The organism is Janthinobacterium sp. GW821-FHT03C08 (genome assembly GCF_059420905.1).
The window spans coordinates 54,361-109,562 of sequence record NZ_JBWKUP010000004.1 but is presented as its reverse complement, the minus strand read 5'-3'; the positions used below and the strand labels follow the sequence as shown (position 1 = coordinate 109,562).

The following is a 55,202-nucleotide window of genomic DNA, read 5'->3' as shown; positions in this document are numbered from 1 at the left end:
GAAGCCCAGGTAGATGACGGGCGTGGTGAACAGGGTGAGCACCTGGCTGACGATCAGGCCGCCGAAGATGGCCAGGCCCAGCGGACGGCGCAATTCGGCGCCCTCGCCCCAGCCCAGCATCAGCGGCACGGCCGCGAACAGGGCCGCCAGGGTCGTCATCAGGATGGGACGGAAGCGCAGCAGCGCGGCCTGGTGAATGGCTTCCTGCGGGCTTTTCCCTTCGTCGCGCTCGGCCTCGATGGCGAAGTCGATCATCATGATGGCGTTCTTCTTGACGATGCCGATCAGGAGGATGATGCCGATAATGCCGATCACGCCCAGGTCCTGCCCGGACACCATCAGCGCCAGCAGCGCGCCCACGCCGGCCGACGGCAGGGTCGACAGGATCGTCAGCGGGTGGATGTAGCTTTCGTACAGCACGCCCAGCACGATGTAGACGCAGACGACGGCGGCGAGGATCAGCCACAGCTGGTTCGACAGCGAATTTTCATACGCGCCGGCCGCGCCCAGGAAGGTCAATGTCACCGAGGCGGGCATGGCGATGTCCTTCGCCGCCTGGCGGATGGCATCGACGGCGCTGCCCAGGGCCACGCCTTGCGTCGTGTCAAAGCCCAGCGTCGTGGCCGGGTACTGCGCCACGTGCGTGATCTGCAGCGGCGCCTGTTTTTCGCTGACGCTGGCAAACGCCGACAGCGGCGTCGACTTGCCCGAGCCCGTGCGCACCTGCAGGTCCGACAGGTCGGACGGCGTGGTGACGATGCCGGGCTGCGCTTCGAGGATGACGCGATACTGGTTGGTTTCCGTGAAAATCGTCGAGATGATGCGCTGGCCGAAGGCGTTGTACAGCGCGTCGTCGACGGTGGCCGTGGTGACGGACATGCGCGCGGCGCTGTCGCGGTCGATGGCCACGCTGACGGCGGCGCCCGTGGCGCCCGCATCCGTGACGACGTTGCGCAGCTGCGACTTCTCGCGCATGCGGGCGGCCAGCTTGCCGGCCCACTCGGTGACGGTGGCCGTGTCGGCCCCTTCGAGCGACACGCGGTACTGCGTCGGACCCGATTCCGCATCGATGGTCAGGTCCTGCGTCGGCTGCAGGTACAGGGTCACGCCGGCCACCTTGGCCACGCGGCCCCGCAGGCGCTCCATGATGTCGTCCTGGCTGTCGCTGCGCGAACGCTTGAGATTGATCAGCATGCTGCCCGTGTGCAGCATGGTATTGTTGGCCGCATCCACGCCGACCAGGGAACTCAGGGTATCGACGTCGGGGTCCGCCAGCAGCGCGTTGGCCGCCGCCTGCTGCAGGGCGGCCATGCGTTCGTACGACACGGCTTGCGACGTTTCGATGCGTGCCTGCAGCTGACCCGTGTCCTGCGTGGGGAACAGGCCCTTCGGAATCGTGATGTACAGGATCACGGTGAGCACCAGGGTGGCCAGGGCCACCAGCAGGGTCAATCCCTGGCGCTTCAGCACCCAGACCAGCGCATGGTCGTACTGATGGATGACCTTGTCGAAGAAGGCCTGGATGCGCCGGCCCGTGGCGCTGACCTTTTCGTCGGCGTGGCTTTTCAGCCAGCGCGCCGACATCATCGGCACCAGGGTGAGCGAGACGACGGCCGAAATCAGGATGGTGATGGCCAGGGTCATGGCGAATTCGCGGAACAATCGGCCCACCACGTCGCCCATGAACAGCAGCGGAATGAGCACGGCGATCAGCGACACCGTCAGCGAGATGATGGTAAAGCCGATCTGCGAGGCGCCCTTCAGGGCGGCGGCCATCGGCGTCTCACCCTCCTCGATGTAGCGGGCGATGTTTTCGATCATCACGATGGCGTCATCGACGACGAAGCCGGTGGCGATCGTCAGCGCCATCAGCGACAGGTTGTTCAGGCTGTAGCCGAGCAAATACATGACGCCGCAGGCGCCGATCAGCGAGATCGGCACGGACAGGCTGGCGATCACGGTGGCGCGCAGGCTGTGCAGGAAGGCGAAGATCACCAGCACCACCAACAGCACGGATAGCAGCAGTTCCATTTCCACGTGCTCGACGGAGGCGCGGATGCCCGTCGTGCGGTCGCTCAGCACGTCGAGCTTCATGGCCGGCGGCAGGCTGGCCTGCAGGTCGGGCAGCAGGGCTTTGATGGCGTCGACCGTCTTGATGACGTTGGCGCCGGGCTGGCGCTGCACGTTCAAAATAATGGCCGGCTGCTTGCCGGACCAGGCGCCCAGGCGCGTGTTTTCCGCGCTGTCGACGACGTTGGCCACATCAAGCAGGCGCACGGGCGCGCCGTTTTTATACGTGATAATCAGGCGCTTGTAGTCTTCCGCCGTCACCAACTGGTCGTTGGCGTTGATGGTAAACGAGCGCGTGGGGCCGTCGAAGCTGCCCTTGGCGCTGTTCACGTTGGCCGCCGAGATGGCCGTGCGCAGGCTGTCGAGGCCCAGGCCGTAGGACGCCAGCAGCTTGGTGTCGCCCTGGATGCGCACGGCGGGACGCTGGCCGCCCGACAGCGACACCAGGCCCACGCCGTTGACCTGGCTGATCTTCAGCGCCAGGCGCGTGTTGACGATGTTCTGCACCTGCGTCAGCGGCATCGTGTCCGAGGTGATCGCCAGGGTCAGCACGGGCGCATCGGCCGGGTTGATCTTCGCGTACACGGGCGGCGCCGGCAAGTCCGTCGGCAGCAGCGAACCGCCCGCATTGATGGCGGCCTGCACTTCCTGCTCGGCCACGTCCAGGGTCTGGCCCAGGGTGAACTGCAGGGTGATGATGGAGACGCCGGCCGCGCTGGTGGAACTCATGCGCTGCAAGCCCGACATCTGGCCGAACTGGCGCTCCAGCGGCGCCGTGACCGTCTGCCCCATCACTTCGGGGCTGGCGCCCGGATACAGCGTCTGCACCTGGATGGTGGGGAAGTCCACCTGCGGCAAGGCGGCCAGCGGCAGGAACTTGAAGCCGACCAGCCCCGCCAGCACGATGGCCAGCATCAGCAGCGCCGTGGCGACGGGGCGCTTGATGAACGGAGTCGATGGACTCATTGCGCTGCGCCCTTCGCCGGAGCGGCCGCCGGCGCACTGGCTGGCGCGGCAGCCGATGCGGAAGCCGATGCCGATGCGCCGGCCTGCTGGCGGCGGTGGCGGCGTTCGCCGTTCGCGCCGGCTGCAGCGCCGCCCGCGCCATGCGCGCCGGCCGGCTTGTCGCCCGCCAGCATGACTTTCGAGCCTTCCTTCAAGCGGTCGGCGCCTTCCGTGATGACTTGCTCGCCCGCTTCCAGGCCGGCGCGGATTTCCACCATGTCGGTGGTGGCCTGGCCCCGCGTGACCATGCGCACGGTGACGGTCTTGTCCGCTTTCAGCACGTAGACGAAGTCGCCGTTGTTGCTGTGGCGCAAAGCCGTCACGGGCACCATCACGGCGCCCGTGATATTGCCCAGTTCCAGGCGCACATTGACGAACTGGCTGGGGAACAGCGCCATCTTGTCATTCGTGTAGCGGGCCTTGGCGCGCACGGTGCCCGTCTGCACGTCGACCTGGTTGTCCAGCGCCGTCAGGCTGCCCTTGTCCAGCGTGTGCGTGCGCGTGCGGTCCAGCGCCAGCGCGGCCAGGGGCGAACCGGACGCCAGGCGTTCCTGCACCGTCTGCACCTTGTCCTGCGGCACGGCAAACTCCACGTCGATGGGCGAGAGCTGCGTCACCACCACCACGCCGCCCGTGTCGCTGGTGCTCACCAGGTTGCCGATGTCGACCACTTTCAGGCCGGCGCGGCCGCTGATGGGCGAGACCACCTTGGTGTAGCCCAGGTTCAGCTTTGCCGTGCCTTCGGCGGCGCGGTCCGTCAGCACCGTGCCTTCCAGCTGCTTCACCAGCGCCGCCTGCGTGTCGACGTCCTGGCGCGCGATGGAATCCTGGCCCAGCAGGGTCTGGTAGCGCTTCAGGGTCAGGCGCGCGTTTTCCAGCTGCGCCTCGTCGCGCTGGCGCTGGCCCGTGGCCTGCATCAGCGCCATCTCGAACTGCGCCGGATCGATCTGCGCCACCACCTGGCCCGCCTTGACCATGCCGCCTTCCTTGAACTTCAATTCCTTCAAAATGCCCGACACCTGCGGGCGCACCGTGACGGTGGAGGCGGCCGTCACCGTGCCCAGCGCGTCGAGCACCACGGGCAGGTCGGACTTCACGGCCGTGGCCACGCCGACGGTGGTCGATGGCGCGCCGCGGCGTCCGCCCGGGCCGCCTGGCCCGCCAGGACCGCCGGGACCGCCCCCGCCGGCCGCGCCCTGCGCGCTGGTGCCCGAATGGGTCAGATACCAGGCGCCACCGCCCAGCGCGGCCATCACTGCCAGCGCGATGACGCTGCCGACGATCTTCGAACGGCGGCTGCGCCGCGGGGTATTGGGTGCTGTCTGCGAATCCATCGCTTATCCTTGTAGTGGCCGCTGGCACGGCGAGTCTGTGGCGCCGGCCGAGGCGGGACACACTCAGACCGGACGACCGTTTTTCGGGGTTATGTATCAAGCCGCAGGAAATCAAGAGCTGAAAATCAGCTGAAAAAACATCGTTTCCTAGCGTGAAACGACTCTAGCATAGTCATGTTTCTGTTTCATTTCCATTTGAAACAATTGCCCGGGCGCCCGCAGGCAGCTGCCGGCAGCCGGCGGGCGCCGCGGCACGGTCCCGCAGGAAGAACGATGGCGACATGGGGCTTGCGGGGCCACGGGGCGCCGCCGCGGGGCATGGCGGGCGACTGGCATGTCGATACAAACTCGCTACAAAACTCCCGCCAGCCGCCTTGACACGGGGCGGCGCAGTGCCAGTGGCGCGCAAAAACGGTAGCAATTCTTTACCCGGCTTTACAGCCCGATGCCGAGGATGACGTCCTGGTAATCGGTGCGGCCGACGCGAAAGGTGCGCCGCCCCAGCTGCGCAAAGCCGCAGCGCGCATAGAAGGCCAGCGCGTCGCGGTTTTCCGCGTACACGCCCAGCAGCACGCGCCCTGCCCCGCTGGCGCGCGCCTGCGCCAGCGCCGCCTGCATCAGGCGCTGGCCCACGCGCTGGCCCTGGAAGCGGTGCAGCAGGTAGATGCGCTTGATTTCCAGGTCGTCCGGGCGCGGGTCGGGCACGGGCAGGCTGGCGGGACTGAGCACCAGGTAGCCCACGGGGGCGCCGCCCGGCGTCGCTTCGGCCAGCCACAGGCGCATGGCAGGCAGCGCCAGCCAGTCGCGGTACAGCTGCGCGTCGTGCTGGCGCTGGCAATGGGCGATGACGTCGGCGCCGTCGAGGATGCCCGCAAACGCTTCCAGGAAGGTGGCCTGCCCCACCAGCGCCAGCGCCTGCTCGTCGCCCTTCACGCAGGGACGCAGGCTGATCGCCGTGCCGGTTTCTCCGCTCATGTCGCTTGCCATGCTGTGCTCCTCGTCTGTGCCCTGGATGGAAAACAAGCCGGGCAAAGCCGGCTTGGGGTGTCAAATCACGGTGCCAGGCCGGCCCTTACCTGCCGCCCAGGGGCACCTCGCACAGGCAGTGCGTGAGCGCCATGAACGGTTTCCGTTCGCGCGTGATGCCCGACAGCCAGGAGAGGTCCTGCGCCATGCCCAGCGCCGCGTCGGCCGGCAGGCCCGTCGCGGCCAGGCCCAGCTTCACGTGCTCGCCCAGTCCCAGCGAAGCCATGGCCTTGGAACCGAACATGCCGATCAGGCGGTCCACGTTCGAGGTTTCCTGCTCCAGGTAGGTGACGCGGTAGTCGGCGCCCAGATTGGCGCGCTTGGCGGCCGACGCCAGCGCGTCGCCATAGCTGCCGATGCGGTCGACCAGGTTGCGGTCCTTGGCCTGCAGGCCCGTCCACACACGGCCCTGCGCCACTTCATTGATTTTCTCCGGCGTCGTCTTGCGCGCCTTCGCCGCCAGGCTCAGGAAGTCGCCGTACACGTGGTTGATCGAGCCCTGGATCACTTCGGCGAAGCGCGGATCGAGCGGACGCAATGGGTTGCCCGCGTCGGCCAGCCAGGTGGTGGGCGAACCGGCCGTGTGGATGCCCAGCTTTTCCACCACCTTGTCGGCCGTCGGCAAGATGGCGAACACGCCGATGGAACCCGTGATGGTGGCCGCGTCGGCGATGACTTCATCGGACGAGGTGCTGATCCAGTAGCCGCCGGAAGCGGCCACGTTGCCCATCGAAACGACCACGGGCTTGCCGGCGGCGCGCGTCAGTTCCAGTTCGCGGCGGATCAGTTCCGAGCCGAAGGCGCTGCCGCCCGGCGAATCGACGCGCAGCACGACGGCCTTGATCGACTTGTCTTCGCGCGCCTGGCGGATCAGGCGCGAGGTGGACAGGCCGCCGATGGCGCCCGGCGGCGCGATGCCGTCGCCGATTTCGCCCGAGGCGATGACGACGCCGACGGCGTCGCCGATGTGCACGGGGCGCAGGCGCGCCAGGTAGTCCGTGTAATTGATCTGGCGGAAATTCGTGCCTTCCGCGTTTTTCGCGCCGCGCGCCATCATGAACTGGCGCAGTTCATCGCGCGTCTTCAGGCCGTCGACCAGCTTGCCGTTCAGGGCCAGCTTGCCCATGTCGCCGCCGGCCGCCGTCATCATGGCGGGCAGGTTGTCGATGGTCTGCATGATGGCGCCAGCGGGCAGCTTGCGCGATTTTTCCACGTCGGTGGTGTACGTCGTCCACAGGCCGCTGTTCAGGTAGCGGTCCGCCTCGGCCGCCGCGTCGGACGGGCCGTTGGCGATGAAGGGCTCGGCCGCGCTTTTGTACGTGCCCACTTTCAGCAGGTTGACCGTCACGCCCACCTTGTCGAGCGCATCGCGGTAGTAGTTGCGGTAGCGGCCGAAGCCTTCCAGCATGACGCCCCCCATCGGGTGCACGAACACTTCGTCCGCCTTCGCCGCCACCAGGTACTGGCGCTGGTTGTAGCTCGAACCCCAGGCCGTCACCTTCTTGCCCGTGGCGCGGAAGCGTTCCACGCCGGCCGCCACTTCGCGCAGCGAAGCCAGGCCGCCGCCCTGCAATTCATCGAGCAGGATGACCATGGAGCCGATATTGCTGTCCTTGGATGCCGTCTCCAGCACCGCCAGCACGTCGCGCAGCTGCACGCTCTTCTTGACCTCGCCGCTGACGTTGGCCAGCACCGCTTCGCGCACGCCGCCCGGGGTTTCCTCGACCAGCGGGCCTTGCAGGTCCAGCACCAGGGTGGTCTTCTCGCCCAGGGGCTTGGCGCCGCCGCCGAAGATGGCGATCAGGATGGCGATGACGATGAGCAGGAAGATCAGGTTGAAGACGGCGCGGCGGGTGGCGTCCAGCGCGCGCCAGAAAGCGCCAAAACCGCGGCGCAGCGGCGGGAACGGGTTGAGTGACATGAAGGCTCCGTGAGGTTATTTACCTAAAGGAAACCAATATAACTGAAAACGGCCCGTATCGTCCTATTTTGACAACGCTACTGCGCCCTCTTCCTCCGCCGCTGCCGGGGTGGAAATGAGGAACAGTCCCGCCAGCACCAGGGCGCCATTCAGGATCAGCAATTCCAGGCCGAGGCGGTAATGGTCGAACAGGCGCGCCTGCTCCTGCTCGACCAGCGCGCACAGCAGCGGTCCCGCCACGGCCACCAGCGGCACCCAGCGGTCGCGCACGCCGCGCCGGCTCAGCAGGCCGAAGGCGAACAGGCCCAGCAGCGGGCCATAGGTATAGCTTGCCAGCTTCAGGATCACGCCTATCATGCTGGGATCATCGAGCCACTTGAAGGCCATGATCAGGATCAGGAACAGTGCGGAAAAACCCAGGTGCACCCGGCGGCGCCAGCGCATCTGCGCCGCCGGGCTCAAATCCGCCCGCCGCTGCAGGCCCAGGATGTCGATGCAGAAGGTGGACGTGAGCGCCGTCAATGCCCCGTCCACGCTGGGAAACAGGGCGGAAATGAGGGCGATGAAAAAGATCAGCTGCACGACGGCGGGAAAGTGTCCCAGCACGACGGCGGGAAACAGCTTGTCGCCCGTGGCCGTCACGCCCGCCAGCGGCGCATACAGGTGCAGCAAGCCGCCGAGGAAGAGGAACAGCAGCAGCACGCCCGTCAGCACGACGGTCAGGCTGAGCATATTCTTTTGCGAATCGCGCAAGGTGCGCACGGAAATATTCTTTTGCATCATCTCCTGGTCCATGCCCGTCATGGCAATCGTGATGAACATGCCGGCAAGAATATGCTTCCACACGTAGGCGGGGCTGTCCGGATCGGTGGTGAAGATGCGCGTGAGGCCCTGGGCGCGCATGCGCTCCAGGCTGTCGACGAGGGACAGGTCCATCGCGCGCAGCAGGAACACGCTGCAGATGACGAGGCCGGCCAGCATGCACGCCGTTTGCAGGGTATCGGTCCAGACGATGGTCTTGACGCCCCCTTCATACGTGTAGAGCAGGATCAGCAGCAGCACGACGCACGATGTCAGCCAGAACGGCACGCCCAGGCTGTCGAGGATGGTCGCTTGCAGGATATTGACCACCAGATACAGCCGCGCCGTGGCGCCCAGCAGGCGCGAGAGGATGAAGAACGCCGCCCCGCTCTGGTAGGCGCGCCGTCCCAGGCGCACTTCCAGGTAGCGGTAGATGGAGGTCAGCTGCAGCCGGTAGTACAGCGGCAGCAGGATGAAGGTGATGGCCAGGTAGCCCAGCACATAGCCGAGCATCAGCTGGAGGTAGCCGAAGCCGTTGCTGCCCACGGCGCCGGGCACGCTGATGAAGGTCACGCCCGTGAGCGTCGTGCCGACCATGCCGAAGGCCACCAGCATCCAGTTGCTGTCCTTGTTGCCGATGAAAAAACTGTCATTGGTGGCGTGGCGCGAGGTGCGCCATGCCACGCCCAGCAGGATCAGGAAATACGCGAGGACGACGGCAAACAGGATGAGGGGGGACATGGGCGATACGCTGGCGGCAAGGGGAACAGGGGCCGAAATATACAGCAAAGCCCCTGTTTATGCCGGCCTCAGCAGCCGGTCGGCTTGACTTTCTCCACTTCCAGGCCGAACCACGGACGTAAGCGCGTGCCGACGACGTTGCCCAGGAAAGCGCAGACCAGCCACAGCCAGCCGTGCAGGCTGCCCGAGACGATGCCGCTGAAATACGCGCCGATGTTGCAGCCGTAGGCCAGGCGCGCGCCATAGCCGAGCAGCAGGCCGCCGGCGACGGCGGCGATGACCGAGCGGCGCGGGATGCGCCACACTGGCGCGTAGCGGCCGGCCAGCGCGGCCGCCAGCATGGCGCCCAGCACGATGCCGATGTCCATCACGGACGTCTTGTCCTGCGTGATCGGCGCGGCCAGCGCGGCCGCGTTGGCCTTGGTGGACCAGTAGGCCCAGCTGGCCGTGTCGATGCCGATCGCGGACGCCGCTTTCGCGCCCCACAGGGCAAACGCGGACGTCACGCCCCACGGACGGCCCGACAGGGCCAGGGTGGCGAAGTTCAGCACGACGAGCGCAACGGCGCCCGCCACCAGCGGCCATGGGCCATGCAGCCAGGGCGACGCGTGCGCCGGGCGCAATGCCTGTGTGATGAGTTTGCCATGGCGGCGTTTTTCCACCCACACCGTGATGCCGGCGATCAATGCGAAAACGCTCCAGTTCAGCGCCAGCGCCGGTACCAGGCCCAGGCTTGTAACGAGGGAAATGGGCTGCAGCTGCGGCAGCGACGTCCAGAACGGCATGTGCGCCGTGCCGATCACGGAGCCGACGATGAAGGCGGCCAGGGTGATGAGCATGCGCGTGCTGCCGCCGCCGACCGTATACAAGGTGCCGGAAGCGCAGCCGCCGCCCAGCTGCATGCCGATGCCGAAGATGAAGGCGCCAAAGATCACCGAGGTGCCGGCGGGAGAAACCAGGCCGGCGACGGGCGTGCCGAACAGGGTGCCGGCCGACAGCGCGGGGAAGAACAGCGCCACGCCCACGGCCAGCATCAGCATTTGCGCGCGCAGGCCGTCGCCGCGGCCATCGGCGATGAAGACGCGCCAGGCGGACGTGAAGCCGAAGGCCGCGTGGTACAGGGTGATGCCCAGCAAAGCGCCCACCACGTACAGGGCGGCCAGGTTGAAGCCGACCGCCTGCGCCAGGTAGCACGCGCCCAGCACGATGAGCAGCAGCGCGACGCCCAGCGGTTTCGGATTGATGTCGGCGCGCAGGCGCAGGGAAGATGAAGCGGTATCGGACATGGCGGGAGGGGGTAAGCGGAAGGGAAACGCTATTCTCCCCCGTTTTGCTGTTTTCTGCCAGCAAGGACCTGGGGGAGCGGGACAGCCGGGGCGCCGCGGCCCCGGCCAATCTCGGGCCAGCTTACAGCTTAGTGGCCCACGGCATGGAGCGACTTGTCGCCGCCGGCACGCACGGGAATGGGATGCAAACGGTCCAGGCGGCCGCTGAGGGTCGTCAGGCCGAACGCGCCCAGCACGACGAGGGCGCCGATCCAGCCCGTGTGCACGAGGCCCAGGTGCTCCACGATGAGGCCGCCGCCCCAGGCGCCGCCGGCGATGCCGAGGTTGAAGGCGGCAATATTCAGGCCGGACGCCACGTCCACGGCGCGGGGCGTGAAGTGTTCCGCCTGCTGCACGACATACACTTGCAGTCCAGCCACGTTACCGAAGGCGACGGCGCCCCACAGCAGCACGGTCGCGACGACGAGCACGGGATGCGGCGCCGTGAAGGTCAACACAAGCAGGACGGCCGCCAGCAGTAGAAAGATCAGTTTCAGGGCGCTGACGGGACCTTTCCGGTCGGCCAGCTTGCCGCCCCAGATATTGCCGAAGGCCACGGACACGCCGTACACGAGCATCACCACGCCCACGGCACCGGCGCTGAAGCCGGCCACCTGCTGCAGGATCGGCGCCAGGTAGGTGAAGGCGATGAAGGAACCACCATAGCCGATGGCCGTCATGGCGTACACCAGCAGCAGGCGCGGCTGGGCCAGCACCTGCACTTGCTGCAGCAGGGACGCCGGCTTGCTGTGGGCGATGTTCGACGGCACGTACAGCAGGCTGCCGAGGAAGGCCACGACGCCCAGGGCGGAGACGGCCAGGAAGGTTTCGCGCCAGCCGAAATGCTGGCCGATGAAGGTACCGAGCGGCACGCCCGTCACCAGCGCCACGGTCAGCCCCGTAAACATGATGGCGATGGCGCTGGCCGCCTTGTCCTTCGGCACCAGGGACGTGGCGATGGTCGAGCCGATGGAAAAGAACACGCCATGCGCCAGTCCCGTCAGGATGCGGGCGATGACGAGGGTTTCATAGCCGGGCGACTTCCAGGCCAGCAAGTTACCCAGGGTAAACAGCACCATCAGGGACAGCAGCAGGGTCTTGCGGGGAATCTTGCCCGTCAGGGCAGTGAGGACGGGCGCGCCGACGGCGACGCCCAGCGCGTACAGGCTGACCAGCAGGCCGGCCGACGGCAGGTTCACGCCCAGGTCGGCGGCGATGGTGGGCAGCAGCCCGACGATGACAAACTCGGTGGTTCCGATGGCAAAGGCGCTGAGGGTCAGCGCGAGCAAGGCAATGGGCATGGCAAACTCCGGTAAAAGGGAATGGCATGCAGTATCGGGGTTTTCCTTGTTGCGAAAAATACTTCGCCAGGCAGAAGATAGTTGCGCCAAAATCAAGAATTAGGAGATCTGCTACACTGAACCGCTCAAAACCGGAGTCGTCGCATGAATTCAGAAAAACTGGCGCTGCTGCTCACGCGCGAAATGCCGTATGGGAAATACCAGGGACGCCTGCTGGCCGATTTGCCGGGCCACTACCTGGGCTGGTTCGCGCGCGAGGGCTTCCCCTCGGGCGAGCTGGGCAGTTTAATTGCGCTGATGTACGAGCTTGACCACAACGACCTGCGCAGCCTGCTCGACCCGCTGCGCACGCGCACCTCGCCGTGGCGGCCGGGCGAGTAAGCAAGCACGTCAGAACTCGCGCACCTTTTTTGCCAGCATGGCGCTGAACTCGCCGTTTTCCACGAGCTGCTGCAGTTCGCTGGCGCCGCCGATCAGCACGCCATTGACGAAAATCATGGGAAACGTGGGCCAGCCCGTCCACATCTTGAGGGCATTGCGGCGGTGCCACTGGCTCAAATAGCTGCCATATTGCAAATACGTGTACGGCGTGCCCAGCACGTCGAGGATCTTGCGCGCCTTGCGGGGAAAGGGATTGAGGGCCATGCCCACCACCACGACCTGGTGCGCGGCGATGGCGGCCTGCACTTCGCGCACGATGTCTGCGTGCTTGCTGCCGATCAAGGGGCGGGCGGCGGGATGGATCTGGGTTTCATCGAGGATGGCGCGGGTCATGGAAGTCCTGTCGTCAGTATCACGTGGGCACCGGGGTGCGGATGCCGCATTGTGCCATGCCGTGGCGCCGGATCACAGGCCTGCGCCATGGCGCCCCTGCCCGTGGCGTCCCGGCGGGCGCTGCCGCCCCGGCCCGACCGCAATCCGGGCACGACAGCCAGCCGGCGCCGTGCTAGAGTTGACAAATCCATACTTTCCATCGACCGCATGCCTACCCTACCCGCCCGGCTACGCTACCTGCGCAATGCCGAAGCCTTCTGCAGCGTGGCCTTGCCAGTGCTGCTGTGCTTCAACTGGCAGCAGTCCGCGACTCCCGTGGCGTGGAACATGCGCCTGCCGGCCCTGGTCCTCGTCAGCTTCCTGCTGCTGCAGGGGGTGCTGTACTGGCACCTGAAGCTGGACTCGGTCGTGCGGCGCCAGCCCTTGCCCGCGTCTTTCCAGCCCCTGTACCGCGTATTGAAACAGGCGAACCTGCCCCTCATCGCCGCCGTGGCCGGCTTCGCTGCCGTGACCGGCGGGGCCGCGACGAAGGCGGACCAGGCATGGACATATGGCTTGCTGGCCTTTGCCGTGCTCGAGCACGTCAACTACTACCATTACCAGCTGATGTACGACACGCGCGCCGCCTTCGCCTCGCTGCGCCGCAACGGCCGCCTGCGCAAGGCGGCGCTGGGACTGGACTTGCAGCGGCGGGCAGCCGCCTAGGCGGGGCTCAGCCCGCCATGCCGCCGTCCGGCCGCGCCAGGGTCAGCGTGGCGACGGCCATTCCCTGTCCACGATCCCCCATCGGCCAGGAAAATCAGCGGGCCGCGCCTGCTGCGCGCATCTCGTCGAGCAGGGTGCGCACCAGGTCCGCCGCCGGCATGGCGCGGGACAGGGGCGCGCCATGCCCCGCCCAATGGGCGGCGTAGCCGTGATGACCGGCCTTGGCGGCGGCGGCGTGTAATTGTTTTGCGGCATCGTAAGCGACGGGATAAGCGGCGGGCGGCGGACTGCCAGCCGCGTCGCCGTGGGCGATCAGCGCGTTGACGATGCCGCGCGCGGGGCGGCCGGACAGCGCTGCCGTCAGGCGCGTGTGCAGCGCCCGTTCGCTCTGCAGGTTCTCGCGGTAGGCGGCAGACGCGGCCGATTCCGGGCACAGGATGAATGCCGTGCCCAGCTGGGCGCCCGCCGCGCCCAGGTCGAGGGCGGCGCGGATGCCGGCGCCGTCCATGATGCCGCCGGCCGCAATCACGGGCAAGGTGCCGCGCTTGACGAGCAGGCGCACCAGCACGGCCATGCCCAGGCCCTCGTCGGGGACGTCGGGATCGAACAGGCCCCGGTGCCCGCCCGCTTCCACGCCCTGGGCGACGATGGCGTCGATGCCGGCCCGTTCGATCACGGCCGCTTCCTGCACATTCGTCGCCGTCGCCATGGTGCGGATGCCCGCCTGGCGCAGCGCCGCCAGCTTGTCCGCGGGCGGCAGGCCGAAATGGAAGCTGACGACGGCGGGACGCAGCGCCAGCAGCAGGCGCAGGGCCTCGTCATCATGGTTGAACGAGGGATAGATTTCCTCGAGCGCGGCCGGCACGGCGATGCCCGCCTGCGCGAACAGGGGCGCCAGGTGGGCCAGCCAGGCCCCTTCGCGGACCGCATCGCGGCGGGCCGGGGCGTGGCAAAACACGTTGACATTGAACGGCTTTCCCGTCAGGGCTTGCGTCTCGGCGATCATCTGCCGCGCCTGCGCGGGCGAGCTGGCGCCGATGCCGAGCGAACCGAGGGCGCCGGCATTCGAGACGGCGGCGGCCAGGGTCGGCGTCGACACGCCCGCCATCGGCGCCTGCACGAGCGGATGCAGCACGGACAACGGTTCAAAGAAATGCGGGGATGGGGACATGGCCGTTTCCTTCCAGTGACAAGAATCAAATGAATATTCTCAAATTAAGAATGAATATATAATATCATTCTCAATGGAGAAATCATATGGATTCCGAATCGTTAAGGATATTTTGCGCCGTCGCCGCTGAACTGAGCATTACCAATGCGGCCGCGCGGCTGGGGCGCGTGCCGTCGAACGTCACGACGCGCATCCAGCAGCTCGAGGCGGACATGGGCGTGGCGCTGTTCGCGCGCACGGGCAAGCGCATCGCCCTGTCCGGCGCCGGCGAACGCTTCCAGGACTATGCCACGCGCATGCTGGCGCTGGAAGACGAGGCGCGCCAGGCGGTGACGGGCGGGCGCGACGGCGGCAGCCTGCGCATCGGCAGCATGGAAAGCACGGCCGCCAGCCGCTTGCCCGCCGTGCTGGCCCGCTACCATGCGCAGCATGCGGCCACGCGGCTCACCTTGCAGACGGGGCCGTCGCGCCAGCTGGTCGAGCAAGTGCGCACGGGCCAGCTGGACTGCGCCTTCGCCGCCCTGCCGCCCACCCCGGACGGACGCGACGAGCTGGCCGAGATGGGCTTGCAGGCGCGGGCCATCTGGACGGAAGACCTGCTGTTGCTGTTGCCGGCCGGCACTCCCGACGTGCAGGCCGCCCGCGACGTCCGGCCGCGCTCGCTGGCGGCCTTTCCGCCAGGCTGCACCTACCGCGGCGCGGCCGAGCGCTGGCTGGGCATCGTCGGCAGCGGCGACTGGCAAATCCAGGAAATGGGTTCCTACCACGCCATGATCGCCTGCGTAGCGGCCGGCGCCAGCGTCACCGTGCTGCCGGCCAGCGTGCTGCAGCTGAGTCCGGCGGCGGGCGCCCTGCCCAGCATCGCGCTGGGGCCGCTGGACACCTGCCTGGTGTGGCGCGACGGCTTCGACGTGCCCGCGTTCCAGAACCTCGCGGCCCAGCTGTGGCCGGCGGCCGCATGAGCGCCGCGCCCGCCCCGTCACCGCTGCGCCAGGCCGTCGATGCGGCGCTGGTGATGGCCATCGGCATGGGATTCGGCCGCTTCGCCTTCACCGCCATCTATCCGCACATGATCGACGAAGGGCTGATCAGCCTGGCCGAGGGCGGCTGGGCCGCGTCCGTCAACTACGCCGGCTATCTGCTGGGCGCCCTGCTGGGCATGCGCGCCCGGGCCGCCAGCGCGCACCGGCTGTGCCTGTGGGCCATGCTGGGCACGGCGTTCTGCCTGGCCATCCTCGCCGTCGTCACGTCGGCGCCGCTGCTGATCCTCGTGCGCGGCATCGCCGGCGTGTTCAGTGCGCTGGCCATGATCGCCGCCTCGCTGTGGCTGCTGGAACAGCGCCGCCAGCCGCGCAGCGCGCCGCTGCTGTATGCGGGCGTCGGCCTCGGCATCGCCGTTTCCGCCGAAGTGCTGGCGCTGGGCACGTGGGCGGGCTTGCACAGCGGCGGACTGTGGCTGCTGCTGGGCATTATCAGCCTGCTGGCCGGCCTGGCCGCCGCGCGGGGCCTGCTGGCGACGGGAACGGACACCGTGCTTGACAGCAAACCCATCGACGCGACACCGCTGGCGCCCGTGCAGCCCACGCCGCTGGTGGCGCTGTACGGCCTGGCCGGCTTCGGCTACATCATCACGGCCACCTACCTGCCCACCCTCGTCAGGAGCGCCCTGCCGGAACTGGACCCGGCCCACGTGTGGGCCGTGTTCGGCCTGGGGGCGGCGCCGTCCTGCTTCCTGTGGTACCGCCTGCATCACCGCCTCGGCACGCGCCGGGCCCTGTGCTGGAATCTGTTGCTGCAGGCGGCCGGCGTCATCCTGCCCGTGTTCCTGGACAACGCGGCCGGCTACCTGCTCAGCGCCATCCTCGTGGGCGCCACGTTCACGGGCACGGTCACCATCGCCATGCCGGCGGCGCAGCGCATCGCCCGCCAGACGGGTTCCAGCCTGCTGGCCAGGATGACGCTGGCCTACGGCGCCGGGCAGATCGCCGGCCCGCTCGTGGCCGGCGCTTTGTACAGCCCCGGCCACGGCTTTTCCCTGTCGCTGGCGGCGGCGGCCATGGCACTGGGCGCCGCCGGCGCCATGAGCGTGCTGGCGCTGTAGCGCTAGCGGCCCAGCGGCACGTGCAGGCCCACCTTGAGACAGGTCAAGGCCACCGAGGTGCGGTAGCGCCGGATGTTGTCGTCGCCGCCGAACAGGCGCTCCGTGAGGGCCTCGTATTCGGCCATGGTGCTGGCCGTGATGATCAGCAGATAGTCCGCCTCGCCCGTGATGCCGTAGCACTGCTGGATGGCCGGCTCGGCCAGGATGCGCGAACGCAGTCGCGCCGTGCGCAGCGGGTGCTCGTCGTGCAGGTGCACTTCCACCGTCAGGGTCAGGGGCCGGCCCAGGCGGCTGGCGTCCAGCACGGCCACCTCGTTACGGATCACCCCGCTTTCGCGCAGGCGCCGGATGCGCCGCTGCACGGCCGGCGCGGACAGGTGCACGGCCTGGGCGATGTCGCGCTGCGACGTCGTGTTGTCATGCTGCAGCAGGTCGAGGATGGCCAGGTCGAAGGCGTCGAGCGTGACGGACGGGGCCGCACTGGTGAGCGAAAGTTGCGTCATGGTGGTCAAAATGGAGTGCAAATATCGGATCAGACACAATAAACTTTCGCCATTCCCATATCAAGCCCTTTATCACCATGCCATTGCGCCGCTATGCCTCGTTCATCCCCCTGCTGGCCATCCTCGGCTCCGTCACCTGCCTGGGACTGGGCACCTCGTGGGCCAAGCACAGCCTGTTTCCGCTCGTGGGCGCGCAAGGCACGACGGCCGTGCGCGTGGGCTTTTCCGCCCTGTTGCTGCTGCTGTTCTGGCGCCCGTGGCGCTGGCCGCTGAGCCGCGCCGACCTGCGCACGGTGGCCCTGTACGGCGCCGCGCTGGGCATGACCAACCTGTGCTTCTACCTGGCCCTGCGCACGATCCCGTTCGGCATCGCCGTGGCCATCGAATTTTCCGGTCCGCTGGCCGTGGCCCTGCTGGCCTCGCGTCGCCCGCTCGATTTCGTCTGGGTGGCGCTGGCCGTGGCGGGACTGGCGCTGCTCTTGCCGCTGGGTCACGACGTCAGCAATCTCGATCCGACCGGCGTGCTGTTCGCCCTGGGCGCGGCCGTCTGCTGGGCCTCGTACATCGTCTTCGGCAAGCGCGCCAGCCATTTGCACGCGGGCCATTCCGTCGCCCTCGGCCTGACCATGGCCGCGCTGGTGGTGGTGCCCGTGGGCGTGATGCACAGCGGCGCCGCCCTGCTCTCGCCCGTCGTGCTGGGCGTGGGCCTGGGAGTGGCCTTGATTTCCAGCGCGATACCGATTTCGCTGGAAATGGTGGCCCTGAAACGGCTGACGCCGCAAGCCTTCGGCATCATGAGCAGCATGGAACCGGCCGTGGCCGCCATGCTGGCGTACATTTTGCTGGACGAACGCCTGGGCGCCGGGCAGTGGCTGGCGATTGCCATGATCATGGCCGCGTCCATGGGCAGTTCCTACATGGCGCAGCGCCAGAAGCGCGATGCGCCGGCGCTCATGGCCGAATGCAGATAGTGAAGCGGGCGCCACCCAGCGGCGAATCGTCGATGGCGATGGCGCCGCCGTGCAGCGTGACGGCCCTGGCGGCGATGGCCAGTCCCAGGCCGTGGCCCGCGGCCGCATGGTCCTGCTCGCGCTCCAGACGGTAGAACGGGGCGAACACCCGTTCGCGCTGCCCGGCGGGAATGCCGGGACCGTCATCGTCGATGACGATGCGCAGCACCTCGCCGTCGCGCACGGCCGACAGCGCCACGCGCGCGACGGCATATTTGGCCGCATTGCCCAGCAGGTTGCCGACGGCGCGCGCCAGCAGGCGGGGGTCGCCGCGCAGCTCGCCCAGGTCGGCGGCGATGCAGGCGTCCACCTGGCGCGGCAAGGCTGCCGCCAGGCAGGCGTGCAGCAGGGGCGCCAGCGCGAAGGACTGGCGTGGCAGCGCCTGCGCATGATCGAGCTGCATCAGGCCCAGCAGCTCATTGACGAGGGTTTTCAGTTCCTCGATGTCGGCGCCCATGGCGTCGACGCGCCGCTGCAGGTCGGGCTGGCCTTCCGCATGTCGCGCGGCCAGCAGTTCCAGGCCGAATTCCAGCCGCGTGATCGGCGTGCGCAGCTCGTGCGAGACCGACAGCAGCAAATGCTTGCGCGCCTCCAGCAGGGAGCCGATGCGCCCGGCCATGTCGTTGATGCGGCCCGCCAGCGGCGCGATGCTCGATGCGGGGCTGACCCGCGCCCGCGCGCTCAGGTCGCCCCGTCCGAAATCGTCGGCCATGCGCGACAGCGCCGCCAGGCTGCGCCCGTGCGCGCGCGTCCACCAGCCCAGGGGCAGCAGCAGGCACAGGGCGATGACGGCGAAGCGGATCGCTTCCATGCGCAGCGCCTGGCCCACGTCGATGGGCAGCTTCTGCGCGTGGAGCACGTCGTCGTCGCTGCCGGCATAGCGCGCGCCCGTGACGTCGACGCGGCGGTAAAAGCCCTTGCCGCCCACGTCCATCACGACGGCGCCCTGCAGCAGCGGCGCGCGCTGCGTCGCCGGCAGCGCCGCCAGCACGGCGGCGAGCGGCTGCAGCTCCAGCGTGACGTCCGACACTTCGCGCACCTTGTTCAGGCGCGGCAGCCATTCGTCGGCGGGCGCCTGGTCGATGTACTGCTCCAGCAGGAAGATCTGGCCGGCCGCCTGGTCGCGCGCGATATGTTCGAGCGGGTCGCCGAACAGGCGGCTGAAGGTGAAGTAAATGACGCCGCTGCCCAGCGCGATGGCCAGCAGCACCAGCAGCGCGAAACGCCAGAACAGGCGGTTCATTCCCAGGCCGAGGGCGTGAGCAGGTAGCCTTCGCCCCACACCGTCTTGATGCGCTCGGCGGCGGCATCGTCGAACTTGCGGCGCAGGCGCGAGATGCAGTTGTCGATGCTGCGGTCGAGGCCATCGAATTCGATGCCGCGCATCTTGACGAGGATGTCATTGCGCGACATGACCTTGCCCGCGGCGTCGGCCAGGATGGCAAACAGCTTGAATTCGGCGCTGTTCATGGCGACTTCCTGCCCGCGCCAGTGCACGGCGCGGTTCTCGCGCGACACGCGCAGCTGGCCGATGACGATATCGCTGCCGGCCGCCGCGCTGCCGCGCCGCTGCAGCGCGCGCAAACGGGCCAGCAGCACGCGCGGCTGGATCGGCTTGTTCACGTAGTCGTCGGCGCCCTGCTCCAGGCCCGAGACTTCGTCGAAGGTGTCTTCGCGCGCCGTCAGTATCAGGATGGGCACGGCGCTGAGCTGGCGCAGCTGGCGGCACACCACCAGGCCGTCGACGCCGGGCAGGGTCAGGTCGAGTATCACCAGCTCGGGCCGGGTATCGCGAAAGCGCGCCAGGGCCTGGTCGCCGCGCGTGACCACGTCCACCGCATAGTCATATTGCTCCAGGTATTCCTTGACCAGCGCGGCCAGCCGCGCATCGTCTTCCACCAGCATGACACCTTGCATCGCTCCTCCGCGCCGCCATTTTTGTGGCGTATTGTAGTGGAGCGCGGCGCGCCTGTGGCAAATTCGACAATCCGGTACACATTGCTACACTTTCTATACAAATGCGGCCTACAAATTGAGGACAATTCAAGGACAAACACGGGCGGATTCCGGGACGATGTTTGCCTAAGATTCATGGCTCTTACCTCAACCGGAATCCGAACATGAAAAAATTTGCATGCAGCACCCTGCTCGCCGTCGCCGCCACCTCGCTCGTCCACGCCGAAGGCCTGTACGTGGGCGCCAACGTCAGCCCGTCCAGCGACGGCAAGATCCAGTATGCGGCCGGCGGCGCGACGAGCCAGCGCGACGCCAGCGGCAAGGCGCTGCCTTTCGGCGTCTTCGCCGGCCATGCACTGACGCCGGCCTGGGCGCTGGAGGGCGGCTACCGCGCCAGCGGCGGCGCGACCAGCTTCGACCTCGACCCCGGCTACCGGCTCAGGGTGCGCGCCAGCGCCGCCTACCTGGCAGCGCGCGGCACCTGGCACCTGGACGAGGACTGGTCGCTGTTCGCCAAGGCCGGCATGGCGCGCAGCCGCGTCAAATTCTCCATCGACGGCAAGAATGCGCCGCCCGGTGAATCGGCCGGCAAGACGGGCCTGTACGCGAGCGTGGGAGCGGCTTACCAGATCAACAAGGACGTGGCGCTGCAGCTCGAATGGGAGCACGCCCCGACAGTCAGATACGAAGGACTCGACAGCACGATGAACCGCCTCGCGCTCGGTGTCCGTTTCGGTTTTTAAAGGATGGCATGAACAAGTTCGCTCCCCGTTTTTCTCCCCGGCTGTTGCTGCCGGCGCTGCTGCTGGCCGGCGGCGCCAGCGCGCAGATGATGCCCGACGGGAGCAGGGATATGTACGTGGGAGCGGCCATCACGGGCAGTTCCGCGACGGACGATGGCGCGCCGCGCGCCGCCGTCCTGCGGCCACTGCTGCAGGTCCAGTGGAGCAACGGCGTGTTCGTCTCGGCCAGCGGCGTGGCGGGCATGCACCTGTCGGCCACGCCGGGCGTGGAATACGGCCCGCTGCTGGCCGCCAGCAACGCGCGCGATCCGGAAGATGGCTGGCGCCTGCGCGGCACGCGGCGCATCAAGGGCACGCCCGACGTGGGCGGCTTCTATGGCTATTACCTGGGCGAGCAGACGCGCGTCACGTCGAACCTGGCGTACGACACGAGCGCGCACGGCTGGCGCGCCCAGCTTGCCGTGCAAAAGACCCTGCCGTCGCTGGCGGCCCATCATGCGGTGACCGTGTCGGCCGGCGTGTCGCTGGCCAGCGGCGCCGTGATGGAGGAGCGCTACGCCGTCAGCGCTGCTGCCGGCGGCGCGCGCGACTACCGCCCGGCCGGCGGCGTCACCGCCATCGAGGCGGGCGTCAACTGGAACTGGGCGCTGAGCAGCAAGTGGCTGCTCAACAGCGCCGTCACGGGCACGCGGCTGGGCAGCGGGCCGGCCGGCAGTCCCGTCATCGGGCGGCGCAACGTCATCACCTGGTCCAGCGGCCTGGGCTACCGGTTCTAAGCGCCATGCGCAAGCCCCTGCTACTCGCCCTGGCACTGCTGCCCCTGTTCGCCGGCGCACAGGAAGGCGGCGACTGGATCGCGTATCGCGACGCCTACCGCCACATGATCTGGTTCGAGAAGTACGGCAAACCCAAGCAACTGCTGCAAAACCATCTGCGCCTGCGCGCGCGCGACGCCGGCGTGTCCACGGACGGCTTGCGCCTGAGCTTGCACGGCAAGGATGCGCAGCTGGCGCTGCCGCTCGATGCGCTGGGCCGCGCCGTTTTCCCGTTTTCCAAGGCCGCCTATGACGACAACGCGGAGCTGACCTGGAACCGCAAGCCGGGGCAGATCGCCTGGGGAGCGTGGGTCTCCATCGTCACGCGGCCCGACGGCGTGTATGCGGCGGCCGACCTGCGCGCCGCCTGCGAACAGTTCCTCGCCTATACGCGCTACGCCGGCAGCGCTGGCGGCAAGCGCTGCGCCGGCGTGCAGTTTGCGTATGCGAGGACGGATGCGGCGCAGGTGCGCTACCAGGGCGGCGATGGCGCGGCGACACCGCTGGCGGCGCAGGACGGCCCCGCCTTTCCCGGCGACGCCGCCAGCGGCTTTCGCGTCTACGCCTTCCGTTTCCATGCGCATCCGGACGGGGGCCAGGTCCTCACCGGCGGCACGCCGCTGGCGATCGCCGCCCTGCTGGAATAAGGCAGGCCGCGCTCAATGCGCGGCCGCCCCCGCCACGTGGGAGGCCAGCTTGCGGCGCGCCAGCCAGGCCAGCGGCAGCAGGGCCAGCAGCGCTGCGGCCACGCCGGCCCACGGCGACGACGCCATCAGCTGGCGCGACACCATCAGCGCACCGAGCATGGAGCCGAAGGAAATGCCGAGGTTGAACGCGGAAATATTCAAGCCGGAGGCGAAATCGACGGCTTGCGGCGTGTAGCGCTCGGCCGTGGCCAGCATGCCGGCCTGCAGGGCCGGCGACAGGCCGAAGGCGAACACGCCCCAGACGAACAGCATCACCGTCATCAGCCACTGCGACGTGACGGCCAGCGCCACGCCCACTTGCGTCACGGCCAGCAACAGCAGCATCGATCGCAGGGCTTTTTGCCAGCCCAGGTGGCTGGTCAGGTAGCCACCCGCCAGGTTGCCGGCAAAGGTGGCGATGCCGAACACGATCAGCAGGGCGCTGGCCATGGTGGCGGAAAAGCCCGTCACATCCGTCAGGATGGGCGTGATGAAGGTGAAGGCGGCAAAGCTGCTGCCGAAGCCGAAGGTGGTGACGGCCATCATCGTCAGGATGGGGCCGCTGCCCAGGGCCGCCAGCTGCGTCATGGCCTTGCCGCCCTGGCCTTGCGATAAACCTGGCGGCAACCAGCGCGCCATCGCGGCCAGGCCCAGCGCGGCCAGGACGACGACGGCAAAAAACGGCAGGCGCCAGCCCATCAGGTTGCCGAGGAAACTGCCGAGCGGCACGCCGATCACCATGGCCAGGGTCAGTCCCGCAAACATCACGGAAATCGCCCTGCCCGCCTGCGCCTTCGTGACCAGGCTGGCCGCCACCGTCGCGCCAATGGCAAAGAAGGTGCCGTGCGCCACGGCCGTGATGACCCGGCCAAACAACAGGAGTTCAAAGGTGTGCGAGAAGGCCGCCAGCAGATTGCCGGCCAGGAAAACGCTCATCAGCCCCAGCAGCGCCGCCTTGCGCGGCAGGCGCGACATCAGCAGCACCAGCAGCGGCGTGCCGATGGCCAGCGCCAGCGCGTACAGGCTCACCAGCGAGCCGGCCGATTCGATGGAAATGCGCAAATCCTTGGCGATGGTGGGCAGGATGCCGACGACGATGAATTCGGTCACGCCGATGGCGAAGGCGCCGACGGCCAGCGCCAGCACGCCGGGCGGCATCTTGCTGGCTGGAGGGGAAACACGGTGTGCGGTAGTCATGATGGCTCCAACGAGGGTTCAAGCCGGCCAGTGTAGCGAGCCAACTGCTTTTGATATAGACTCCAATAATGGAAACACCTGTGAAATGGATTCAATAATGGCCAGGCAAGACATCAACCGCGCCTTCGAAATGGCCGTGTTTGTGGCCGTGGTGGAAACGGGGGCCTTTTCCGCTGCCGCGCGCCGCCTGGCCCTGACGCCATCGGCCGTCAGCAAACTGATCAATCGCCTGGAAGCGCGCCTGGGTGCGCGCTTGCTGCAGCGCAGCACGCGCCAACTGCACACGACCCCCGAGGGCGACGCCTTCTTCATCCAGTGCAAGCGCATCCTCGACGACATCGATGGGGCCGAGCGCGAGGCGGCGCAGGGCGCGGCGCCGCGCGGGCGCCTGCGCATCAACTGCTTCGTGCCGTTCGGCGTGCGCCATTTGCTGCCCATCCTGCCCGAGTTCGCCCGGCGCTATCCCGACATCGTGCTCGACGTCGTCGTCAGCGACGCCGTCGTCGACCTGCTGGAAGACCGCACCGACATCGCCATCCGCACGGGCAAGCTGAAGGAATCGAACCTGGTGGCGCGCAAACTGGGCGAGGACGCGATGCTGGTGGTGGCCTCGCCCGCCTACGCGGCGCGCCACGGCCTGCCGCGCACGCCGCAGGAATTATCCGAACACAATTTATTGGCCTTCAATTTCCGCTGCCAGAACGAAACCTGGCCCTTCCTCGATGGCGCTGGCGGCACCGTGCAGGTGGCGCCGCAGGGCAATACCTGCGTCAGCGATGGCGAAAGCATGCGCCAGCTGGTGCTGGCCGGCATGGGACTGGGACGTTTTTCGCGCCAGCACGTGCTGCGCGATATCGAGCGCGGCGATCTGGTCCCCGTGTTGCAGGATTACAACCCGGGCGACAAGGAAGTCGTGCACGCCGTCTTCGTGGGACCGGGCTTGCAGGTGCCGGCCCGCGTGCGCGTGATGCTCGATTATCTGCTGGAAAAGGTCAGGCTGGACCAGCCTTAGACGACGGCCTCGCCCAGGCGCAGGCGCTTGCCCTCGCCCAGCATCAGCTCGAATTCGGCGGCCGGCACGGCCGGGCTGAACAGATAGCCTTGCAGCTGGTCGCAGCCCAGTTCACGCAAGAAACGCATCTGCTCGGCCGTTTCCACCCCTTCGGCGACGATTTCCTGGCGCAGCTGCTGCGCCATGGTGACGATGGCGCGGGCGATGGCGCAATCGTTTTCCTCGAAGGGCAAGCCGATGACGAAGGAACGGTCGATTTTCAGGGTGCTGATGGGGAATTTCTTCAGGTAGGCGAGACTGGAATAGCCCGTGCCGAAGTCGTCCAGCGCCAGCGCCAGGCCCATGGCCACCAGCTGGTTCATGATATCGATGACCTTGTCGGCGCCCCGCATCAAGAGGCTTTCCGTGATTTCCAGCATGATCTGCTCGGGCCGCACGCCGTAGCGTTCCAGCACGGCCGCTATGCGCGCCGGCAACTGCTCGTCGAACTGGCGCGCCGACAGGTTGACGGCGATGGCCGGCATGTGCAGGCCCCGGTCTTCCCAGCTGCGGATCTGGCGGCACGCCTCGTCCAGCACCCAGGTGCCCAGTTCCAGGATCAAACTGGTTTCCTCGGCAACGGGGATGAAGACGCCGGGCGAAACCATGCCGCGCATGGGATGCTTCCAGCGCAGCAAGGCTTCCGCGCCCACGATGCGTCCGCTGGCCAGGCTCACCTTCGGCTGGTAATGCAACTCCAGCTCCTTGTCGCCCAGCGCCAGGCGCATTTCGCTTTCCAGGCGCAGATGCTCCTTGGCGCGCCGGTTCATGTCTTCGCGATAGAACAGGAAGGTCGATTCGATGGTCTGCCCCGCCTTGGCCACGGCCACGTCGGCAAAGCGGAACAGGGCCGGCGCTTCCAGCCCGTCTTCCGGATACACGGTGATGCCGATGCTGGCGCCCACGTGCAGCGCGTGCGCATCGATATTGATGGGCGCCTCGAGCAGGTTGAGCAGCTTTTGCGCCACGTTGGCCGCATGCTCGCGCTTTTCAATGTGCAGCAGCGCCACGACGAACTTGCTGTTGTCGACGCGCGCCAGGATGTCCGCGTCGCGCAGGGCACCGCGGAACAGCTGGCCGATGGCGATCACCAGCTGGTCGCCCACTTCATGGCCCAGGGTATCGCTGATGGAGCCGATGCGGCTGATGTCGATGACCATCAGCGCGCCATGCGTGCCCTGGCGTTTCGCTTCGGCCAGGCCCTGGTCCACCAGCTGGTTCAGCAGGCAGCGGTTGGGCAAGCCCGTCAGGCTGTCGTAGTTGGCCATGCGCTGCATGCGCGCTTCCGCATCCTTGTGCACCGAGATATCGGAAAACAGGGAAAACACATGGCTGATTTCGCCGTACTCGTCGCGCACGACGCTGATGGTGACGTCTTGCGGGAACAGTTCGCCGTTCTTGCGCTTGCCGATGATTTCGCCGCGCCAGGAACCGTGGCCGCGCATGGCGGCGCGCACCTTGGCGCGGAAGTCGGGATCGTGCACGCCCGAGCGCAGCAAGTCCGGCGTGCGGCCGATGGCTTCGGCCGGGGAATAGCCGGTGATGCGGCTAAACGAGCTGTTGATGGAGACGATGCGCTCTTCCGCATCCGTGATCAGCACGGCCTGTTCGCTGTCTTCGATGATGCGCGCATGCAACTTGACCTTGTCCACGTCGGACAGCGGCTCGCTCAAGGCCGACAGGCGCACGGCCATGCCGCACGCCTTGCCGGCCTGGTCGTGGATCACGTGGCGGTGCATGCGCAGCCACGTCACCATGCCCGACTTCTTGCGCCGGCGCACGTCCATGGCCACGTCGCCCGGCGCCGCATGCAGCTCCAGCACGCTCGCTTCCGCGTCGTCTTCCGGGTACAGGAACAGGATGTGCTGGCCCAGCGCTTCCAGTTCGGAATAGCCGAACATCTGTTCGGCGCCATGGTTCCAGCCGATGAGGAAGCCATCGGGATCGATTTCCAGCAAGGCATCGGCGGGCGCCACGCGCACCACGGGCCGGCTGGCGCCGCGCAGCCGCTCCAGTTCCTCCTGCAGCCGCGCCAGGGTGGCGGCCTGCTGCGGCCCCGCCTGTTCACGGGCGTCCTGGGACAGGCGCAGGCACAGCGCGACTTTCGCCTCAAGCACGGCAACCCCGCGCGGAAGGCAAGCCAGGGGAAGGAATCAGGGGCGCTGCGGTCTGTGTAATCATCAAAATCCCACTACGGGGCATGGAAGTCGGCCAGGAATACGGTGGAAATACTATGAATATGGTAACTTAAAAATGTTGGCGTATGTCAACATTTTAAGACCCAGGCCGAATGGCCGGGTGCCGTGTCAGGCGCGCCCCGGCAGATGCTGCGCCAGGCGGGCAAACAGCTGCGCGTCGCGCATGCGCGCCAGCCACCAGCGCAGGGCGGCGCCGTCCTCGCCCACGCGCCACGCCAGGTAAAACGTTTCCGACGGTTTCGGCTCTTCGACGGCCTTTTCCACCAGCAAGCCCCGTTCGATGGCGGCGCGCGCGCACGGCCCCGGCAGGAAGCCGAAGCCCAGTCCCAGCACCTGGTAATCGAACTTGACCTGCATGTTCGGCACCGTCAGCGCATCCTGCCCCAGCAGCAGGCCCACCGTGCGCGGCGCCATCTGGCGCGCCGAATCGGCCACCACCACGGCGCGGTGCCGCTGCAAATCGCCGCGCGACAAGGGCCCTGGCAGCTGCGCCAGCGGATGCGCGGGCGCCACGGCAAACACGAAGTCGAGCATGCCGATGGGCTGCGCGATATAGCCGCCGCCGGCCGGGCCGTCGCCGGGCGCGCCCACCAGCAGGTCGACGCGCCGGTCCAGCAGCGCTTCCCACGTGCCGGACAGGGCATCCTGCGCCAGGCGCAGGCGCGTCTGCTGCGCCACGTCGTAGAAGGCGCGCACGTCCTCGGCCAGGGCCACGGCGGAAAACATGGAATCGAGGCCGATCGCCAGTTCCGTCTCCCAGCCCGAGGCCACGCGGCGCACGCGGTGCTCGAGGTCCTGCGCCGCCTTCAGCAGGTAGCGCCCTTCCTTCAGCAATTCCTGTCCCGCCGCCGTCAGCACGACCTTCGGGCCGTTGCGCTGGAACACCTGCACGCCCAGGTCGTCCTCCAGCTTGGCCACCGTGTAGGAAATGGTGGACGGCACTTTGTGCAACTCCTTGCCGGCCGACGAGAACGATCCGCGGCGGTCGATGGCGTCGACGATTTGCAGGGCTTCCAGGCTCAGTCTTAACATTCGATTTTTTCGATCATAGGTAGCAAGATTTTCCGTTTTTCTTTCCCGCCCGGGACGCCTATACTTTCTCCATCGTACAGCGAAGGGCAGATACGGCGCCACGGCAACTGCCAGGCAGCGGTCCTTCGAAATTATCGCACATTCACTTACAGAAACGGAGTCCACCATGTTACAGATTCGTCACAGCGAAGAACGCGGCGCCGCCAACCACGGCTGGCTCAATTCCCACCACAGTTTTTCCTTCGGCAGCTACCACGATCCGAAGCACATGGGTTTTGGCCCCCTGCTGGTGATCAATGAAGACCGGGTCACCCCGGGCCAGGGCTTCGGCACGCATGGCCACCGCGACATGGAAATCATTTCGTATGTGCTCGACGGCGCGCTGGAGCACAAGGACAGCATGGGCACCGGCTCCGTGCTGCACTACGGCGACGTGCAGCGCATGAGCGCCGGCAACGGCGTGCGCCATAGCGAGTTCAACCATTCCGCCACGGATGGCTTGCACTTCCTGCAGATCTGGATCCAGCCGAACGTGACGGGCATCCCGCCCAGCTATGAAGAGAAGCATTTCACACAGGAAAGCAAACGGGGCAAGCTGCGCCTGATCGCCTCGGGCGACGGCCGCCAGGGTTCCGTGCTGATCCACCAGGATGCGGCCATCTACGCCAGCATCCTGCAGGAAGGCGAGCAAGCCGAACATGCGCTCGACGAAGGCCGCATCGCCTATGTGCACCTGATCCGCGGCAGCCTGGTCGTCAATGGCACGCCCCTGAAAGCGGGCGATGCGCTGAAGCTGACGCAGGAAGCGGCCGTGACCCTGACGCAGGCGGAAGACGCAGAAGTGCTGGTCTTCGATTTGCCGAAATAATGCATATATATCAACAAAGAGAAACCATGAAAAACACTACCGATATCCTGCTCCCCCTCGGCCGTGCCGCCCTTGGCGTGCTGTTCTTTGTCTCGGGCTTGCTGAAAATCGGCGGCTTTGCGGGCGTGGCCGGCTACATGGCCAGCCAGGGCTTGCCGCTGGCAAACATCCTGCTCGTCGGCGTGATCGCCCTGGAAGTGGGCGGCGGCCTGCTGCTGATCACGGGCTGGCAGGCACGCTGGGCCGCCCTGGCGCTGGCGCTGTTCCTGATCCCGACGACGTTGATTTTCCACGCCTTCTGGAGCGCCGATGCGGCCCACTTCCAGGACCAGTTGACGAATTTCCTGAAGAACCTGTCCATCTTCGGCGGCATGCTCTTGCTGGTGGAACGGGGCTTCGGCAAGGCCAGCCGCCTTGCAAAAGCCTGATCCGCCCGCAATTAGAGGAAGGACACCAGGCATTCCAGCCTTCAAAACTCAGCCAGGGGAAATCGCTTCCCCTGCTTTTTGGTATGATGACAGGGCGCGCCGGCACCGGAGTGGTCAGGCGCGCCTTTATTTTTGACAATTACCTATATGAGCACAACCATGCAAAGCGGCGCAGACCTCCTGGCGACAGGCGAATTGGATTACACGACTTCCTGCGCACTGCCGACGCCGTGGGCCCAGTTTACCCTGCACGCCTTTGTCGAGCACGCCACGGGCAAGGAACACCTGGCCATGGTGCTGGGCGATGTCGGCAACGGCGAACCGGTACTGGCGCGCGTGCATTCCGAATGCCTGACGGGCGACGTGCTGTTTTCGCAGCGCTGCGACTGCGGCGCCCAGCTCGAAGGCGCGCTGAAGCGCATCGCCGAGGAAGGCCGCGGCATCCTGCTGTATTTGCGCCAGGAAGGACGCGGCATCGGCCTGATCAACAAGATCCGCGCCTACCGCCTGCAGGAAGCGGGCGCCGACACGGTGCAGGCGAATGAACAGCTGGGCTTCAAGGCCGACGCCCGCAACTACACCTTGTGCAAGCCCATGTTTGCGCAATTCGGCATCGGCAGCCTGCGCCTGATGACGAACAATCCGCGCAAGATCGCGGCCATGGAAGCGCTGGGCGTCACGGTGGCCGAACGGGTGCCCCTGCTCGTCAACCGCAATGCCTTCAACCAGCATTACCTGAATACCAAGCAAAGCAAGCTCGGCCATATGATGACGCCCGTGACGGCGCCGGCGCTGGAAGACGGCGCCCTGTAATTGCGGCACCAGCTTGCTGCGCCAGCTAGCTGCGCCAGCTTGCTGCACCGGCTTGCCGGGCCGGCGCGGCAGCGCTTCCCCGTTTCGCTCCTGCTCACGCATAAAGGATGCATGAAATTATCTGACTTTGCCTTCCTGCTGGCCGGCCTGTGCGCCGCCGCAGGCGCCCACGCGGCCCCGGCGCCTTCTCCCGCCGCGGCCACGGCCCCCGCCAAGCCGCCGCCGGCCACCGCCGCGCCCGCCGCCACCGAACACGCCGCCCTGCCCCCGCCGTCCTCCGCCGCGCAAAAGCTGTACACGGCCGCGCGCGCCGACATCCTGCAAGTGCGCGTACTGCTGAAAAACGGCCGCACGCAGTCCTCCGTCGGCTCGGGCTTTTTGATCGGCACGGGCGACCTGGTGGTGAGCAACTATCACGTCGTGTCGCAATTCGCGCTCGACCCCGATACCTACGTGGGCGAGTGGGTCGATACGGGCGGCCAGCGGGGCAATGTGGAACTGCTGGCCGTCGACGTGCTGCACGACCTGGCCGTGCTGCGCGTGAACCGCCACGGCACGGGCTTTTTCAAGATGCCGGAACAACTGGCGCCGCTGACGCAGGGCCAATACCTGTATTCCATGGGCAATCCGCTGGACCTGGGCTTCGCCATCTCGGAAGGCTCATACAACGGCGTCGTCACGCGCAGCTTCTATGACCAGCTGATGTTTACGGGACCGATCAATTCCGGCATGAGCGGCGGCCCCAGCGTCACGGCGAATGGCGACGTCGCCGGCATCAATGTCTCGAAGCGCCTCGATGGCGAACTGGTCAGCTTCCTCGTGCCGGCCCGCTACGCCCAGCAGCTGCTGGCCAAGGTGGCGCAACAGGGCAAGCCGCCGAAGGATTTCAAGCCGCTGGTGACGGCGCAGCTGCTGGCGCACCAGGACGTGATGCTGGCGCGCCTGCTGGACCAGCCCCTGAGCCTGAAAGCCATGGGACCGTACCGCGTGCCCGTGCGCGAATCGGACCAGATGCGCTGCTGGGGCCGCTCCAACGTGAAGTCCGACAAGCCCTACACGATCGACAACACCAGCTGCGCCATGGAATCGGCCATCTTCATTTCCGGCGCCCTGCAGACGGGGCAGGTGTCGATGCGCCACGAATTCCTGCGCAGCAGCGAACTGGGCGCCCTGCGCTTTGCCGAGCTGGCCAGCGCCTCGTTCAAGAATGAAAGCTTCGGCAGCTACAAGAGCGCCAACCTGACGGGGCCCCATTGCATCGAGCAGTTCGTCAAGAACAAGACCCTGCCCCTGCGCGCCGTCATGTGCGTGCGCGCCTACCGCAAGTTTACCGGCCTGTACGATTTTGCCCTGCTGGCCGCCAGCACCGATGAGCCACTGATGAACCTGCAAAGCCGCGTCGACGCGCGCGGCGTGTCCTACGCCAACGGCATGCGCGTCACCCGCGTCTTCCTCGAAGCGCTGTCGCGGGAAAGCCCACGCAAGCCATGAAGCCTCCCTACTACCTCGAAATCCTTGCCGAGAATGGCGACGTGCAGCAGCGCCAGCGCATCGACGCCTTGCCGATCCGCATCGGCCGCGGCTATGACAATGACTTCATCCTCGACGACGCGCACACGGCCGCCGCGCATGCCGTCATCGAGGACGATGGCGCCGGCGGCCTGCTGCTGCGCGACCTGGGCAGCCACAACGGCGTGATCCACCGCGGCCAGCGGCAGCTGCAAGTGGCATTGCGCGGCGACAGCGTCGTGCGCCTGGGCCATACGCGCCTGCGCGTGCGCTCCAGCGACCATCCGGTGGCGCCCGAACTGAGCGACACCACCATGCACGACTGGGAGGGCTTGCGCCCCGCCGTGGCGGGCCTGGCCATGATCGGCGCCTCGGCCGCCTTCAGCAACTGGCTGGGCGACGCGGATGCCTTCGATCCGATTGCCTACCTGATGATCATCGCTTACGCGCTGGCCGGCGGCCTCGTGTGGGCGTCGATCTGGGCCGTGGCGAACCGCCTGTTCGGCCAGACGGCGCGTTTCGGCCGCCACCTGTTCATCATCGGCTGCGGCTTGCTGGCCATGGAAGCGTGGGAACTGGGCAGCAGCATGACGGCCTACGCGCTGTCGCTGGAGGTGCTGACGCGCTACGGACGGCATATGTTCATCGTCATTGTCTGCGCCATGATCTACTTCCATTTGTGCACGATCAAGCCGCAGCATCCGCGCCGCTTCGCCCTCGTGGCCGTGGTGCTGGCCATCATCGGCTCGAGCCTGATCTTGCTGAGCAACCTGCAGATCAGCGGCCGCCTGGCCGACGAGCCCTACATGTCCGTGCTCTACCCGCCGGCACTGCGCCTGAGTCCGAACCATGCGACGGCCACGTTCTTCCAGGAGGCGGCCAGCCTGCAGCAAGGCGTCGATACGGAACGGGGCAAGTCGGCCAAGGGCGGCGCAGACGACGACAGCGAAGGCGAAGGCGAGGAATAGGCATCGTGCCCGCCATGCAAAAAGCCCGCCGGGTCCTTGCGGACCGGCGGGCTTTTTTACGTCCTGCGCCGCCAGGGGCGCGGCGGCGGCGACGACTTAGAACTTGGCTTCCTGCTTGCGGCGTGCCGTAAAGCCCAGCAAGCCCAGGCCGATCAGCAGCATGGCGTAGGTGGTCGGTTCCGGCACGGCCGAGACCAGGCCGTCATTGGCGGCAAAGCTGGCGAAATTGCTGTTGCCCGCCTTGAACTGCACTTGCTGGCCGCCATCGCAGCAGCCTTCCAGGCCGTAGATGGTCAGGGTATGGTTGCCGGCCGCCAGGGAGCCCGAACCGCTGAGGAACTGGCTGGCATTGTTGTAGTTACCTGCCCACCACATGTCGTTGCTCTTCACGTCCAGCGCCACGCCGTCGAGGAACAGGGCGCCGCCCTTGCCGAAATCGACGCCGCTGCGGAAGCTCCAGGCGCCCGCGTCCGTGGCGCTGACGCCGAAGTTGATGACGGACTTGAAGGCGATGTTCGTGTTGCTGCCGAACAGGCTGCTGTTGTTGACGTTGTCATAGCTGGCAATCGTCGTCGAACCGTAGCCGGCGCCCGGCGCGGCCACGGCGGCGTTCACCACGGAGGCGTAGGCGGCGGCCGACGCTTGTGCGCTGGCATCGGAAAAGCCCGTGGACAGGGTGATGGTGCTGGCGTTCGCCTGCGCAAACACGCCGACGGCGATCAGGGACAGGGCAATTTTAGGCAAGTTTTTCATGATGGTATCCAATAAGTAAGTATTCAGTGGGCGCAGCAGGCAGGCGCTTGGGCTGAATACACGCTGCATTGAGGCGTGTCGGCGTAGCGCGCTAAGATTGCAAAGATGAGCGGTCGGTGGCGTGAGCTTCCGCAGTACGGCGCGGACCTGGTGCCATGGCGGCAGCCAGGCGTCCTGGAAAGGGGTCGGGTTCCCGGGACAAAGCCAGACAGTTGACGGGTCAGGCAAGACGATGAAGCTATTCTATCTTAATTTACCCATAAGAAAAGTATTTTTCTTTTTGCCATGAAAGATATTTTTCTAGCAATCAAGAGCCGGCACGAAAAATCCCCCCAGCGCGCCCCTGTGCTGCACCCCGTGCCGCGGCATTCCCAGGAGGCGGCGTGTCGCGCGAGCACCACAAACGGCCTGGCCACTGTCGCATTGCGCGCATTTCTTTTCGCACGCCGCTGCACCACGCGGTGAAACAGCATGGCAAAATGCATACACGCTACTATCTGTCCATGAGGGGGAAAGAGGAAATGGTCGACCTGGAAGAACTGCGCTATCTGGCACTGTCGTTTCCCGACACCACCGAGGAAGAACACCACGACCGTCCGGCCTTCCGCGTGGGCGGGAAGATCTTTGCCACCCTGCCCGACGACGAGCACATCAACGTGCTGCTCGACGCGGAAGCGGCGCATATCGCCACCGTCATCACGCCGGCCGGCTGCGAAAAACTGTGGTGGGGCGAGCGCTTGGCCGGCATCACGGTGCGCCTGGCCGATGCCGAACTGGACATGCTGGCCGCCGCCCTGACGGCCGCCTGGCGGCGCAAGGCCCCCAGCGACCTGGCCAGGACCATCGGCTGACCCGGGCGGGACGGCGCGCTACAGGGGCCAGTTACGCAACAACAATGCCACCATCTGGTGCAGCTGTTCGCGCGAGACGCCGGCGGCGGCCTGGATGGCCATGCCCTGCGACAGGGTGACGACGAAGCGCGCCTGCTGCTCGGGACAGGAATCGGCAGGCAGGTCGCCCTCGTCCCTGGCGCGCCGCAAGCGGTCGCGCAGCTTGATTTCACCGCGCAGGCGGCGCGCAAACAATTCATCGCGGATCGGCAAGGCATCGTCGCTGCACGCCAGCGCCGCATTCACGCCCATGCAGCCGTGCGGGCCGTCCGGCATGGTTTGCGCATCGACATATTGCGTCAGCAAGGCTTCGATCACCAGGCGCGCCGTCGGCTGCTCCAGCGCCGCGTCGAAAAACCGCATGCGCGTGTCGCTGTAGCGCTCGAGCGCCTTGTGGAACAGCTGTTCCTTGTTGCCGAAGACGGCATACAGGCTGGGCCGGTTCATGCCCATGGCTTTCGTCAGTTCCGGCAGCGAACTGCCTTCATAGCCCTTTTCCCAGAACACCTTCATGGCGCAATCGAGCGCCTCGTCCGCATCGAAGGTGCGTGGCCGGCCCGTTTTTGCCTTGCCCTCTTGCTTATTTTGTTTCATACCGTTCGGTAAAAAAATTATTGACAACACTGTCTGCCTGCCCTGATTATATACCGACCGGTTAAAAACACTAGACCCGTCTTTCAGGATTTTCACCATGCAAACACCACCCGCTTCCTCCTCCGCTCCGGCCGCCACCGGCGACGATACCACCGTGGCGCCCTGGCTGGCCGTCCTCTCCGTCGGCATCGGCGCCTTCGCCCTCGTCACGTCCGAATTCCTGCCCGTGGGCCTGCTGCCCGCCATGGCGGCCGAACTGGCCATCAGCAAGGGCCAGGCGGGACTGATGATCACCACGCCCGGCATCGTCGCCGCGTTTGCCGCCATTCTCGTCACCGTCGGCTCGGGCCGCCTGGACCGCCGCATCGTGCTGCTGGCGCTCACCGCGCTGCTGGTCGCCTCGAACCTGCTGGTGGCCCTGGCGCCGTCGTATGGCTGGATCTTGCTGGGACGCGCCCTGCTGGGCGTGGGCGTGGGCGGCTTCTGGGCCATCGGCAGCGCCATCGGCCCGCGCCTGGTGGCGCCGCAGCACGCGTCGCGCGCCATGTCCATCATCTTCGCCGGCGTCTCGCTGGGCACGGTGGCGGGCGTGCCGGCCGGCGCCCTCGTGGGCGAGCTGGTGGGCTGGCGCGTGGCCTTCGGCGCGGCCAGCGCCATCGCCGTGCTGGTCTTCATCGGCCAGCTGTTGCTGCTGCCCAAGCTGCCGCCGACACAAGCCATCCGCCTGCGCCAGCTGCCGATGATCTTCGGCATCCGCAAGGCGCGCCTGGGACTGATCGCCACGGCCATGCTGTTCACGGGCCAGTTCGCCGCCTACACGTATATCGCGCCCTTCCTCACGCAGGTATCGCACCTGGCGGCCGGCACCGTCAGCGCCATGCTGCTCGTCTATGGCGCCGCAGGCTTCATCGGCAACCTGGTGGGCGGCTGGGCCGCCGGGCGCCACGAGCGGGCCGCGCTGATGGTGACGGGCGCCGTGCTGGGACTGTCCACCCTGGCGCTGGCCGCGCTGGGCAGCCATGCGCTCACCGCCATGTTGCTGGTGGCCATCTGGGGCTTCGGTTTCGGCGCCATGCCGATCGCCGTGCAGACGTGGATGTTCAAGGCGGCGCCGGAACTGATGGAAGGCAGCAGCGCACTCTTCGTTGCCATCGTGCAGGTATCGCTGGCGTCGGGCGCCCTGCTGGGCGGCATGGCCGTCGACCGGTTGGGCGTGCCCAGCGCGATGGTCGTGGGCGGCGCGTTCGCTCTCGGTTGCGCGCTGACGATTGCACTGTTCAGCAAGCCGCAGGCCAGCGCCAAGGCTGGCGCAGCCTGCATCGCCTCGTAGGTATCAGATGCGGCCGCGCCTGAATTCGCCGAGGAATTTCGTCACTTCGGCCGGCGTCATGGGCACGTCGGCATCGCCGTGATAGGCATACAGGAAGGGCGTGCCGCCCAGGCGGTCCGTCAGCTTGGCGAAGAGTAAAAAACGGCTGCCCAGCGGGTAGCGCTGCAGGTCGGCCAGGCGGCGCGAGCACTGCACGGCCAGCTCGGGCGAAAAAGCCTGGCCCGGCACGGGGCGGATTTCCACGCGGCCATGGATGGCGCGCGATTCGACGGCTACGTGCCGGTATGCATAAGTATCACGGGCCATGCCGCCACCTTGTCTTGAAATAAAGGCGCCATCTTAAGCGAAGATGGCGCCCGGCGGGTTACTGCGCCACGATGCGCAGCAAGCGCCCGTTGACTTCATCCGTCAGTGCATACAGGTAGCCATCCGGTCCCTGGCGCACGTCGCGCACGCGCGCGCCGATGGCGAGGCGGTCCTGCCCCGTCACCTTGCCCTGCGCATCGACGGCGATGCGGCGGATGTCCTGCCCCGCCAGGCCGCCGCTGAAAATGCTGCCGCGCCAGGCGGCAATCTTGTCGCCCGTGTACACGGCCAGGCCCGACGGCGCCGGCGATGGCACCCAGGCCACGCTCGGATTGAGCATGCCGGCCACCTCGTGCTTGCCGACGGGTTCATGCGTCTTGTAGTCGGCGCCATAGCTTTGCAGGGGCCAGCCGTAGTTGCCGCCCGCCACCACCAGGTTCAGCTCGTCACCGCCGTAGGGGCCGTGTTCCGTGGCCCACACGCGCCCCGAAACGGGATCGAGCGCCAGGCCCTGCACGTTGCGGTGGCCGTATGACCAGATTTCCGGCAAGGCGCCCTTGGCCGCCAGCGGATTGCCGGGCGCCGGTTGGCCGTCTTCCGTCAGGCGCAGGATGGAGCCGAGGTGCGTGGCCAGGTTCTGCGCCTGCTCGCGCGCCAGGCGGTCACCGATGCGCAGGGGCGGATTGCCGCCATCGGCCACGCTCATCAGCAAGGTGCCGTCCGGCAGCCACAGCAGGCGCGAACCGAAATGCTGGCCGCCGCTCTTGTCGGTCGATACCTTGAAGAGGGTCTGGATGCCCGTCACTTTCTTGCCGTCGAACACGCCGCGCACGAGGGTCGTGCGGTTCGCGTCATTCGTGCCCGTCGACACCGTCATGTAGACGCGTGGATGCGCCTTGCCCGCATCCTGCGGGTGCAGCACGATATCGAGCAGGCCGCCCTGCCCGCCCGTAAAGACGGCCGGCATGCCTTCCAGCGCCACGTCCTCGAATTTCTTGCCATTGAGCAAATGCAAGCTGCCCTGCTTGCTGGTGACCAGCGCGCGCCCCTCGCCCAGCCAGGCGATGCCCCACGGCTGGCGCACGCCCTCGGCCACCGTCTCGGCCTTCCAGGCCTGCCGCGCGGCCGGCGGCTCGCCCGTGGCGGCCAGTTCGGCGTGGGCGGAAGGCGCGCTGGCTAATGCCAGTGCAAGCAAGGTGCAGATACGTCGTAGCTGGAACATGGTCTCTCCTGTCAGTGGATGATGCGAAAGTAGTGCCTCAGGCCCGCAGCAGCAAGGCCACGGCTTCGGCCGCGATGCCCTCTTCCCGGCCCAGGTAGCCCAGCTTCTCATTCGTCTTCGCCTTGATGTTGACCTGGCCCAAAGTCACGCCCAGGTCCTCGGCCACGTTGGCGCACATGGCGGCGATGTGCGGCGCCATCTTCGGTCGCTGGGCGATGATGGTGGCGTCGATATTGCCGATGATATAACCGGTAGCCTGTACGCGGCGCGCGGCCTCGCGCAGCAGGGTGCGCGAATCGGCGCCCTTGAATTGCGCGTCCGTGTCGGGGAAATGGCGGCCGATGTCGCCCAGGGCGGCGGCGCCGAAGAGCGCGTCCGTGATCGCGTGCAGCAGCACGTCGGCGTCGGAGTGGCCCAGCAGGCCCAGGTGATGGGGAATCTTCACGCCGCCGATGATCAGGTCGCGGTGCTCCACCAGCGCGTGGCAGTCATAGCCCTGGCCGATGCGGAACGGGAGGTCGGGAGTCGTTGTGTTCATGCAAGTCTCTTTCAAATGCAGGGGTTAGCCAGATACAGTTCGGCCGTCTGGATGTCGCGCGGCAGGGTCACCTTCAGATTGCGCGGGTGGCCTTCGACGAGCTTCGGCGCCAGGCCCAGCGCTTCGACGGCGCTGGCGTCGTCCGTGATGGCGTGCGGGTCCGGCGCTTCGGACAAGGCCCGGTGCAGCAGGGCATAGCTGAACATCTGCGGCGTCTGCGCCAGCCACAGGCCGTCGCGCGGCACCGTCTGCGCCGAGATGGCGCCCGGCCCTGCCCGCTTGACGGTATCGACCACGGGCAAGGCCAGCAGGCCGCCGGCCGGATGCCCGCCCACTTCCACGATGAGTTTTTCGATCAGCGCCGGCGTCAGGCCGGGGCGGGCCGCATCGTGCACCAGCACCTGGTCGCGGGCATCGATGCTGCCGTGCATGGCTTGCAAGCCATTCAGGATGCTTTCCATGCGCGTGGCGCCGCCGCAGCGCAGCACGGTGACACCCTGTCCGGGCACGACCGTGTCGATGACGCCATCGTCGGCGCTGACGACGACATAGGTATGCGCGATCAGGGGGCTGGCGATGAAGGCGTCGAGCGCGTGGCGCAGCATGGGCTTGCCCGCGATGGGCAGATATTGCTTGGGACTGCCCGCCTCCATGCGCGCCCCCACGCCGGCGGCGGGGATCAGCGCAAAGTGGCGGACGCCAGGTGCTGCTACTGTCATGCGGTTCCTTGTCTTGTCATTTCTGGGCGGGCTGGGCCTTGCCCGCCAATATATTCTGGATGTCGCCATTGCACGCCTTGCCCAGGCGCGCATATTCCTGCGGCGAATCGATGGCCGCCTGCAAGACTTCCACCTTGCGCATTTCCGCCTTGATGTAGGGCAGCCAGCCCGTATCGATCTCGCGCGCCAGCGCTGCCTTCGCCGTGCCGCTGGGCGCATACAGGGGACGCGCCTCGAAGCGCCTGGCCAGCGCGGCGCGCACGGTCTTTTCCACGCGCGGCAAATGCTCCATATAGGTCTTCATGTGCCGCAGCTCATGCGCGAGTATCTCATCATACGCGCAAGTGCCGGGGGCAAACTCGCGGCCGATATAGATCACCACGGGCGCATAGGTAATCTTCACGCTGATCTGCGGCGCCACGCATTCGTAGCCGCTGGCGGGATCTTGCAGCAGGGGGCCGGCCAGCCCGATCTGCACCTGCGAATCCGTCTTCGTCAGGCCCAGCACCCAGGTATTCGCCCGCGCCGTGCCCTTCATCACGGTCAGCGCCTTGTAGGGCAGATGCGTGTCGATGCTGTAGCCGTTCTGCTGCACCGTCAGCACGGACACCGTCTTGCTGAGCGTGTCTTCGCAGCGCACCTGGAACGGCGTGCGCGCAGCGCCGTGCGCGCCCAGGCTGGCCAGGGCCAGCAGCAGGAAGATCGCCGTGCGCATGTGCGGAATCAGGCCGCTTGCCAGGCGCCGCTGGTAATCTTGTCGAGCCAGAAGATGCCGATGACGGTCTTCACGTCCGTGATGGTGCCATCCCTGACCCAGTCCAGCAGCTGCGGCACGGTGGCCGTAAACGTTTCCAGGAACTCGCCGTCGTCGAGCTGGCGTTCGCCTGCCACGAGTCCCCGCGCCAAAAACAGTTCCAGGTGCTCGTCGGAATAGGCGATGGCGTTGTGGATGGTGGACACGAATTGCCAGTCGGTCGCCGTGTAGCCCGTCTCTTCCAGCAGTTCGCGCCGGGCGCAGGCCAGGTGCGACTCGCCCGCGTCGATCTTGCCTGCCGGGAATTCGATGAAGACGCGGCCGAGCGGATAGCGGTACTGGCGCTCCATCAGGACGGTGCCGTCGTCGAGCAGCGGCAGGATGACGACGGCGCCCGGATGCAGGACGAATTCGCGTGCCGTGATCTTGCCGTCAGGCAGGGCGACACGGTCGCGCTGCACGCGCAGGAAGCCGCCCTGGTAGACGAGCTCGCCGTCGACCTTGGTTTCAATCAATTGCGTATCAGTGGCTTGGGTATCCATGGAATTCCTTTATTCAATAAAAAACGGCGCCAGAGGCGCCGCTTTCGGTCGTTGTTGCTAACGGCGTTTGCGCAGGTAGCGTCCGACAAAGCCGGGGAAGGCCAGCACGAGGAACAGGCATCCCGTGATGGCATAGAACTCCCACGTCTGCGGGAAAGCGTTGCCGATGCGCGCTTCGAGCGCGAACGCCACGGCGCCGACGACGAAGTACAAGATCACCATCTCCAGCAGGCGCAGCGCCAGCGGCTTGCGCCAGCCCTGCTCCGCCGGCGCGGCCTTTTTCAAGGGCACGGCGGCAAACAGCTTCTCGTTGAGAAATGGCAGGTTGGCGCCCAGGATGCCCAGGGCGATCACCAGCCAGCTCGAGGCGGTGACATCCATCGGTCAGGTCGCCAGGGTCTTGGTGATGGCCGTCGCGCAGGCAGCCAGGATGCTGTTAGGCATCACGCCCAGCGCCAGGACGAACACGCCGTTCAGGGCCAGCACGACGCGCATGTCGCCATGCACGACCAGCGCATTGCTGTCGGTCGGCTCGTCGAACCACATCATTTTCACGACGCGCAGGTAGTAGAAGGCGCCAATCAGCGAGAACAGCACGGCGGCGATGGTCAGCCACAACTGGCCCGTGGCCAATACCGATGCCAGCACCGAATACTTGGCCATGAAGCCCATCAGCGGCGGCACGCCCGCCAGCGAGAACATGAACAGGGTCATCACCAGCGCGAAGATCGGGCTGCGTTTGCCCAGGCCCTTGAAGTCGGCCAGTTCTTCTGCTTCGAAACCATTACGTGCCAACAACATGATCACGCCGAAGGTACCCAGGGTGGTGAACACGTAGGTGATGACGTAGTACATCGAGGCGCCGTAGGCGGTGGCTGCGCCAGCCGCGTTCAGGGTGTTGTTCGGCGCGTCCATGGTACCGGACAGCAGACCGAGCAGCACGAAGCCCATTTGCGCGATGGTCGAGTACGCCAGCATGCGCTTCAAATTCGTTTGCGCGATGGCGGTGAAGTTACCGATGGCCAGCGACATCACGGCCAGCACCAGCAGCATTTGCTGCCAGTCATGCGCCATCGGCAGCAGGCCCTCGCCCAGCAGGCGCAGGGTGATGGCAAATGCGGCCAGCTTCGGCGCGCCGCCCAGCAGCAGGGTCACGGCCGTCGGCGAACCTTGATACACGTCAGGCACCCACATGTGGAATGGCACGACGCCCAGTTTGAAGGCCAGGCCGGCAACGAGGAAGACCAGGCCGAAGACCATGATGGTGCCGTTGGTCTTGCCGTTTTCCAGCGCCACGCGCACTTCGTTCAAGTCCAGCGTGCCGGAGGCGCCGTACAGCATCGAGATACCGTACAACATGAAACCGGAAGCCAGCGCGCCCAGGATGAAGTATTTCATGGCCGCTTCCGTGGCCTTGGCATTGTCACGGCGCAAGGCGATCAGCGCGTACAGCGACAGCGACATCAGTTCCAGACCCAGGTAGATGATCAGGAAGTTGTTGGCTGAGATCATGATCATCTGGCCCAGCAGTGCAAACAGGGCCAGCACGTAGAACTCGCCGCCCAGGTTACCCGACAGCATGCTGCGGTCGGTAGCGTAGGCACGCGAGTAGATCAGGGTCAGCGCCACGGCGCCGTACGAGAACAGTTTCAGCAGCTGCGACATCGGGTCCGACACGAACATGTTATGGAACGTGTAGACGGTGGTGCCCGCGTTGAAGTCGCCCACGGTCAGCAAGGCGCAGCCGGCCAAGGTCAGCAGGGACAGCGCATAGGTGATCGAACGCTTCGCCGCAGGCAAGAACATATCGATCAGCAAGAGCGCCGACGTGGCGATCAGCAGAAAGATTTCCGCGTACAGCGGTACCAGATTAGGTGCATTAGTCATGTTATCGGTCTTCTATTTAAGGCAACTTGCTGGTGGCGACATGCTGCAGCAGGTCGGCAACCGAAGTTTGCATCGTGTCGGTGAACGGGGCTGGGTACAGACCCATCACGAGCACGGCGATGGCCAGCACAGCAAGCATGAAGAATTCACGTTTGTTGATGTCGGTCAATTCGGCCACATGTTTGTTCTTGATCTTGCCGAACACCACGCGCTTGGCCATCCACAGCGAGTACGCCGCGCCCCAGATCAGTGCCGTTGCAGCCAGCAGACCGATCCAGAAGTTGTATTTCACCGCGCCCAGGATCACCATGAACTCGCCGACGAAGCCGGACGTGGCTGGCAAGCCGCAGTTGGCCATCGAGAACAGCACGAAGAAGGCGGCAAATTTCGGCATGCGGTTCACGACGCCGCCGTAGTCGGCGATGTTGCGGGTATGCATGCGGTCATACAGCACGCCGATGCACAGGAACATCGCGCCGGAGATGAAGCCGTGCGACACCATCTGCACGATACCGCCCTGCACCGAAATGTCGTTGAACATGAAGAAGCCCAGGGTGACGAAGCCCATGTGCGCGATCGACGAATAGGCGACCAGTTTCTTCATGTCGGTTTGCACCAGGGCAACCAGACCGATGTAGATGACGGCGATCAGCGACAAGGCGATCATGAAACCCGACAGGTAGTGGCTGGCGTCCGGCGTGATCGGCAGCGAGAAACGCAGGAAGCCGTACGCGCCCAGTTTCAGCATGATGGCGGCCAGCACGGCGGAACCGCCCGTAGGCGCTTCCACGTGGACGTCCGGCAACCACGTGTGGACGGGGAACATCGGCACTTTCACCGCGAAAGCCATCAGGAAGGCCAGGAAGATGAAGATCTGCTCGTTCATCGACAGCTTGAACGCATGCCAGGCCAGGATGTCGAAGGTGCCCGACACATTGCGCAGGTAGATGATGGCAACGAGGGTCAGCAGCGAACCGAAGAAGGTGTACAGGAAGAACTTGAACGACGCGTACACGCGGTTCGAACCGCCCCAGATACCGATGATGATGAACATCGGGATCAGGGTTGCTTCAAAGAAGAAGTAGAACAGCAAGCCGTCCAGCGCGCAGAACACGCCGATCATCAGGCCCGACAGGATCAGGAAGGAGCCCATGTACTGGGCGATGCGCTTCTCGATCACTTGCCATGCGGAAATGACAACGATGACGGTGATGAAGGCCGTCAGCGGCACGAACCACAGCGACAGGCCGTCGATACCCAGCGAGTACCAGATATTGAAGGTTGCAATCCAGGGCGACTTTTCGACGAATTGCATGCCGTGGGCGGCGTTGTCGAAATGCTGGATCAGCGGCAAGGTGCACAGCATGCTGAGCACCGCGCCAGCCAGCGACAGCCAGCGGGTAAAGCCCGCTTTGCTGTCACGGCCGAGAGCCAGGACCAGGACGCCGCAAATGATCGGCACCCAGATCGACAGACTCAGGTAAGGAGGTAGTGTAGAAATCGTAGACTGCATCATGGTTCTCAGTATTCTTTTATCAGGTCAGCTTACTTAGCGGGCCAGAATGGCAGGAAATAGATCAGGAAGCCCAGCACGCCCAGGATCATCACGAATGCATAGTGATAGATGTAGCCGGTCTGCAACACTCGCGACAGCGAGGACAGCCAGGCGACGACCTTGGCGCTGCCATTGACGACGAAACCGTCGATCAGCTTCTTGTCACCGAAGTTCCACAGGCCATTACCCAGCAAGCGGGCACCGCCGGCGAACACGACTTCATTGAACTTGTCCATGTAGTACTTGTTGTCCAGCAGGGTGTGGATCGCGTGGAACTTGGCAAAGAACCAGGCCGGTACACGCGGGTTGACCATGTAGCAGTAGTAGGCTGCCACCACGCCGGACAATGCCAGCCAGAACGGTGCCGTCGACAGGCCGTGGATGGCCATCGCCATTGCGCCGTGGAATTCGTGCGACAACTCTTCCATCGCTGGATGGTTTTCGCCGACAAAGATCACGCCCTTGAAGAAATCGCCATGCAGCATCAGGCCGATCGTCATGTAACCGATGATCAAGGAAGGGATCGCCAGCATCACCAGCGGGAACCAGACGACGAACGGCGATTCATGCGGCTTCTGGCCAGGTTCCAGGCCGTGGTGGCCGTGGTCGTCCTCTTCCTCTTCGTGATGGTCGTCATGTGCATCGCCGTGCGCGCCATGGGCCGCTTTCGGTGCGTGGTGGTCGTCATGGCCGTGGGCATGCGCCTGGCCGAAACGTTCCTTGCCGTGGAAGACGAGGAAATACATGCGGAACGAGTAGAAGGCGGTGACGAACACGCCAGCCAGCACGGCGAACTGGGCAAAGCCAGCGCCCCAGATGTGCGTCGCTTCGACGGCTTCGATGATGCTGTCTTTCGAGTAGAAACCGGAGAACAGCGGCGTGCCGATCAGGGCCAGCGAACCGATCAGGGATGTGATCCAAGTGATCGGCATGTACTTGCGCAGGCCGCCCATGTTGCGGATATCTTGATCGTGGTGCATGCCGATGATGACGGAACCGGCGCCCAGGAACAGCAGTGCCTTGAAGAATGCGTGCGTCATCAGGTGGAACACGGCCACGGAGTATGCGGACGAACCCAGTGCGACGGTCATGTAGCCCAGCTGCGACAGTGTCGAATAAGCAACAACGCGCTTGATGTCGTTCTGGATGATGCCCAGGAAGCCCATGAACAGCGCCGTGATGGAGCCGATCACCAGGATGAAGGACAGTGCCGTGTCGGACAGTTCGAACAGCGGCGACATGCGCGAGACCATGAAGATACCGGCCGTCACCATCGTCGCGGCGTGGATCAGTGCCGAGATCGGGGTAGGACCTTCCATCGAGTCAGGCAGCCACACGTGCAGCGGGAACTGCGCCGATTTGCCCATCGCGCCGATGAACAGGCAGATGCAGGCTACGGTCAGCAGGGCCCAGTCGGTGCCAGGCAGGCTCAACAGCGCCAGTTCGTCTTTCTTGGCGAACACTTCCTGGTAGTTCATGGTGCCGGCGTAGGCCAGCAGCAGGCCGATGCCCAGGATGAAGCCGAAGTCGCCCACGCGGTTGACCAGGAACGCCTTCATGTTGGCCACGATGGCCGTCGGACGCTGGTACCAGAAACCGATCAAGAGGTAGGAGACCAGGCCCACGGCTTCCCAACCGAAGAACAGCTGCAGGAAGTTGTTGGCCATGACCAGCATCAGCATCGAGAACGTGAACAGCGAGATGTAGGCGAAGAAGCGGTTGTAGCCTTCGTCATCCTTCATGTAGCCGATCGTGTAGATATGCACCATCAGGGAAACGAAGGTGACCACGCACATCATCATCGCCGACAGCGAATCGATCTGGAAGCCCACTTCCATCTTCAGGGTGCCGATCGTCATCCAGTTATAGATCGTGCCATTGAATGTCGCGCCATCCATCACTGCCAGCAATGTCTGCACGGACAGGATGAATGCAATCAGTACGCCCAAGATCGTCGCGGTATGCGACGTCTTGCGTCCGACCAAATTACCCAGGAACTGGGTGCCAAGCAAGCCTGCAATCGCGGCACCGGCCAGCGGCGCCAGCGGTACGGCAAGAAGGAGGTTAGGGTTGAGGAGTTGCCCCGCCATGATGAACCTTAATCGTTATTATTCGAGAGATCGAGTCTGAAAAACATCAGCCTTTGAGGCTGTCCAGGTCTTCGACGTTGATGGTATCCAGATTACGGAACATCACCACCAGAATAGCCAGACCGATAGCCGACTCAGCGGCGGCAACCGTCAGGATGAAGAAAACGAAGATCTGACCGGCCGCGTCGCCCATGAAATGGGAGAACGCGATGAAATTCATATTCACCGCCAGCAGCATCAATTCGATTGCCATCAGCAATACGATGATGTTCTTGCGGTTCAGGAAAATACCGATGATCGAGATTGCGAACAGGATCGCGCCCAGGACCAGAAAATGTGTGAGCGATAATGTCATGGTGCCTCCTTAACTTCCGGCTCAGCTGCAGGACGCTCGACGACCGCGTCCATCTTGACGATCTTCAGGCGGTCGTTACGCTTGACGCGTACCGCATCGCCCGGAGCAAAATGCTTGGTGTCCTTGCGTTTGCGCAGGGTCAATGCAACCGCGGCAACGATGGCCACCAGCAGCACGACAGCGGCGATCTCGAAAGCGAACACATATTTGGTGTAGATCAACAGGCCCAGTTCCTTGGTGCCGCCCAGGTTAACGTTCACGGGAGCGATGCTCGGCGCGAAGTTGCGGAAACCGTGCCACAGGACGGCCGCCATTTCCAGCACGATGATCACGCCCACCGTGACGGACAGCGGCAGATAGCCCCAGAAGCCTTCGCGCATGCGGTCGATATTGATATCGAGCATCATGACGACGAAGAGGAACAGCACCATCACGGCGCCGACGTACACCAATACCAGCACGATGGCCAGGAATTCAGCTTGCAGCAGCATCCAGATGCCCGCTGCGGAAAAGAAGGACAGTACCAGGAACAGTACTGCGTGGACCGGATTACGGGCCGTGATGACGCGTGTCGCCGCTATGATCAGAATCAGCGCGAAGGCGTAAAACAAAATTGTTTTAAAGTCCATAAAAAACCCAATAGACGTACAGATGAACGAGGGGCGCGCCGCAGCTTCTCAGCTGCGGCGCATCCATCAGCGATAAGGTGCGTCGGCGGCGCGCGCAGCGGCGATGTCATTTTCATAACGATCACCCACGGCCAGCAACATCTCTTTCGTGTAATACAAATCCCCGCGTTTCTCGCCGTGGTATTCCAGGATTTGCGTCTCGACGATCGAATCGACCGGGCAGGACTCTTCGCAGAAACCGCAGAAGATGCACTTGGTCAAGTCGATATCGTAGCGCGTGGTGCGGCGCGAACCGTCGTCACGCTGCTCCGATTCGATCGTGATGGCCATCGCCGGGCAAACCGCTTCGCACAGTTTGCAGGCGATGCAACGTTCCTCGCCGTTCGGGTAGCGGCGCAGCGCGTGCAAGCCACGGAAACGCGGCGAGATCGGTGTCTTCTCTTCCGGGAATTGCACCGTGATCTTGCGCGAAAACATGTACTTGCCTGTCAGCGCCATGCCCTTGATCAGCTCGCCTAACAAGAGGCTGCTGAAGAAATCTTTTACCTTATCCATTCGTATGCACTCTCTTACTTCCAAATATTCCAGGATGTCTGCATCCAGGCAGCGACGAAGACCAGGTAGACCAGCGTCAACGGGATAAACACTTTCCAACCGAGGCGCATGATCTGGTCATAACGGTAGCGTGGGAAAGTACCGCGCACCCAGATGAACACCGACACGATGAAGAAGGTTTTTGCAAACAGCCAGAAGAAGCCGCCGAAACCGCCCCAGAACTCGAGGAAGGCAAACGGTGCGGACCAGCCGCCGAGGAACATGATCGAAGCCAGGGCGCCGATCAGCATCATGTTGGCGTATTCGGCCAGCATGAACATGGCGTAGGCCATGCCCGAGTACTCGACCATGTGGCCGGCCACGATTTCCGACTCGCCTTCGACGACGTCGAACGGGTGGCGGTTGGCTTCAGCCAGGCCCGACACCAGGTAGATGACGAACATCGGCAGCAGCGGCAGCCAGTTCCACGACAGGAAGTTCACGCCCTTGTCGGCAAAGAAGCCGACTTGCTGGCCGCCGACGATATCGATGAAGTTCAGACTGCCCGACACCATCAGCACGATGACCATCACGAAGCCCATCGGGATTTCGTACGAGATCATCTGTGCCGAAGCGCGCATGGCGCCCATGAACGAGTACTTCGAGTTCGAGGCCCAGCCGGCGATGATGATGCCGTAGACTTCCATCGAGGTAATCGCCAGCAGCATCAGCAAGCCTGCGTTGACGTTGGCCAGCACGGCTTCCGGACCGAAGGGCACGACCGACCAGGCGGCCAGGGCCGGCATGATGGTCATGATCGGGCCGATCACGAACAGGCCCTTGGCGGCCTTGGACGGGATGATGATCTCTTTGAACAAGAGTTTCAGGGCATCGGCGATCGGTTGCAGCAAGCCCAGCGGGCCCACACGGTTCGGGCCGACGCGGATCTGGATCCAGCCGATCAGCTTGCGTTCCCACAAGGTCAGGTAGGCAACCAGGCCCATCAGCGGCAGCAGCACGCAGAGGATCTTGATCAGGGTCCAGAAGAATGGCCAGCTACCGCCCAGCAGTTCTTTGCCGCCGTTGTTGATGACGTTTACAAATTCAGGCAGAGCCATCAGATTTTCCCCTCTGCTGTTTCAACTGTGATGTCACCGAACATGCCGCCCAGGCTAGCCGTCGAGGCATGCGCCGCCGACACCTTGACCACATTGGCTGGCAGGCCGGCATGGAGTGCCGCCACCAGGATGGCGCTGCCGGAGCCTTGCGCCACCTTGACCTTGTCGCCGGCCTTGATGCCCAGCTTCTCGGCCAATGCTGGCGACAGATGGGCTTGCGGCGCGGCGCCATCGACCGTGCGCAGCAGCGGTTCGGAGCGGCGTACCAGCGCGTCGGCGAAGTAGATCGGCACGTCGGCAATGCGTTGCAGCGCAGGCGAAGCCGGTGCATAGCTTGCTGCTTCCGGCGCGTTCTTGGCGATGTTGTTCAGCTGTGCCGACAGGTCGGTCACGCCGGCACCGAACGCTTCGTCGCGGATCGCTTCGGAGGTGTCGTAGTCGAAACCGGCCAGGCCCAGGATATTGCCCAGGACGCGCAGCACTTTCCAGGCCGGACGGGTTTCCGCCAGCGGTTTCACGGTGCCGTTGAAGCTTTGCGCGCGGCCTTCGCAGTTGACGAAGGTACCCGAGGTTTCAGCGAACGGGGCGATCGGCAGCAACACGTCGGCATAATCCATGCCGTGCTTGAAGGCCGACATGGCCACGACCATCTCGGCCTTGTCCAGGGCGGCGCGGGCCGCCTGTGGATTGGCGGCATCGAGTTCCGGCTCGGCGTGCAGCAGCACATAGGCTTTCTTCGGCGCGGCAAAGGCGGCTTGCACGTTGGCGCGCGGCTTGGCGACCAGGTGCGCGCCTACCGTGTTGGCCGCTTCCGTCAGGTAGCCCAGCTTGGCGCCCGTCTGTTCGGCGATCCATTGCGCGGCAGCATGCAGTTGCGACGCTTGCGGGTGTTGCGTTGCCGCGTTACCCAGCAGCACGGCGCCGTTGTCGCCGGCCATCAGGCTGGCGGCGATGGCGACAGCCACGTCCGAAGCGTTGACGGCTTCGAAACCGGCCGGTGCAGCAATTTCTTTCGCTTTAGCAACAGCGACGACCACTTCCGACAAGGCCGCCAGCCAGTCGCTCGGCGCTGCGATCATCTTGTTGGCGATGGTGATCAGCTGATCATCGTCGGAGGCGTGCAGGATCGACAGCTTGGCGCCGCCCTTGACGGAGGCGCGCAAGCGCGTCGCCAGCAAGGGGTGATCCTTGCGCAGGAAGGAACCGATGACGAAGGCGCGCTTGATCTGGCCAAATTCGCTGATCGGCATGCCCAGCCATGGCTTCACGTTCGCGTCCAGCGCGAAGTCGGTCTGGCGCAGGCGGAAGTCGACGTTCTCGGAACCGAGGCCGTGGACGACTTTTTGCAGCAGGACCAGCTCTTCGACGGTCGAATGCGGCGTGGCCAGCGCGGCAATGGCGTCGGCGCCATGCTCGTGCTTGATATTTTTCAAACCGTGCGCCACGTATTCCAGCGCCGTCTGCCAATCGACTTCCTTCCACGCGTTGCCTTGTTTCAGCATCGGCGAGGTCAGGCGTTCGGCACTGTCCAGCGCTTCGTACGAGAAACGGTCCTTGTCCGAGATCCAGCATTCGTTGACAGCTTCGTTTTCCAGCGGCAGTACGCGCTTGACCTTGCCAGCTTTCACTTGCACGATCAGGTTAGCACCGAGGCCGTCATGCGGGCTGACCGATTTGCGGCGCGACAGTTCCCACGTACGGGCGCTGTAGCGGAACGGCTTCGACGTCAGCGCGCCGACCGGGCACAGGTCGATCATGTTGCCCGACAGTTCGGAGTCGACCGACTGGCCGACAAACGACACGATTTCCGAGTGCTCGCCGCGGCCGATCATGCCCAGCTCCATCACGCCGGCCACTTCCTGGCCAAAGCGTACGCAGCGGGTGCACTGGATGCAGCGCGACATTTCCTGCATGGACACCAGCGGACCGGCTTCCTTCGGCGTGACGACGCGCTTGTCTTCCTTGTAGCGTGATTCGCTCTTGCCGTAGCCCACTGCCAAGTCTTGCAACTGGCACTCGCCGCCCTGATCGCAGATCGGGCAGTCGAGCGGGTGGTTAATCAGCAAGAATTCCATGACCGACTTTTGCGCCTGCACAGCTTTATCGCTGGCGGAGCGCACGATCATGCCGGCACTGACCGGGGTCGCACAAGCGGGCAAAGGCTTCGGCGCCTTTTCCACTTCGACCAGGCACATGCGGCAGTTCGCTGCGATCGACAATTTCTTGTGATAGCAGAAGTGCGGAATGTAGGTTCCCAATTTGTTGGCGGCGTCCATCACCATGCTACCAGCAGGGACTTCGACTTTTTTGCCGTCTATTTCGATTTCAACCATGGTGATCGTTACCTGACGCAGCTTAGATATATGCGGGCACTAGGCAATGCTTGTGCTCGATATGATATTCAAATTCTTCACGGAAATTCTTAATGAAGGCCCGTACCGGCATGGCAGCCGCATCGCCCAGCGCGCAAATGGTGCGGCCCTGGATGTTGTCGGCGATCGAGTTGAGCATGTCCAGGTCGTCTGGACGACCCTGCCCCTGCTCGATGCGATGCACCATGCGGTACATCCAGCCTGTGCCTTCACGGCAAGGCGTACACTGGCCGCACGATTCTTCAAAATAGAAGTAGGACAGGCGTTCCAGCGCCTTTACCATGCAGCGTGTTTCGTCCATCACGATGACGGCGCCCGAACCCAGCATCGAACCGGCTTTCGCGATCGAGTCATAGTCCAGGTCGGTCTGCATCATGATGTCGCCGCGGATCACCGGAGCGGACGAACCGCCAGGGATCACGGCCTTGATCTTTTTGCCACCGCGCATGCCGCCTGCCAGTTCCAGCAGCTTGGCGAACGGGGTGCCGAGCGGCACTTCGTAGTTGCCCGGTTTTTCCACGTCGCCCGAGATCGAGAAGATCTTCGAACCGCCATTGTTCGGCTTGCCCATCGCCAGGTACTTCTCTGGACCGATGTTCAGCACGAATGGCACGGCCGCGAAGGTTTCCGTGTTGTTGATCGTCGTCGGCTTGCCGTACAGGCCAAACGAGGCAGGGAAAGGCGGCTTGAAGCGCGGCTGGCCTTTCTTGCCTTCCAGCGACTCCAGCAGGGCCGTTTCTTCGCCGCAGATGTAGGCGCCATAACCATGGTGCGCATGCAACTGGAACGAGAATTCGCTGCCCATGATCTTGTCGCCCAGGAAACCGGCGGCGCGCGCCTCTTCCAGCGCTTCTTCGAAACGCAGGTATTCCTGGAAGATCTCGCCGTGGATGTAGTTATAACCCACGGTGATGCCCATGGCGTAAGCGCCAATGGCCATGCCTTCGATCAGCGCATGGGGATTGTAACGAATGATGTCGCGGTCCTTGAAGGTGCCCGGTTCGCCTTCATCTGTATTGCAGACGAGGTATTTCTGGCCCGGGAACTGGCGCGGCATGAAGCTCCACTTCAGGCCGGTAGGGAAACCCGCGCCGCCACGGCCGCGCAAGGACGAAGCCTTAAGGTCGGCGATGATCTGTTCCGGCGTGATTTTCTCTTCCAGGATACGCCGCAGAGCCGAATAGCCCCCGCGGTTCACATAATCTTGCAAATGCCAGTTCTTGCCATCCAGATCCTTCAGGATCAATGGATCGATATGGCGGTTGTGGAGTGACGTCATTTCTTGAGTTCCTCCAGCATGGCGTCGATTTTCTCGTTCGACATCCAGCTGCACATGGTTTTATTGCTGACCAGCAAGACAGGCGCATCGCCGCACGCACCCATGCACTCGCCTTCAACCAGGGTGAACTGGCCGTCAGGGGTGGTTTCGCGGAAATCGATGCCCAGCTTCTGCTTCAGGTAGTCTGCAGCCCGCACGCCGCCCGACAGGGCGCATGGCAGGTTGGTGCACACGGTGATCTTGTGCTTGCCCACGGGTTTCACGTTGTACATATTGTAGAACGTGGCCACTTCCTGCACGGCAATGGCCGGCATGCCGATGTAATCGGCCAGTTCCTTCATGGTTTCCGGCGCCAGCCAGCCCAGTTCATCCTGGGCATGGGCCAGCGCGGCCATGACGGCGGATTGACGCTGGTCGGCCGGGTACTTGGCCAGCTCGCGGTCAATTTTCTTATAGCATTGCTCTGATAACAACATACTTTTTGCCTCTTAGCGGTCAATACTGCCGAACACGATATCTTGCGTCCCGATGATGGTCACGGCGTCGGCAATCATGTGTCCACGCGCCATCTCATCGAGCGACTGCAAGTGGGCGTAGTCTGGCGCGCGCAGTTTCATGCGGTACGGCTTGTTGGCGCCATCGGACACCAGGTACACGCCGAACTCGCCCTTCGGATGTTCCACGGCGCTGTAGGCCTCGCCTGGCGGCACGTGGAAACCTTCCGTGAACAGCTTGAAGTGGTGAATCAGCGATTCCATGTTGGTCTTCATGTCGACGCGGCCCGGAGGCGCCACCTTGCGGTTGCTGGTTATGACAGGACCTTCATTGTTGCGCAGCCACTCCACGCATTGCTTGATGATGCGGTTCGACTGGCGCAGCTCTTCCACGCGGACCAGGTAGCGGTCGTAGCAGTCGCCGTTGGTGCCGATAGGAATGTCGAAATCCATCAGGTCGTACACTTCGTACGGCTGTTTCTTGCGCAAGTCCCACTGCACGCCCGAGCCGCGCAGCATGGCGCCCGTGAAGCCCATGGCCAGCGCATCTTCCGGCGAGACCACGCCGATGCCGACGGTACGCTGTTTCCAGATACGGTTGTCGGTCAGCAAGGTTTCGTACTCGTCCACCGAGTTCGGGAAACGGCGCGCAAAGTCTTCGATGAAGTCCAGCAGGGAACCCTGGCGGTTTTCATTCAGCTTGGAAATCGCCTTGGCGTTGCGGATGATCGAGGCCTTGTGCTGTGGCATCGCGTCCGGCAGGTCGCGGTACACGCCGCCCGGGCGGTAGTAGGCCGCGTGCATGCGCGCGCCCGACACTGCCTCGTAGGCGTCGAACAAGTCTTCGCGGTCGCGGAAGCAATACAGGAACGGACCCATGGCGCCGACGTCCAGCGCGTGCGCGCCGAGCCACATCAAGTGGTTCAGGATGCGCGTGATCTCGTCGAACATGACGCGGATGTATTGCGCGCGCAGGGGCACTTCCAGGCCCAGCATCTTTTCGATGGCCATCACGTACGCGTGCTCATTGCACATCATCGACACATAGTCGAGACGGTCCATGTACGGCACGGATTGCAGGTAGGTCTTTTGCTCGGCCAGCTTTTCGGTGCCGCGGTGCAGCAGGCCGATATGCGGGTCGGCACGCTGGATGACTTCGCCATCGAGCTCCAGCACCAGGCGCAGCACGCCGTGCGCGGCCGGATGCTGCGGCCCAAAGTTCAGGGTGTAGTTCTTAATTTCAGACATTATTTCATCCCGTAATGTTCTTCGCGGATCACGCGCGGCACGTTTTCCCGCGGCTCGATCGTCACGGGCTGGTAAATCACGCGCTTTTGTTCCGGATCGTAGCGCATCTCGACATAGCCGGAGACGGGGAAATCCTTGCGGAACGGATGGCCGATGAAACCGTAGTCGGTCAGCAGGCGGCGCAAGTCGTTGTGGCCTTCGAAGAGGATGCCGAACATGTCGAACGCTTCGCGCTCGTACCAGTTAACGGCGCGCCAGATGTTCACCACGGAGGGCAGCAGCGGCATGTCGTCGTCCGGTGCGAACACGCGCACGCGCACGCGCCAGTTGTGCTTGACCGACAGCAAATGCGAAACGGCCGCGTAACGCAAGCCATCCCAAGTGCCATCGCCGTAGGTCGAGTAGTCGACGCCGCACAGATCGATCAATTGCTCGAAATGCAGGGTCGGATCGTCGCGCAGGGTCTGCATCACGCCCAGGTAGTCTTCTGCCTTGACCAGCAAGGTGACTTCGCCCAGGGTAACGGTCGTGCTAACGCGTTCGCCCAGGGCAGTGCCGAGGGCGTTTTGCAATACTTCTAAATGTGTTGTCATAATCTGAAGCGGCCCGGTTAGCGTGCGATCGTGCTGGTACGCTTGATCTTGTTCTGCAACTGCATGATGCCGTACAGCAAGGCTTCAGCGGTCGGAGGACAGCCAGGCACATACACGTCGACGGGCACGATGCGGTCGCAGCCGCGCACCACGGAGTAGGAGTAATGGTAGTACCCGCCGCCATTGGCGCAGGAACCCATCGAGATGACCCAGCGTGGCTCTGCCATCTGGTCGTAGACCTTGCGCAGGGCCGGCGCCATCTTGTTGCACAGGGTACCGGCAACGATCATGACGTCGGACTGACGTGGCGACGGACGGAACACGACGCCGAAACGGTCCATATCGTAGCGGGCTGCGCCCACATGCATCATTTCGACCGCACAGCAGGCCAGACCGAACGTCATCGGGAACATAGACCCGGTGCGCGCCCAGTTGATCAGCTTGTCGGCCGAGGTGGTGATGAAACCTTCGCTTAATACGCCTTCAATAGCCATGGCTTATTCCCAGTCAAGGGCACCTTTCTTCCAAATGTACCAAAATCCGACCACGAATTCAGCGATGAACACCATCATCGTGACGAAACCGGCCCAGCCCAGGTCGCGCATTGCAACGCCCCATGGGAAAAAGAATGCCGTTTCCAGATCGAACAAAATAAACAGGATTGCGACCAGATAGTAGCGCACATCGAATTTCATGCGCGCGTCTTCGAATGCTTCAAAGCCACATTCGTACGGGGAGAGTTTTGCTGCGTCAGGCTTGTTAGGACCTAACAGGCGCCCCAGGAGCTGGGGAGCGATACCGACACCAAGGCCGATAAGAATGAACAGCAGGACGGGGAAGTAATTTTCGAGGTTCACGATTGATAAGCTTATATTGAACGATCGGTTAAATGAGGACGCTGCGATCATTTGCAGCGTATCTAACGCACGACCCCAATCAAAGCTAAGACCAGGATCGAACGACACATCCTCGTAAAAAAAGCCAGCAACTTTGTACGAGCCATGGCTCGTGCGCCGTTGCTGGCTTCTGATTTCTGGTGCCGACGACGAGACTCGAACTCGTACAGCTTTCGCCACTACCCCCTCAAGATAGCGTGTCTACCAATTTCACCACGTCGGCGGTAAGGCCCGTATTCTACTCTGCTTTGCCGCTAAAGTTAATGCACAAATGCATCAAAACACAGATAAAAACGATAAATTTTTACATCTTCCAGCGCGTCACGATTTTTTCCTGCCGCACTGCCAAAACATTGAGCAATAATCTGCCCGTAATGAGAATTACTCTCGATGAGGCATCGAGCTGCTACTCACCTGCCTGCAGATTACTTCGGAATCGCGCCGGCCGGGGT

General features: G+C 64.7%; 55 protein-coding genes and 1 tRNA gene (2 of these 56 only partly in view). 16 read left to right on the top strand and 40 right to left on the bottom strand.

The genetic code is table 11. The features are described 5' to 3' along the window. The 7 genes from AC07VL_RS06805 to AC07VL_RS06775 form a co-directional block, all read right to left on the bottom strand. Window positions 1-3,036, bottom strand: the 5' portion of a protein-coding gene (locus tag AC07VL_RS06805) for an efflux RND transporter permease subunit (protein WP_494805162.1). The gene continues 87 nt to the left of window position 1, outside the view; only the first 3,036 of its 3,123 coding nucleotides appear in the window; the start codon lies at window positions 3,034-3,036; the stop codon falls past the left edge of the window. Further along, the gene (locus AC07VL_RS06800) at window positions 3,033-4,409 is read right to left on the bottom strand and encodes an efflux RND transporter periplasmic adaptor subunit (protein WP_494805161.1); all 1,377 of its coding nucleotides are present in this window, start codon (window positions 4,407-4,409) and stop codon (window positions 3,033-3,035) included. Before AC07VL_RS06800 ends, AC07VL_RS06805 begins: the two co-directional genes overlap by 4 nt. A gap of 435 nt (window positions 4,410-4,844) precedes the next feature. Continuing rightward, on the bottom strand, window positions 4,845-5,384 hold the full coding sequence (locus AC07VL_RS06795; protein WP_290607213.1) for a GNAT family N-acetyltransferase: 540 nt from the start codon (window positions 5,382-5,384) through the stop codon (window positions 4,845-4,847). 97 nt (window positions 5,385-5,481) lie between these two features. Further along, window positions 5,482-7,356: a signal peptide peptidase SppA gene (sppA, locus tag AC07VL_RS06790; RefSeq protein ID WP_494805160.1), complete on the bottom strand. Its 1,875-nt coding sequence runs from the start codon at window positions 7,354-7,356 to the stop codon at window positions 5,482-5,484. Between the two features lie 63 nt (window positions 7,357-7,419). Beyond that, window positions 7,420-8,898: a sodium:solute symporter gene (locus tag AC07VL_RS06785; RefSeq protein WP_494805159.1), complete on the bottom strand. Its 1,479-nt coding sequence runs from the start codon at window positions 8,896-8,898 to the stop codon at window positions 7,420-7,422. A gap of 68 nt (window positions 8,899-8,966) precedes the next feature. Continuing rightward, a complete protein-coding gene (locus AC07VL_RS06780) occupies window positions 8,967-10,184 on the bottom strand; it encodes a YeeE/YedE family protein (protein ID WP_494805158.1) in 1,218 nt (405 codons plus the stop codon). A gap of 128 nt (window positions 10,185-10,312) precedes the next feature. Continuing rightward, window positions 10,313-11,524 carry an MFS transporter gene (locus AC07VL_RS06775; RefSeq protein ID WP_494805157.1) on the bottom strand — a complete coding sequence of 404 codons (1,212 nt, stop codon included), beginning with the start codon at window positions 11,522-11,524 and terminating at the stop codon, window positions 10,313-10,315. 144 nt (window positions 11,525-11,668) lie between these two features. On the opposite strand from AC07VL_RS06775, the gene AC07VL_RS06770 reads away from it, so the two are divergent. Beyond that, a complete protein-coding gene (locus AC07VL_RS06770) occupies window positions 11,669-11,905 on the top strand; it encodes a DUF3820 family protein (protein WP_290607223.1) in 237 nt (78 codons plus the stop codon). A 9-nt stretch (window positions 11,906-11,914) separates the two neighbouring features. Here AC07VL_RS06770 and AC07VL_RS06765 read toward each other — a convergent pair whose 3' ends face one another. After that, window positions 11,915-12,298: a glutaredoxin domain-containing protein gene (locus AC07VL_RS06765; RefSeq protein WP_494805156.1), complete on the bottom strand. Its 384-nt coding sequence runs from the start codon at window positions 12,296-12,298 to the stop codon at window positions 11,915-11,917. A 207-nt stretch (window positions 12,299-12,505) separates the two neighbouring features. On the opposite strand from AC07VL_RS06765, the gene AC07VL_RS06760 reads away from it, so the two are divergent. Further along, complete coding sequence (locus AC07VL_RS06760; protein ID WP_494805155.1) at window positions 12,506-13,003, top strand: hypothetical protein; 498 nt, start codon at window positions 12,506-12,508, stop codon at window positions 13,001-13,003. 94 nt (window positions 13,004-13,097) lie between these two features. On the opposite strand, the gene AC07VL_RS06755 is transcribed toward AC07VL_RS06760, so the two are convergent. Further along, window positions 13,098-14,174 (bottom strand): NAD(P)H-dependent flavin oxidoreductase, encoded by a 1,077-nt coding sequence (locus AC07VL_RS06755; RefSeq protein WP_494805154.1) that lies wholly within the window; start codon window positions 14,172-14,174, stop codon window positions 13,098-13,100. A gap of 86 nt (window positions 14,175-14,260) precedes the next feature. On the opposite strand from AC07VL_RS06755, the gene AC07VL_RS06750 reads away from it, so the two are divergent. Further along, window positions 14,261-15,136: a LysR substrate-binding domain-containing protein gene (locus AC07VL_RS06750; protein ID WP_494805153.1), complete on the top strand. Its 876-nt coding sequence runs from the start codon at window positions 14,261-14,263 to the stop codon at window positions 15,134-15,136. Continuing rightward, the gene (locus tag AC07VL_RS06745) at window positions 15,133-16,275 is read left to right on the top strand and encodes a YbfB/YjiJ family MFS transporter (protein ID WP_494805152.1); all 1,143 of its coding nucleotides are present in this window, start codon (window positions 15,133-15,135) and stop codon (window positions 16,273-16,275) included. Before AC07VL_RS06750 ends, AC07VL_RS06745 begins: the two co-directional genes overlap by 4 nt. Before the next feature lie 2 nt (window positions 16,276-16,277). Here AC07VL_RS06745 and AC07VL_RS06740 read toward each other — a convergent pair whose 3' ends face one another. After that, on the bottom strand, window positions 16,278-16,778 hold the full coding sequence (locus AC07VL_RS06740) for an Lrp/AsnC family transcriptional regulator (RefSeq protein ID WP_494805151.1): 501 nt from the start codon (window positions 16,776-16,778) through the stop codon (window positions 16,278-16,280). 77 nt (window positions 16,779-16,855) lie between these two features. Between AC07VL_RS06740 and AC07VL_RS06735 the strand changes: the two genes are divergently transcribed. Then, window positions 16,856-17,749, top strand: coding sequence for an EamA family transporter (locus AC07VL_RS06735; RefSeq protein ID WP_494805150.1), 894 nt, complete (start codon window positions 16,856-16,858; stop codon window positions 17,747-17,749). Here AC07VL_RS06735 and AC07VL_RS06730 read toward each other — a convergent pair. After that, a complete protein-coding gene (locus tag AC07VL_RS06730) occupies window positions 17,730-19,031 on the bottom strand; it encodes an ATP-binding protein (protein ID WP_494805149.1) in 1,302 nt (433 codons plus the stop codon). The two genes, AC07VL_RS06735 and AC07VL_RS06730, sit on opposite strands and share 20 nt — an antisense overlap. Further along, window positions 19,028-19,705, bottom strand: a complete 678-nt coding sequence (locus AC07VL_RS06725) for a response regulator (RefSeq protein WP_494805148.1) — start codon at window positions 19,703-19,705, stop codon at window positions 19,028-19,030. Before AC07VL_RS06725 ends, AC07VL_RS06730 begins: the two co-directional genes overlap by 4 nt. 203 nt (window positions 19,706-19,908) lie before the next feature. On the opposite strand from AC07VL_RS06725, the gene AC07VL_RS06720 reads away from it, so the two are divergent. The 3 genes from AC07VL_RS06720 to AC07VL_RS06710 are packed head-to-tail and all read left to right on the top strand — an operon-like array spanning window position 19,909 to window position 21,949. Next, window positions 19,909-20,487, top strand: a complete 579-nt coding sequence (locus tag AC07VL_RS06720) for a porin family protein (RefSeq protein ID WP_494805147.1) — start codon at window positions 19,909-19,911, stop codon at window positions 20,485-20,487. Window positions 20,488-20,495: 8 nt separating this feature from the next. After that, complete coding sequence (locus AC07VL_RS06715; RefSeq protein WP_494805146.1) at window positions 20,496-21,263, top strand: MipA/OmpV family protein; 768 nt, start codon at window positions 20,496-20,498, stop codon at window positions 21,261-21,263. A 5-nt stretch (window positions 21,264-21,268) separates the two neighbouring features. Continuing rightward, entirely contained in the window at window positions 21,269-21,949 is a 681-nt protein-coding gene (locus AC07VL_RS06710; RefSeq protein WP_494805145.1) for a hypothetical protein, read from the top strand. A 12-nt stretch (window positions 21,950-21,961) separates the two neighbouring features. Here the strand turns inward: AC07VL_RS06710 and AC07VL_RS06705 are convergent, their stop codons facing one another. Next, the gene (locus AC07VL_RS06705; protein WP_494805144.1) at window positions 21,962-23,185 is read right to left on the bottom strand and encodes an MFS transporter; all 1,224 of its coding nucleotides are present in this window, start codon (window positions 23,183-23,185) and stop codon (window positions 21,962-21,964) included. An 85-nt stretch (window positions 23,186-23,270) separates the two neighbouring features. Here AC07VL_RS06705 and AC07VL_RS06700 point away from each other — a divergent pair, with 85 nt between their 5' ends. Beyond that, complete coding sequence (locus tag AC07VL_RS06700) at window positions 23,271-24,197, top strand: LysR family transcriptional regulator (RefSeq protein ID WP_494805143.1); 927 nt, start codon at window positions 23,271-23,273, stop codon at window positions 24,195-24,197. On the opposite strand, the gene AC07VL_RS06695 is transcribed toward AC07VL_RS06700, so the two are convergent. Beyond that, window positions 24,194-26,353 (bottom strand): putative bifunctional diguanylate cyclase/phosphodiesterase, encoded by a 2,160-nt coding sequence (locus AC07VL_RS06695; RefSeq protein WP_494805142.1) that lies wholly within the window; start codon window positions 26,351-26,353, stop codon window positions 24,194-24,196. The two genes, AC07VL_RS06700 and AC07VL_RS06695, sit on opposite strands and share 4 nt — an antisense overlap. A gap of 189 nt (window positions 26,354-26,542) precedes the next feature. Continuing rightward, entirely contained in the window at window positions 26,543-27,466 is a 924-nt protein-coding gene (locus AC07VL_RS06690; protein ID WP_494805141.1) for a LysR substrate-binding domain-containing protein, read from the bottom strand. Window positions 27,467-27,632: 166 nt separating this feature from the next. On the opposite strand from AC07VL_RS06690, the gene AC07VL_RS06685 reads away from it, so the two are divergent. From AC07VL_RS06685 to AC07VL_RS06665, 5 genes are all read left to right on the top strand, one after another. Beyond that, window positions 27,633-28,334, top strand: a complete 702-nt coding sequence (locus tag AC07VL_RS06685; protein ID WP_494805140.1) for a pirin family protein — start codon at window positions 27,633-27,635, stop codon at window positions 28,332-28,334. A 26-nt stretch (window positions 28,335-28,360) separates the two neighbouring features. Then, the gene (locus AC07VL_RS06680; protein ID WP_494805139.1) at window positions 28,361-28,762 is read left to right on the top strand and encodes a DoxX family protein; all 402 of its coding nucleotides are present in this window, start codon (window positions 28,361-28,363) and stop codon (window positions 28,760-28,762) included. A 159-nt stretch (window positions 28,763-28,921) separates the two neighbouring features. Beyond that, on the top strand, window positions 28,922-29,575 hold the full coding sequence (gene ribA, locus AC07VL_RS06675; RefSeq protein WP_494805138.1) for a GTP cyclohydrolase II: 654 nt from the start codon (window positions 28,922-28,924) through the stop codon (window positions 29,573-29,575). 111 nt (window positions 29,576-29,686) lie between these two features. After that, window positions 29,687-31,066 (top strand): S1 family peptidase, encoded by a 1,380-nt coding sequence (locus AC07VL_RS06670; protein ID WP_494805137.1) that lies wholly within the window; start codon window positions 29,687-29,689, stop codon window positions 31,064-31,066. Further along, the gene (locus AC07VL_RS06665; RefSeq protein ID WP_494805136.1) at window positions 31,063-32,052 is read left to right on the top strand and encodes an FHA domain-containing protein; all 990 of its coding nucleotides are present in this window, start codon (window positions 31,063-31,065) and stop codon (window positions 32,050-32,052) included. Before AC07VL_RS06670 ends, AC07VL_RS06665 begins: the two co-directional genes overlap by 4 nt. 96 nt (window positions 32,053-32,148) lie before the next feature. On the opposite strand, the gene AC07VL_RS06660 is transcribed toward AC07VL_RS06665, so the two are convergent. Next, on the bottom strand, window positions 32,149-32,805 hold the full coding sequence (locus tag AC07VL_RS06660; RefSeq protein ID WP_494805135.1) for a CCXG family PEP-CTERM protein: 657 nt from the start codon (window positions 32,803-32,805) through the stop codon (window positions 32,149-32,151). 479 nt (window positions 32,806-33,284) lie between these two features. On the opposite strand from AC07VL_RS06660, the gene AC07VL_RS06655 reads away from it, so the two are divergent. Further along, entirely contained in the window at window positions 33,285-33,656 is a 372-nt protein-coding gene (locus tag AC07VL_RS06655) for an MmcQ/YjbR family DNA-binding protein (RefSeq protein ID WP_494805134.1), read from the top strand. Window positions 33,657-33,674: 18 nt separating this feature from the next. Here AC07VL_RS06655 and AC07VL_RS06650 read toward each other — a convergent pair whose 3' ends face one another. Continuing rightward, window positions 33,675-34,289: a TetR/AcrR family transcriptional regulator gene (locus AC07VL_RS06650; protein ID WP_494805133.1), complete on the bottom strand. Its 615-nt coding sequence runs from the start codon at window positions 34,287-34,289 to the stop codon at window positions 33,675-33,677. A gap of 97 nt (window positions 34,290-34,386) precedes the next feature. On the opposite strand from AC07VL_RS06650, the gene AC07VL_RS06645 reads away from it, so the two are divergent. Continuing rightward, window positions 34,387-35,619, top strand: coding sequence for an MFS transporter (locus AC07VL_RS06645; protein WP_494805132.1), 1,233 nt, complete (start codon window positions 34,387-34,389; stop codon window positions 35,617-35,619). A 3-nt stretch (window positions 35,620-35,622) separates the two neighbouring features. Here the strand turns inward: AC07VL_RS06645 and AC07VL_RS06640 are convergent, their stop codons facing one another. From AC07VL_RS06640 to secG, 23 genes are all read right to left on the bottom strand, one after another. Then, window positions 35,623-35,925: a hypothetical protein gene (locus AC07VL_RS06640; RefSeq protein WP_494805131.1), complete on the bottom strand. Its 303-nt coding sequence runs from the start codon at window positions 35,923-35,925 to the stop codon at window positions 35,623-35,625. A gap of 58 nt (window positions 35,926-35,983) precedes the next feature. Further along, the gene (locus tag AC07VL_RS06635; protein WP_494805130.1) at window positions 35,984-37,147 is read right to left on the bottom strand and encodes a PQQ-dependent sugar dehydrogenase; all 1,164 of its coding nucleotides are present in this window, start codon (window positions 37,145-37,147) and stop codon (window positions 35,984-35,986) included. 37 nt (window positions 37,148-37,184) lie between these two features. Continuing rightward, window positions 37,185-37,685, bottom strand: a complete 501-nt coding sequence (gene ispF, locus AC07VL_RS06630) for a 2-C-methyl-D-erythritol 2,4-cyclodiphosphate synthase (RefSeq protein ID WP_494805129.1) — start codon at window positions 37,683-37,685, stop codon at window positions 37,185-37,187. Between the two features lie 11 nt (window positions 37,686-37,696). After that, window positions 37,697-38,404 carry a 2-C-methyl-D-erythritol 4-phosphate cytidylyltransferase gene (ispD, locus tag AC07VL_RS06625; protein ID WP_494805128.1) on the bottom strand — a complete coding sequence of 236 codons (708 nt, stop codon included), beginning with the start codon at window positions 38,402-38,404 and terminating at the stop codon, window positions 37,697-37,699. A 16-nt stretch (window positions 38,405-38,420) separates the two neighbouring features. Next, window positions 38,421-39,119 carry a hypothetical protein gene (locus tag AC07VL_RS06620; RefSeq protein WP_494805127.1) on the bottom strand — a complete coding sequence of 233 codons (699 nt, stop codon included), beginning with the start codon at window positions 39,117-39,119 and terminating at the stop codon, window positions 38,421-38,423. Window positions 39,120-39,127: 8 nt separating this feature from the next. Continuing rightward, window positions 39,128-39,700, bottom strand: a complete 573-nt coding sequence (locus AC07VL_RS06615; RefSeq protein ID WP_494805126.1) for an NUDIX domain-containing protein — start codon at window positions 39,698-39,700, stop codon at window positions 39,128-39,130. Between the two features lie 57 nt (window positions 39,701-39,757). Then, the gene (locus AC07VL_RS06610; RefSeq protein ID WP_494805125.1) at window positions 39,758-40,081 is read right to left on the bottom strand and encodes a DUF2818 family protein; all 324 of its coding nucleotides are present in this window, start codon (window positions 40,079-40,081) and stop codon (window positions 39,758-39,760) included. 3 nt (window positions 40,082-40,084) lie between these two features. Further along, the gene (gene nuoN / locus AC07VL_RS06605) at window positions 40,085-41,587 is read right to left on the bottom strand and encodes an NADH-quinone oxidoreductase subunit NuoN (RefSeq protein ID WP_494805124.1); all 1,503 of its coding nucleotides are present in this window, start codon (window positions 41,585-41,587) and stop codon (window positions 40,085-40,087) included. Between the two features lie 16 nt (window positions 41,588-41,603). Then, window positions 41,604-43,103, bottom strand: a complete 1,500-nt coding sequence (locus tag AC07VL_RS06600) for an NADH-quinone oxidoreductase subunit M (protein ID WP_494805123.1) — start codon at window positions 43,101-43,103, stop codon at window positions 41,604-41,606. Window positions 43,104-43,132: 29 nt separating this feature from the next. Further along, on the bottom strand, window positions 43,133-45,232 hold the full coding sequence (nuoL, locus tag AC07VL_RS06595; RefSeq protein WP_494805122.1) for an NADH-quinone oxidoreductase subunit L: 2,100 nt from the start codon (window positions 45,230-45,232) through the stop codon (window positions 43,133-43,135). A 46-nt stretch (window positions 45,233-45,278) separates the two neighbouring features. Further along, window positions 45,279-45,587, bottom strand: a complete 309-nt coding sequence (nuoK, locus tag AC07VL_RS06590; protein WP_290605520.1) for an NADH-quinone oxidoreductase subunit NuoK — start codon at window positions 45,585-45,587, stop codon at window positions 45,279-45,281. Next, window positions 45,584-46,216, bottom strand: a complete 633-nt coding sequence (locus AC07VL_RS06585) for an NADH-quinone oxidoreductase subunit J (protein ID WP_494805121.1) — start codon at window positions 46,214-46,216, stop codon at window positions 45,584-45,586. The genes nuoK and AC07VL_RS06585 overlap by 4 nt, the downstream gene beginning before the upstream one ends. Before the next feature lie 66 nt (window positions 46,217-46,282). Beyond that, on the bottom strand, window positions 46,283-46,771 hold the full coding sequence (gene nuoI, locus AC07VL_RS06580; protein WP_010399726.1) for an NADH-quinone oxidoreductase subunit NuoI: 489 nt from the start codon (window positions 46,769-46,771) through the stop codon (window positions 46,283-46,285). Between the two features lie 14 nt (window positions 46,772-46,785). After that, window positions 46,786-47,868, bottom strand: coding sequence for an NADH-quinone oxidoreductase subunit NuoH (nuoH, locus tag AC07VL_RS06575; RefSeq protein ID WP_494805120.1), 1,083 nt, complete (start codon window positions 47,866-47,868; stop codon window positions 46,786-46,788). Next, window positions 47,868-50,201 carry an NADH-quinone oxidoreductase subunit NuoG gene (gene nuoG, locus AC07VL_RS06570; RefSeq protein ID WP_494805119.1) on the bottom strand — a complete coding sequence of 778 codons (2,334 nt, stop codon included), beginning with the start codon at window positions 50,199-50,201 and terminating at the stop codon, window positions 47,868-47,870. The genes nuoH and nuoG overlap by 1 nt, the downstream gene beginning before the upstream one ends. 22 nt (window positions 50,202-50,223) lie before the next feature. Further along, window positions 50,224-51,519 carry an NADH-quinone oxidoreductase subunit NuoF gene (gene nuoF, locus AC07VL_RS06565; RefSeq protein ID WP_076567080.1) on the bottom strand — a complete coding sequence of 432 codons (1,296 nt, stop codon included), beginning with the start codon at window positions 51,517-51,519 and terminating at the stop codon, window positions 50,224-50,226. Further along, complete coding sequence (gene nuoE / locus AC07VL_RS06560) at window positions 51,516-51,995, bottom strand: NADH-quinone oxidoreductase subunit NuoE (RefSeq protein WP_034779513.1); 480 nt, start codon at window positions 51,993-51,995, stop codon at window positions 51,516-51,518. The genes nuoF and nuoE overlap by 4 nt, the downstream gene beginning before the upstream one ends. Before the next feature lie 12 nt (window positions 51,996-52,007). Next, a complete protein-coding gene (locus tag AC07VL_RS06555) occupies window positions 52,008-53,261 on the bottom strand; it encodes an NADH-quinone oxidoreductase subunit D (RefSeq protein ID WP_494805118.1) in 1,254 nt (417 codons plus the stop codon). Then, on the bottom strand, window positions 53,261-53,854 hold the full coding sequence (locus tag AC07VL_RS06550) for an NADH-quinone oxidoreductase subunit C (RefSeq protein WP_494805117.1): 594 nt from the start codon (window positions 53,852-53,854) through the stop codon (window positions 53,261-53,263). Before AC07VL_RS06550 ends, AC07VL_RS06555 begins: the two co-directional genes overlap by 1 nt. 17 nt (window positions 53,855-53,871) lie before the next feature. After that, on the bottom strand, window positions 53,872-54,348 hold the full coding sequence (locus AC07VL_RS06545; RefSeq protein WP_010399733.1) for a NuoB/complex I 20 kDa subunit family protein: 477 nt from the start codon (window positions 54,346-54,348) through the stop codon (window positions 53,872-53,874). A 3-nt stretch (window positions 54,349-54,351) separates the two neighbouring features. Then, on the bottom strand, window positions 54,352-54,711 hold the full coding sequence (locus tag AC07VL_RS06540) for an NADH-quinone oxidoreductase subunit A (protein WP_092796969.1): 360 nt from the start codon (window positions 54,709-54,711) through the stop codon (window positions 54,352-54,354). Between the two features lie 177 nt (window positions 54,712-54,888). Beyond that, window positions 54,889-54,973: transfer RNA gene (locus AC07VL_RS06535), tRNA-Leu, on the bottom strand. Between the two features lie 202 nt (window positions 54,974-55,175). After that, window positions 55,176-55,202, bottom strand: partial view of a preprotein translocase subunit SecG gene (secG, locus tag AC07VL_RS06530; protein ID WP_035820525.1) — the 3' end only. 375 nt of this gene lie beyond the right edge of the window; the window shows 27 of its 402 coding nt (coding positions 376-402); its start codon lies off the right edge, out of view; the stop codon is at window positions 55,176-55,178.

Excerpts from the sequence above, each read along its gene's own strand:
- AC07VL_RS06735 (WP_494805150.1), top strand. The coding sequence starts at position 16,856 with ATGCCATTGCGCCGCTATGCCTCGTTCATCCCCCTGCTGGCCATCCTC.
- AC07VL_RS06780 (WP_494805158.1), bottom strand. The coding sequence starts at position 10,184 with ATGTCCGATACCGCTTCATCTTCCCTGCGCCTGCGCGCCGACATCAAT.
- AC07VL_RS06755 (WP_494805154.1), bottom strand. The coding sequence starts at position 14,174 with ATGTCCCCATCCCCGCATTTCTTTGAACCGTTGTCCGTGCTGCATCCG.
- AC07VL_RS06765 (WP_494805156.1), bottom strand. The coding sequence starts at position 12,298 with ATGACCCGCGCCATCCTCGATGAAACCCAGATCCATCCCGCCGCCCGC.
- AC07VL_RS06730 (WP_494805149.1), bottom strand. The coding sequence starts at position 19,031 with ATGAACCGCCTGTTCTGGCGTTTCGCGCTGCTGGTGCTGCTGGCCATC.
- nuoK (WP_290605520.1), bottom strand. The coding sequence starts at position 45,587 with ATGACATTATCGCTCACACATTTTCTGGTCCTGGGCGCGATCCTGTTC.
- ispD (WP_494805128.1), bottom strand. The coding sequence starts at position 38,404 with ATGACAGTAGCAGCACCTGGCGTCCGCCACTTTGCGCTGATCCCCGCC.
- AC07VL_RS06555 (WP_494805118.1), bottom strand. The coding sequence starts at position 53,261 with ATGTCTGAAATTAAGAACTACACCCTGAACTTTGGGCCGCAGCATCCG.
- AC07VL_RS06745 (WP_494805152.1), top strand. The coding sequence starts at position 15,133 with ATGAGCGCCGCGCCCGCCCCGTCACCGCTGCGCCAGGCCGTCGATGCG.
- AC07VL_RS06645 (WP_494805132.1), top strand. The coding sequence starts at position 34,387 with ATGCAAACACCACCCGCTTCCTCCTCCGCTCCGGCCGCCACCGGCGAC.
- AC07VL_RS06705 (WP_494805144.1), bottom strand. The coding sequence starts at position 23,185 with ATGACTACCGCACACCGTGTTTCCCCTCCAGCCAGCAAGATGCCGCCC.
- AC07VL_RS06615 (WP_494805126.1), bottom strand. The coding sequence starts at position 39,700 with ATGGATACCCAAGCCACTGATACGCAATTGATTGAAACCAAGGTCGAC.
- AC07VL_RS06685 (WP_494805140.1), top strand. The coding sequence starts at position 27,633 with ATGTTACAGATTCGTCACAGCGAAGAACGCGGCGCCGCCAACCACGGC.
- AC07VL_RS06550 (WP_494805117.1), bottom strand. The coding sequence starts at position 53,854 with ATGACAACACATTTAGAAGTATTGCAAAACGCCCTCGGCACTGCCCTG.
- AC07VL_RS06585 (WP_494805121.1), bottom strand. The coding sequence starts at position 46,216 with ATGGACTTTAAAACAATTTTGTTTTACGCCTTCGCGCTGATTCTGATC.
- AC07VL_RS06710 (WP_494805145.1), top strand. The coding sequence starts at position 21,269 with ATGCGCAAGCCCCTGCTACTCGCCCTGGCACTGCTGCCCCTGTTCGCC.
- nuoE (WP_034779513.1), bottom strand. The coding sequence starts at position 51,995 with ATGTTGTTATCAGAGCAATGCTATAAGAAAATTGACCGCGAGCTGGCC.
- nuoL (WP_494805122.1), bottom strand. The coding sequence starts at position 45,232 with ATGGCGGGGCAACTCCTCAACCCTAACCTCCTTCTTGCCGTACCGCTG.
- nuoN (WP_494805124.1), bottom strand. The coding sequence starts at position 41,587 with ATGACTAATGCACCTAATCTGGTACCGCTGTACGCGGAAATCTTTCTG.
- AC07VL_RS06725 (WP_494805148.1), bottom strand. The coding sequence starts at position 19,705 with ATGCAAGGTGTCATGCTGGTGGAAGACGATGCGCGGCTGGCCGCGCTG.
- AC07VL_RS06740 (WP_494805151.1), bottom strand. The coding sequence starts at position 16,778 with ATGACGCAACTTTCGCTCACCAGTGCGGCCCCGTCCGTCACGCTCGAC.
- AC07VL_RS06775 (WP_494805157.1), bottom strand. The coding sequence starts at position 11,524 with ATGCCCATTGCCTTGCTCGCGCTGACCCTCAGCGCCTTTGCCATCGGA.
- AC07VL_RS06795 (WP_290607213.1), bottom strand. The coding sequence starts at position 5,384 with ATGAGCGGAGAAACCGGCACGGCGATCAGCCTGCGTCCCTGCGTGAAG.
- AC07VL_RS06660 (WP_494805135.1), bottom strand. The coding sequence starts at position 32,805 with ATGAAAAACTTGCCTAAAATTGCCCTGTCCCTGATCGCCGTCGGCGTG.
- nuoF (WP_076567080.1), bottom strand. The coding sequence starts at position 51,519 with ATGACGTCACTCCACAACCGCCATATCGATCCATTGATCCTGAAGGAT.
- AC07VL_RS06715 (WP_494805146.1), top strand. The coding sequence starts at position 20,496 with ATGAACAAGTTCGCTCCCCGTTTTTCTCCCCGGCTGTTGCTGCCGGCG.
- AC07VL_RS06640 (WP_494805131.1), bottom strand. The coding sequence starts at position 35,925 with ATGGCCCGTGATACTTATGCATACCGGCACGTAGCCGTCGAATCGCGC.
- AC07VL_RS06720 (WP_494805147.1), top strand. The coding sequence starts at position 19,909 with ATGAAAAAATTTGCATGCAGCACCCTGCTCGCCGTCGCCGCCACCTCG.
- AC07VL_RS06700 (WP_494805143.1), top strand. The coding sequence starts at position 23,271 with ATGGATTCAATAATGGCCAGGCAAGACATCAACCGCGCCTTCGAAATG.
- AC07VL_RS06620 (WP_494805127.1), bottom strand. The coding sequence starts at position 39,119 with ATGCGCACGGCGATCTTCCTGCTGCTGGCCCTGGCCAGCCTGGGCGCG.
- ribA (WP_494805138.1), top strand. The coding sequence starts at position 28,922 with ATGCAAAGCGGCGCAGACCTCCTGGCGACAGGCGAATTGGATTACACG.
- AC07VL_RS06665 (WP_494805136.1), top strand. The coding sequence starts at position 31,063 with ATGAAGCCTCCCTACTACCTCGAAATCCTTGCCGAGAATGGCGACGTG.
- nuoG (WP_494805119.1), bottom strand. The coding sequence starts at position 50,201 with ATGGTTGAAATCGAAATAGACGGCAAAAAAGTCGAAGTCCCTGCTGGT.
- AC07VL_RS06750 (WP_494805153.1), top strand. The coding sequence starts at position 14,261 with ATGGATTCCGAATCGTTAAGGATATTTTGCGCCGTCGCCGCTGAACTG.
- AC07VL_RS06545 (WP_010399733.1), bottom strand. The coding sequence starts at position 54,348 with ATGGCTATTGAAGGCGTATTAAGCGAAGGTTTCATCACCACCTCGGCC.
- AC07VL_RS06680 (WP_494805139.1), top strand. The coding sequence starts at position 28,361 with ATGAAAAACACTACCGATATCCTGCTCCCCCTCGGCCGTGCCGCCCTT.
- AC07VL_RS06655 (WP_494805134.1), top strand. The coding sequence starts at position 33,285 with ATGCATACACGCTACTATCTGTCCATGAGGGGGAAAGAGGAAATGGTC.
- AC07VL_RS06650 (WP_494805133.1), bottom strand. The coding sequence starts at position 34,289 with ATGAAACAAAATAAGCAAGAGGGCAAGGCAAAAACGGGCCGGCCACGC.
- AC07VL_RS06770 (WP_290607223.1), top strand. The coding sequence starts at position 11,669 with ATGAATTCAGAAAAACTGGCGCTGCTGCTCACGCGCGAAATGCCGTAT.
- AC07VL_RS06600 (WP_494805123.1), bottom strand. The coding sequence starts at position 43,103 with ATGATGCAGTCTACGATTTCTACACTACCTCCTTACCTGAGTCTGTCG.
- AC07VL_RS06690 (WP_494805141.1), bottom strand. The coding sequence starts at position 27,466 with ATGTTAAGACTGAGCCTGGAAGCCCTGCAAATCGTCGACGCCATCGAC.
- AC07VL_RS06800 (WP_494805161.1), bottom strand. The coding sequence starts at position 4,409 with ATGGATTCGCAGACAGCACCCAATACCCCGCGGCGCAGCCGCCGTTCG.
- nuoI (WP_010399726.1), bottom strand. The coding sequence starts at position 46,771 with ATGGATAAGGTAAAAGATTTCTTCAGCAGCCTCTTGTTAGGCGAGCTG.
- ispF (WP_494805129.1), bottom strand. The coding sequence starts at position 37,685 with ATGAACACAACGACTCCCGACCTCCCGTTCCGCATCGGCCAGGGCTAT.
- sppA (WP_494805160.1), bottom strand. The coding sequence starts at position 7,356 with ATGTCACTCAACCCGTTCCCGCCGCTGCGCCGCGGTTTTGGCGCTTTC.
- nuoH (WP_494805120.1), bottom strand. The coding sequence starts at position 47,868 with ATGGCTCTGCCTGAATTTGTAAACGTCATCAACAACGGCGGCAAAGAA.
- AC07VL_RS06610 (WP_494805125.1), bottom strand. The coding sequence starts at position 40,081 with ATGGATGTCACCGCCTCGAGCTGGCTGGTGATCGCCCTGGGCATCCTG.
- AC07VL_RS06635 (WP_494805130.1), bottom strand. The coding sequence starts at position 37,147 with ATGTTCCAGCTACGACGTATCTGCACCTTGCTTGCACTGGCATTAGCC.
- AC07VL_RS06785 (WP_494805159.1), bottom strand. The coding sequence starts at position 8,898 with ATGTCCCCCCTCATCCTGTTTGCCGTCGTCCTCGCGTATTTCCTGATC.
- AC07VL_RS06670 (WP_494805137.1), top strand. The coding sequence starts at position 29,687 with ATGAAATTATCTGACTTTGCCTTCCTGCTGGCCGGCCTGTGCGCCGCC.
- AC07VL_RS06760 (WP_494805155.1), top strand. The coding sequence starts at position 12,506 with ATGCCTACCCTACCCGCCCGGCTACGCTACCTGCGCAATGCCGAAGCC.